48 protein-coding genes and 1 pseudogene (2 of these 49 running past the window's edge) are annotated in these 57,523 nt (G+C 66.1%); 24 read left to right on the top strand and 25 right to left on the bottom strand.

Annotation, left to right across the window (positions count from 1 at the left end):
* The 3 genes in view from murU to P0M04_RS11190 are tightly spaced (each overlapping or abutting the next) and all read left to right on the top strand, a layout consistent with a single transcriptional unit that may run on beyond the window.
* Nucleotides 1–723, top strand: the 3' portion of a protein-coding gene (murU, locus tag P0M04_RS11200; protein ID WP_259450561.1) for an N-acetylmuramate alpha-1-phosphate uridylyltransferase MurU. The gene continues 3 nt to the left of window position 1, outside the view; only the last 723 of its 726 coding nucleotides appear in the window; its start codon lies beyond the left edge, outside the window; its stop codon occupies nt 721–723.
* Complete coding sequence (pepP, locus tag P0M04_RS11195) at nt 723–2,051, top strand: Xaa-Pro aminopeptidase (protein WP_259450560.1); 1,329 nt, start codon at nt 723–725, stop codon at nt 2,049–2,051. The genes murU and pepP overlap by 1 nt, the downstream gene beginning before the upstream one ends.
* Entirely contained in the window at nt 2,044–3,219 is a 1,176-nt protein-coding gene (locus P0M04_RS11190) for an FAD-dependent monooxygenase (protein ID WP_259450559.1), read from the top strand. The genes pepP and P0M04_RS11190 overlap by 8 nt, the downstream gene beginning before the upstream one ends.
* Here the strand turns inward: P0M04_RS11190 and P0M04_RS11185 are convergent, their stop codons facing one another.
* From P0M04_RS11185 to P0M04_RS11175, 3 genes are read right to left on the bottom strand one after another with little or no spacing between them, the layout of a single operon-like run.
* The gene (locus P0M04_RS11185; protein ID WP_259450558.1) at nt 3,220–4,677 is read right to left on the bottom strand and encodes an NAD(P)(+) transhydrogenase (Re/Si-specific) subunit beta; all 1,458 of its coding nucleotides are present in this window, start codon (nt 4,675–4,677) and stop codon (nt 3,220–3,222) included.
* A complete protein-coding gene (locus P0M04_RS11180) occupies nt 4,674–5,027 on the bottom strand; it encodes an NAD(P) transhydrogenase subunit alpha part 2 (protein ID WP_259450557.1) in 354 nt (117 codons plus the stop codon). The genes P0M04_RS11185 and P0M04_RS11180 overlap by 4 nt, the downstream gene beginning before the upstream one ends.
* Nucleotides 5,028–5,043: 16 nt before the next feature.
* Entirely contained in the window at nt 5,044–6,162 is a 1,119-nt protein-coding gene (locus tag P0M04_RS11175) for a Re/Si-specific NAD(P)(+) transhydrogenase subunit alpha (RefSeq protein WP_259450556.1), read from the bottom strand.
* 246 nt (nt 6,163–6,408) lie between these two features.
* Here P0M04_RS11175 and P0M04_RS11170 point away from each other — a divergent pair, with 246 nt between their 5' ends.
* The 3 genes and pseudogenes from P0M04_RS11170 (at nt 6,409) to P0M04_RS11160 (ending at nt 8,625) form a co-directional block, all read left to right on the top strand.
* Nucleotides 6,409–6,912: an NUDIX hydrolase gene (locus tag P0M04_RS11170; protein WP_259450555.1), complete on the top strand. Its 504-nt coding sequence runs from the start codon at nt 6,409–6,411 to the stop codon at nt 6,910–6,912.
* Between the two features lies 1 nt (nt 6,913).
* Nucleotides 6,914–8,022 (top strand): annotated as a pseudogene (gene mnmA, locus P0M04_RS11165) (tRNA 2-thiouridine(34) synthase MnmA).
* Between the two features lie 123 nt (nt 8,023–8,145).
* The gene (locus P0M04_RS11160; protein ID WP_259450553.1) at nt 8,146–8,625 is read left to right on the top strand and encodes a chemotaxis protein CheW; all 480 of its coding nucleotides are present in this window, start codon (nt 8,146–8,148) and stop codon (nt 8,623–8,625) included.
* A 107-nt stretch (nt 8,626–8,732) separates the two neighbouring features.
* On the opposite strand, the gene P0M04_RS11155 is transcribed toward P0M04_RS11160, so the two are convergent.
* Nucleotides 8,733–10,520 (bottom strand): putative bifunctional diguanylate cyclase/phosphodiesterase, encoded by a 1,788-nt coding sequence (locus P0M04_RS11155; protein ID WP_259450552.1) that lies wholly within the window; start codon nt 10,518–10,520, stop codon nt 8,733–8,735.
* A gap of 181 nt (nt 10,521–10,701) precedes the next feature.
* Here P0M04_RS11155 and P0M04_RS11150 point away from each other — a divergent pair, with 181 nt between their 5' ends.
* Entirely contained in the window at nt 10,702–11,442 is a 741-nt protein-coding gene (locus P0M04_RS11150) for a GAF domain-containing protein (protein WP_259450551.1), read from the top strand.
* Between the two features lie 10 nt (nt 11,443–11,452).
* Here P0M04_RS11150 and P0M04_RS11145 read toward each other — a convergent pair whose 3' ends face one another.
* From P0M04_RS11145 to P0M04_RS11135, 3 genes are read right to left on the bottom strand one after another with little or no spacing between them, the layout of a single operon-like run.
* Nucleotides 11,453–11,836, bottom strand: coding sequence for a response regulator (locus tag P0M04_RS11145; RefSeq protein WP_259450550.1), 384 nt, complete (start codon nt 11,834–11,836; stop codon nt 11,453–11,455).
* Between the two features lie 13 nt (nt 11,837–11,849).
* The gene (locus tag P0M04_RS11140; RefSeq protein ID WP_259450549.1) at nt 11,850–12,626 is read right to left on the bottom strand and encodes a 5'-3' exonuclease; all 777 of its coding nucleotides are present in this window, start codon (nt 12,624–12,626) and stop codon (nt 11,850–11,852) included.
* Nucleotides 12,627–12,633: 7 nt separating this feature from the next.
* Nucleotides 12,634–13,302: a glutathione S-transferase gene (locus P0M04_RS11135; protein WP_259450548.1), complete on the bottom strand. Its 669-nt coding sequence runs from the start codon at nt 13,300–13,302 to the stop codon at nt 12,634–12,636.
* A 258-nt stretch (nt 13,303–13,560) separates the two neighbouring features.
* Between P0M04_RS11135 and P0M04_RS11130 the strand changes: the two genes are divergently transcribed.
* The 4 genes from P0M04_RS11130 (at nt 13,561) to P0M04_RS11115 (ending at nt 19,122) form a co-directional block, all read left to right on the top strand.
* Nucleotides 13,561–15,477 (top strand): methyl-accepting chemotaxis protein, encoded by a 1,917-nt coding sequence (locus P0M04_RS11130; protein WP_281042404.1) that lies wholly within the window; start codon nt 13,561–13,563, stop codon nt 15,475–15,477.
* A gap of 194 nt (nt 15,478–15,671) precedes the next feature.
* Complete coding sequence (locus P0M04_RS11125) at nt 15,672–17,606, top strand: CocE/NonD family hydrolase (RefSeq protein ID WP_259450547.1); 1,935 nt, start codon at nt 15,672–15,674, stop codon at nt 17,604–17,606.
* A gap of 99 nt (nt 17,607–17,705) precedes the next feature.
* Nucleotides 17,706–18,278 (top strand): PEP-CTERM sorting domain-containing protein, encoded by a 573-nt coding sequence (locus tag P0M04_RS11120; protein ID WP_259450546.1) that lies wholly within the window; start codon nt 17,706–17,708, stop codon nt 18,276–18,278.
* 28 nt (nt 18,279–18,306) lie between these two features.
* The gene (locus P0M04_RS11115) at nt 18,307–19,122 is read left to right on the top strand and encodes a DUF72 domain-containing protein (RefSeq protein ID WP_259450545.1); all 816 of its coding nucleotides are present in this window, start codon (nt 18,307–18,309) and stop codon (nt 19,120–19,122) included.
* On the opposite strand, the gene P0M04_RS11110 is transcribed toward P0M04_RS11115, so the two are convergent.
* From P0M04_RS11110 to P0M04_RS11100, 3 genes are read right to left on the bottom strand one after another with little or no spacing between them, the layout of a single operon-like run.
* Nucleotides 19,119–19,379 (bottom strand): DUF6587 family protein, encoded by a 261-nt coding sequence (locus P0M04_RS11110; protein WP_259450544.1) that lies wholly within the window; start codon nt 19,377–19,379, stop codon nt 19,119–19,121. The two genes, P0M04_RS11115 and P0M04_RS11110, sit on opposite strands and share 4 nt — an antisense overlap.
* Before the next feature lie 2 nt (nt 19,380–19,381).
* Nucleotides 19,382–21,274: a ferrous iron transporter B gene (gene feoB / locus P0M04_RS11105; protein ID WP_259450543.1), complete on the bottom strand. Its 1,893-nt coding sequence runs from the start codon at nt 21,272–21,274 to the stop codon at nt 19,382–19,384.
* A 10-nt stretch (nt 21,275–21,284) separates the two neighbouring features.
* Nucleotides 21,285–21,554 carry a FeoA family protein gene (locus P0M04_RS11100; RefSeq protein ID WP_052170598.1) on the bottom strand — a complete coding sequence of 90 codons (270 nt, stop codon included), beginning with the start codon at nt 21,552–21,554 and terminating at the stop codon, nt 21,285–21,287.
* Nucleotides 21,555–21,797: 243 nt separating this feature from the next.
* Here P0M04_RS11100 and P0M04_RS11095 point away from each other — a divergent pair, with 243 nt between their 5' ends.
* From P0M04_RS11095 to bfr, 3 genes are all read left to right on the top strand, one after another.
* A complete protein-coding gene (locus tag P0M04_RS11095) occupies nt 21,798–22,016 on the top strand; it encodes a (2Fe-2S)-binding protein (protein ID WP_036234554.1) in 219 nt (72 codons plus the stop codon).
* Between the two features lie 119 nt (nt 22,017–22,135).
* The gene (locus P0M04_RS11090; RefSeq protein ID WP_259450542.1) at nt 22,136–22,816 is read left to right on the top strand and encodes a PepSY-associated TM helix domain-containing protein; all 681 of its coding nucleotides are present in this window, start codon (nt 22,136–22,138) and stop codon (nt 22,814–22,816) included.
* A 109-nt stretch (nt 22,817–22,925) separates the two neighbouring features.
* Complete coding sequence (gene bfr, locus P0M04_RS11085) at nt 22,926–23,396, top strand: bacterioferritin (RefSeq protein ID WP_259450541.1); 471 nt, start codon at nt 22,926–22,928, stop codon at nt 23,394–23,396.
* A 63-nt stretch (nt 23,397–23,459) separates the two neighbouring features.
* On the opposite strand, the gene P0M04_RS11080 is transcribed toward bfr, so the two are convergent.
* The 7 genes from P0M04_RS11080 to P0M04_RS11050 form a co-directional block, all read right to left on the bottom strand.
* Nucleotides 23,460–24,404, bottom strand: coding sequence for a PfkB family carbohydrate kinase (locus tag P0M04_RS11080; protein ID WP_259450540.1), 945 nt, complete (start codon nt 24,402–24,404; stop codon nt 23,460–23,462).
* Entirely contained in the window at nt 24,355–25,728 is a 1,374-nt protein-coding gene (locus tag P0M04_RS11075; protein WP_259450539.1) for an MFS transporter, read from the bottom strand. The genes P0M04_RS11080 and P0M04_RS11075 overlap by 50 nt, the downstream gene beginning before the upstream one ends.
* Nucleotides 25,728–26,669, bottom strand: coding sequence for a PfkB family carbohydrate kinase (locus P0M04_RS11070; protein WP_259450538.1), 942 nt, complete (start codon nt 26,667–26,669; stop codon nt 25,728–25,730). Before P0M04_RS11070 ends, P0M04_RS11075 begins: the two co-directional genes overlap by 1 nt.
* A gap of 11 nt (nt 26,670–26,680) precedes the next feature.
* On the bottom strand, nt 26,681–28,444 hold the full coding sequence (locus P0M04_RS11065) for an alpha-amylase family glycosyl hydrolase (RefSeq protein WP_259450537.1): 1,764 nt from the start codon (nt 28,442–28,444) through the stop codon (nt 26,681–26,683).
* Between the two features lie 52 nt (nt 28,445–28,496).
* Complete coding sequence (locus P0M04_RS11060) at nt 28,497–30,779, bottom strand: TonB-dependent receptor (protein ID WP_259450536.1); 2,283 nt, start codon at nt 30,777–30,779, stop codon at nt 28,497–28,499.
* A 225-nt stretch (nt 30,780–31,004) separates the two neighbouring features.
* Nucleotides 31,005–31,991, bottom strand: coding sequence for a LacI family DNA-binding transcriptional regulator (locus tag P0M04_RS11055; protein WP_259450535.1), 987 nt, complete (start codon nt 31,989–31,991; stop codon nt 31,005–31,007).
* Between the two features lie 31 nt (nt 31,992–32,022).
* A complete protein-coding gene (locus P0M04_RS11050; RefSeq protein ID WP_259450534.1) occupies nt 32,023–32,631 on the bottom strand; it encodes a glutathione S-transferase family protein in 609 nt (202 codons plus the stop codon).
* 165 nt (nt 32,632–32,796) lie between these two features.
* On the opposite strand from P0M04_RS11050, the gene purB reads away from it, so the two are divergent.
* Nucleotides 32,797–34,176, top strand: coding sequence for an adenylosuccinate lyase (purB, locus tag P0M04_RS11045; RefSeq protein WP_259450533.1), 1,380 nt, complete (start codon nt 32,797–32,799; stop codon nt 34,174–34,176).
* 31 nt (nt 34,177–34,207) lie between these two features.
* Here purB and P0M04_RS11040 read toward each other — a convergent pair whose 3' ends face one another.
* Nucleotides 34,208–36,139: a TOL_0244 family TonB-dependent receptor gene (locus P0M04_RS11040; protein ID WP_259450532.1), complete on the bottom strand. Its 1,932-nt coding sequence runs from the start codon at nt 36,137–36,139 to the stop codon at nt 34,208–34,210.
* A 259-nt stretch (nt 36,140–36,398) separates the two neighbouring features.
* On the opposite strand from P0M04_RS11040, the gene P0M04_RS11035 reads away from it, so the two are divergent.
* The 3 genes from P0M04_RS11035 to P0M04_RS11025 are packed head-to-tail and all read left to right on the top strand — an operon-like array spanning nt 36,399 to nt 38,108.
* A complete protein-coding gene (locus tag P0M04_RS11035; protein WP_259450531.1) occupies nt 36,399–36,935 on the top strand; it encodes a cytochrome b in 537 nt (178 codons plus the stop codon).
* An 11-nt stretch (nt 36,936–36,946) separates the two neighbouring features.
* Entirely contained in the window at nt 36,947–37,501 is a 555-nt protein-coding gene (locus tag P0M04_RS11030; protein ID WP_259450530.1) for a YceI family protein, read from the top strand.
* A gap of 37 nt (nt 37,502–37,538) precedes the next feature.
* Complete coding sequence (locus P0M04_RS11025) at nt 37,539–38,108, top strand: YceI family protein (RefSeq protein ID WP_259450529.1); 570 nt, start codon at nt 37,539–37,541, stop codon at nt 38,106–38,108.
* A gap of 59 nt (nt 38,109–38,167) precedes the next feature.
* Here P0M04_RS11025 and P0M04_RS11020 read toward each other — a convergent pair whose 3' ends face one another.
* Complete coding sequence (locus tag P0M04_RS11020) at nt 38,168–39,673, bottom strand: hypothetical protein (protein WP_281042403.1); 1,506 nt, start codon at nt 39,671–39,673, stop codon at nt 38,168–38,170.
* A 275-nt stretch (nt 39,674–39,948) separates the two neighbouring features.
* Here P0M04_RS11020 and P0M04_RS11015 point away from each other — a divergent pair, with 275 nt between their 5' ends.
* The 3 genes from P0M04_RS11015 to P0M04_RS11005 all read left to right on the top strand — a co-directional run bounded on the left by P0M04_RS11015 (nt 39,949) and on the right by P0M04_RS11005 (nt 43,737).
* Nucleotides 39,949–40,218, top strand: a complete 270-nt coding sequence (locus P0M04_RS11015; RefSeq protein WP_036234577.1) for a GlsB/YeaQ/YmgE family stress response membrane protein — start codon at nt 39,949–39,951, stop codon at nt 40,216–40,218.
* Between the two features lie 71 nt (nt 40,219–40,289).
* Nucleotides 40,290–41,567 (top strand): phospholipase D-like domain-containing protein, encoded by a 1,278-nt coding sequence (locus tag P0M04_RS11010; RefSeq protein ID WP_259450528.1) that lies wholly within the window; start codon nt 40,290–40,292, stop codon nt 41,565–41,567.
* A gap of 10 nt (nt 41,568–41,577) precedes the next feature.
* The gene (locus P0M04_RS11005; protein ID WP_259450527.1) at nt 41,578–43,737 is read left to right on the top strand and encodes a S46 family peptidase; all 2,160 of its coding nucleotides are present in this window, start codon (nt 41,578–41,580) and stop codon (nt 43,735–43,737) included.
* Here the strand turns inward: P0M04_RS11005 and P0M04_RS11000 are convergent, their stop codons facing one another.
* Complete coding sequence (locus tag P0M04_RS11000) at nt 43,738–44,964, bottom strand: pyridoxal-phosphate-dependent aminotransferase family protein (protein ID WP_371877350.1); 1,227 nt, start codon at nt 44,962–44,964, stop codon at nt 43,738–43,740.
* 162 nt (nt 44,965–45,126) lie between these two features.
* Here P0M04_RS11000 and P0M04_RS10995 point away from each other — a divergent pair, with 162 nt between their 5' ends.
* Nucleotides 45,127–46,215 carry an alpha/beta fold hydrolase gene (locus P0M04_RS10995; RefSeq protein ID WP_259450526.1) on the top strand — a complete coding sequence of 363 codons (1,089 nt, stop codon included), beginning with the start codon at nt 45,127–45,129 and terminating at the stop codon, nt 46,213–46,215.
* A gap of 37 nt (nt 46,216–46,252) precedes the next feature.
* On the opposite strand, the gene P0M04_RS10990 is transcribed toward P0M04_RS10995, so the two are convergent.
* Nucleotides 46,253–47,740, bottom strand: a complete 1,488-nt coding sequence (locus P0M04_RS10990; RefSeq protein ID WP_259450525.1) for an APC family permease — start codon at nt 47,738–47,740, stop codon at nt 46,253–46,255.
* Between the two features lie 183 nt (nt 47,741–47,923).
* On the opposite strand from P0M04_RS10990, the gene P0M04_RS10985 reads away from it, so the two are divergent.
* Together P0M04_RS10985 and P0M04_RS10980 are read left to right on the top strand one after the other, a co-directional pair.
* Entirely contained in the window at nt 47,924–48,421 is a 498-nt protein-coding gene (locus P0M04_RS10985; protein ID WP_259450524.1) for an RrF2 family transcriptional regulator, read from the top strand.
* An 85-nt stretch (nt 48,422–48,506) separates the two neighbouring features.
* Entirely contained in the window at nt 48,507–49,700 is a 1,194-nt protein-coding gene (locus P0M04_RS10980) for a globin domain-containing protein (protein ID WP_259450523.1), read from the top strand.
* Between the two features lie 29 nt (nt 49,701–49,729).
* Here P0M04_RS10980 and P0M04_RS10975 read toward each other — a convergent pair whose 3' ends face one another.
* The 4 genes from P0M04_RS10975 to P0M04_RS10960 form a co-directional block, all read right to left on the bottom strand.
* Nucleotides 49,730–50,596: a head GIN domain-containing protein gene (locus P0M04_RS10975; protein ID WP_259450522.1), complete on the bottom strand. Its 867-nt coding sequence runs from the start codon at nt 50,594–50,596 to the stop codon at nt 49,730–49,732.
* 118 nt (nt 50,597–50,714) lie between these two features.
* Nucleotides 50,715–51,830 carry an NADH:flavin oxidoreductase/NADH oxidase gene (locus P0M04_RS10970; protein ID WP_259450521.1) on the bottom strand — a complete coding sequence of 372 codons (1,116 nt, stop codon included), beginning with the start codon at nt 51,828–51,830 and terminating at the stop codon, nt 50,715–50,717.
* A gap of 61 nt (nt 51,831–51,891) precedes the next feature.
* The gene (locus tag P0M04_RS10965) at nt 51,892–52,878 is read right to left on the bottom strand and encodes a succinylglutamate desuccinylase (RefSeq protein WP_259450520.1); all 987 of its coding nucleotides are present in this window, start codon (nt 52,876–52,878) and stop codon (nt 51,892–51,894) included.
* Nucleotides 52,879–52,881: 3 nt separating this feature from the next.
* A protein-coding gene (locus tag P0M04_RS10960; RefSeq protein ID WP_259450519.1) for an NAD-glutamate dehydrogenase domain-containing protein crosses the window boundary here: on the bottom strand, nt 52,882–57,523 show its 3' portion. 116 nt of this gene lie beyond the right edge of the window; 4,642 of the gene's 4,758 nt are visible here — the last part of the coding sequence; its start codon lies off the right edge, out of view; its stop codon occupies nt 52,882–52,884.

Below are 57,523 nucleotides of genomic sequence, written 5' to 3'. Positions count from 1 at the left end.
AAAGCCATGATCTTCGCCGCCGGCCGCGGCGAGCGGATGCGTCCGCTGACCGACACCTGCCCCAAGCCCCTGCTCAAGGTGCGGGGCCGTCCTCTCATCACCTGGCACGTGCTGAACCTCGTGCGCGCCGGTATCAAGGACATCGTCATCAACCATTCCCACCTCGGCCACATGATCGAGGAAGAACTGGGCGACGGCAGCCGCTACGGCGCGCGCATCGTCTACTCGCACGAGCCGACGCCGCTGGAAACGGCCGGCGGCATCGCCAACGCGCTGCACCTGCTCGGCGACGAACCGTTCCTGGCCGTCTCCGGCGACATCTACGCGCCCTACTTCGACTTCGAACAGGTCCTCGATGCGCTCAAGGACGTCGACGCCGTCGGCCAAGTCATCCCGCCCGAAAAGCGCGACATCGCCTGGCTGTACCTGACGCCGAACCCGTGGCACAACCCGGACGGCGACTTCGGCCTGACGATGTACACCTTGTCCAACGAGGGCAGCCCGAAGTGGAATTTCGCCGGCATCGGTGTCTATCGTCCTGAAATGTTTGACGGGATCAAGGCTGGCGAGTTCCTGAAATTCGGCCCGCTGATGCGCAAGTTCATTGACCAGGGTCGCGTGGGCGGCGAGATCTACGACGGCCAGTGGGTCAACGTCGGCACCGTGCGCCAGCTCGAAGAACTCAACGCGCCGCCCGGCTCCGTTTTGAAGGCGGGCGCCTGATGGATTACGCCGCACGACGCGCGCGCCTGGCCGCGCAGATGCAGCCGGGCGCCGTCGCCGTGCTGCATACCGCACCGGAAGTCCTGCGCAACGGCGACAGCGACTACCCGTACCGCCACGACAGTTCGTTCTACTACCTGACCGGCTTCACGGAGCCGGAAAGCGTGCTGGTACTCGTCGCGGCAACGGACGACAAACCGGCCCGTTCCATCCTGTTCTGCCGCGAGAAGAACGTCGAGCGCGAGATCTGGGACGGCTACCGCCACGGCCCGGAAGCGGCGCGCACGGCGTTCGGCGTCGACGACGCCTACCCCATCGGCGAACTGGATACGCACATGCCGCGCATCCTCGCCAACGCGCCCGCGCTGTACTACGCGGTGGCGTCGAACGCCGCCCTCGATGCGCAGGTGACGGGCTGGATCAAGGCCGTGCGCGCGCAAGGCCGCACCGGCACGACGGCGCCCGACACGTTCGTCAACCTGGTGCCGCTGCTGGACGAGATGCGGTTGATCAAGGACGCCGACGAACAGGCGCTGATGCTGCGCGCCGGCGAGATCTCGGGCGGCGCGCACGCCCGCGCGATGCGCGCGGCAAAGCCCGGCATGTTCGAGTACGAACTGGAAGCGGAACTGCTGTACGCCTTCCGCAAGCACGGCGCCCAGTTCCCGGCCTACACGCCGATCGTGGCGTCCGGCCCGAACGCCTGCATCCTGCACTACAACGTCAACGACCGGCAGATGCAGGACGGCGACCTTGTGCTGATCGACGCCGGCTGCGAGCTCGATGGCTACGCATCCGACATCACCCGCACGTTCCCGGTGAATGGCCGGTTCACGGACGCCCAGCGCACGCTGTACGAACTGGTACTGGCCGCGCAGGACGCCGCCTTTGCCGCCATCGCGCCGGGCCGGCCGTACAGCGCCTTCCACGAAGCGGCGCTGCGCGTGCTCGTGCAGGGCATGCTGGACCTGGGCCTGATATCGAACCATGCCACCGTCGACGACGCCATCGCAAACAAGGCCCACGTCCCGTTCTACATGCACGGCACGGGCCACTGGCTCGGCATGGACGTGCACGACGTGGGTGCTTACCGCGACGTGACCGTGCCCGAAAAACCTTCGCGGCCGCTGCAAGAGGGCATGGTCGTGACCGTGGAACCGGGCATCTACGTGCGCCCGGCGGACGGCGTGCCGGAACGCTTCTGGCACATCGGCATCCGCATCGAGGACGACGTCGTCGTGACGCAGGACGGTTATCGCCTGCTGACGGCGTCCGCGCCGAAGACGGTGGCCGAGATCGAGGCGATCGTGGGGACGGCGCATGGCTGAAGATCTGGATCTGCACGTCGATGTCGCGATCTGCGGCGCGGGACCGGTCGGCCTCGCGCTGGCCGCGCTGATGGCGCGCCGCGGCGTCGAGCCGAAGCGCATCGCGCTCGTGGATGCGAAGGCGCTGGGCCAGGCGATCTCGGACCCGCGCTCGATCGCGCTGTCGTGGGGCAGCCGCCAGCTGCTGGTCGACGTGGGCGCCTGGGCCAACGTGCAGCCGCACGCGACACCGATCCACCAGATCCACGTGTCGCGCCGCGGTCACCTGGGCCGCAGCATGATGGACCGTGCCGAACACGATCTCGACGCGCTGGGCTATGTGGCGCGCTACGGCGACGTCGTCGACGCGCTGGTGCGCGCCTGCGACCGCGCGGGCGTGCAGAGCTTGCGGCCCGTGCGCGTGGCGGCATTGCACGAAGACCGCGACGGCGTCGTGCTCGACCTGGACGATGGACGCAAGCTGCATGCGAAGGTGGCCGTGCAGGCCGAGGGCGGCGTGTTCGGCGAACAGGCGGAACGCACCCAGCGGCGCGACTACGCGCAGACTGCCGTCATCGCACGCGTGTCGACGAGCCAGCCGATCCCGCACCGCGCCTTCGAACGCTTTACGGACGAGGGCCCGCTCGCGCTGCTGCCGCAGGACGGCGCGGACGGCCATCAATATGCGCTCGTGTGGTGCGTGCGGCCGGAACGTGCGCAGCAGCTGCTGGACCTGGGCGAAGCCGACTTCCTGCGCCAGCTGGGCGACGCATTCGGCGAACGTCTCGGCACCTTTACGCGCGCCTCGGAACGGGCGGCGTTTCCGCTCGGGCTGAATGCCGATCCGCGTTTCAGCGCACGCACGGTCGCCATCGGCAATGCGGCGCAGACCTTGCACCCGGTCGCGGGACAAGGTTTGAATCTCGGCCTGCGCGATGCGGCCGTGCTGGCGCGCCTGCTGGCACGCGGGATCGACCAGGATCACGGCATCGCGGACGCGCTGGCGCGCTTCGCGGAAGAGCGTGCGCGTGACCGCGGCGCCATCATCCGCACGACGGATGCGATGGCGCGCGTGTTCGCGGATACGGGGCCGCTGCAGCCCCTGTTCGGGCTCGCGCTGGCGGCGCTGGATACCGTCAAACCAGCGCGGATGTTGTTGGCCGAATTGATGATGTTCGGCCGCCGCTGATTACTCCACCGCCTTCACCATCGACTCGATCACCTTCTTCGCATCGCCGAACACCATCATCGTGTTCGGCTGATAGAACAGATCGTTGTCCAGCCCCGCATACCCCGACGCCATCGACCGCTTGTTGACGATGATGCTCTTGGCTTTATAGGCCTCCAGGATCGGCATCCCCGCGATCGGCGATTTCGGATCCTTCGCGGCCGGGTTCACGACGTCGTTCGCGCCCAGCACGAGCACGACGTCCGTCTGGCCGAATTCGCCGTTGATGTCTTCCATCTCCGCCACCTGGTCATACGGGACTTCCGCTTCCGCCAGCAGCACGTTCATGTGGCCCGGCATGCGGCCCGCCACCGGGTGGATCGCGTAGCGCACCTGCACGCCGTGTTCCGTCAGCTTGTCGACCAGCTCCTTCACCGTGTGCTGCGCGCGCGCTACCGCGAGGCCGTAGCCCGGCACGATGATCACGGATTCCGCGTTCTGCAGGATGAACGCCGCATCTTCCGGCGAGCCCGATTTCACGGGGCGCTGTTCCTTCGCGCCGCCCGTATCTGCCGCTGCCGCCTCGCCGCCGAAGCCGCCGAGGATCACGTTGAAGAACGAACGGTTCATCGCCTTGCACATGATGTACGACAGGATCGCGCCGGATGAGCCCACGAGCGAACCCGCGATGATCAGCATCGAATTGTTCAGCGAGAAGCCGATGCCGGCCGCGGCCCAGCCCGAGTACGAGTTCAGCATCGACACCACGACGGGCATGTCCGCGCCGCCGATGGGGATGATGATCAGGACGCCCAGCACGAATGACAGCACGGCCATCACGATGTACGGCGTCCATGCCGGCGCGGCGCCGTCCGAAAAACAGAACACGAGACCCAGGCCGACGATGGCGAGGGCGACGATCAGGTTGATCATGTGCTGGCCCGGGTAGCGCACGGGCGCGCCCTGGAACAGCCGGAATTTATATTTGCCGGCCAGCTTGCCGAACGCGATCACGGAACCGGAGAACGTGACAGCGCCGACGAACGTGCCGATGAACAGTTCCAGCCGGTTGCCGAACGGGAGCCCTTCGCCGCGGGCGGCAATATTGAAAGCCCACGGCTCGGACACGGCCGCGATGGCGATGCACACGGCCGCGAGGCCGATCAGCGAGTGCATGGCGGCGACCAGTTCCGGCATCTTGGTCATCTCGACGCGCTTCGCCGCGATGGCGCCGATGGCGCCGCCGACGACGACACCCAGCAGCACGAGTCCAAAACCCATGCCGCCCGTCTGCATCTGCTCCTTCAGCTTGAACATCAGGGCGATGGTGGTGATGACGGCGATGCCCATGCCCGTCATGCCGAACGCGTTGCCCATGCGCGCGGTCGACGGCGAGGACAGGCCCTTCAGCGCCTGGATGAAGCACACGGACGCCACGAGGTACAGCAGCGTCACGACGTTCATGCTGATCATGTTCATGCGGCCTCCTTGGCATGGACGGCGTCGGCGGCATCCTTGGCGTTCGGCATCGGCTTCGCCTTCGGTTCCTTCTTCTTGAACATCTCCAGCATGCGCTGGGTGACGAGGAAGCCGCCGAACACATTCACGGCGGCCAGCGCGACGGCGATGGTGCCGGCGATCTGGCCGGTCAGGCCTTCCGTCAGGCCGGCCGCCAGCATGGCGCCGACGATGATGATGGCGGAGACGGCGTTCGTCACCGCCATCAGCGGCGTGTGCAGCGCGGGCGTGACGGTCCACACGACGTGGTAGCCGACGTAGATCGCCAGCACGAAAATGATCAGGTTGATGATGGTATGGCTGATTTCCATGACGCGTCTCCTTGATTTACGCCGCTTTGCGCAGCACGTCGCCGTCGATGGCGACGAGCACCGCGCGCACGATCTCGTCCTCGCGGTCGATGACGAGCTTCCCGTCCTTGTCGATCACGAGTTTCAGAAAGTCCAGCACGTTGCGGGCATACAGGGCCGAGGCGTCGGCCGCCACCAGCGCCGGCAGGTTCGGCTCGCCGATGATCGTCACGCCGTGCTTGACGACCGTTTTATCCAGTTCCGTCAGCGGGCAGTTGCCGCCCTGCTCGATGGCCATGTCGACAATCACGGAGCCCGGTTTCATCGCGCGTACCGTCTCTTCCGAGATCAGCACCGGCGCCTTGCGGCCCGGGATCAGCGCGGTCGTGATGACGATGTCCGCCAGCTTCGCGCGCTCGTGCACGAGCTCCGCCTGGCGCCGCATCCAGTCGGCCGGCATCGGACGCGCATAGCCGCCAACGCCTTTGGCGATCTCGCGTTCCTCGTCCGTGAGGAACGGGACGTCGATGAACTTGGCGCCCAGCGATTCCACCTGCTCCTTCACGGGCGGACGCACGTCGGACGCCTCGATGACGGCGCCCAGGCGCTTGGCTGTCGCGATGGCCTGCAGGCCGGCCACGCCGACGCCCATGATCAGCACGCGCGCCGCTTTCACGGTACCGGCAGCCGTCATCAGCATCGGCATGAAGCGCCCGTATGCGTTCGCGGCCGTGATCACGGCTTTGTAACCCGCGATGTTGGCCTGCGACGACAGCACGTCCATCGATTGCGCGCGCGTGATGCGCGGCGCCGCTTCCAGCGCGAACGACGTGATGCGCTGCTGGGCCAGTGCGGCCAGGTTGTCGGTATCGAACGGGTTCAGCATGCCGACGAGGGCGGCGCCCGGCGTCATCAGCGCACGCTCTTCCGCGTTCGGACTACGTACTTTCAGGACGAGGTCGGCCCCGAGCGCTTCCGCCGCGGTCCCGATGCGGGCGCCGGCGGCAACGTAGGCGTCATCAATCACGGAAGCATGCACGCCGGCCCCGGACTGCACGATCACTTCATGCTGGGCCGCCAGCTTCTTGACGGTTTCGGGAGTTGCTGCGACGCGCGTCTCGCCCGGCCTCGTTTCGGCCGGCACACCAATTCTCATGATGCCTCCGTAAAATTGATAAACTGTCCACAATCTAGCATGTAATGCCCCGATCAATACAGATAAGTGGTTTTTCGTAAACAGATCGGCAATTCTCATGGCATAGCCCGCCAGAACCTAGACGAACTTACAAGCTTTTTGTTTCAAATCAATATTCAAACTTGTCCGAAACTGTTGCACCGCAGCGTGCGCCCGAGCAACGCACGTTCCATCAAGGTAGAATGTCGGCTCACTACAAGGACGCGCATGACCCATACCTTCAGACCGTCAGTCACCGTCGCCGCGATCATCGAGCGCGATGGCCGCTTTCTGTTGATCGAAGAAGAAACCAGCGACGGCATCCGTTTGAACCAGCCCGCCGGCCACCTCGACCCGCACGAATCGCTCGAACAGGCGGTGATCCGCGAGGCGATGGAAGAGACGGCGCACGAGTTCATCCCGGAAGCCCTCGTCGGCATGTATCTGTCGCGCTACCACTCGAAGTCGCGCGGGCACGATGTGACGTATTTGCGCTTCACGTTCTGCGGCAAGGCCGGCAGGCAGTACGACCAGGCGCTGGACCACGGCATCCTGCGCACCTTGTGGCTCACGCGCGACGAACTGGCCGCGTGCCAGGAGCGCCACCGCAGCCCCATCGTGCTGCGGTGCGTGGACGATTACCTGGCGGGCAAGCGTACCCCGCTCGAACTGCTGTACACGGACCACTCGGTCTTCGACGGCGGACTCACCATCAAACCGGACGTAACCTGAAATGAGCAAAAAGAAAGTCGTGATCGGGATGTCGGGCGGCGTCGACTCCTCGGTCGCGGCCTGGATGTTGAAGGAACAAGGCTATGAAGTCATCGGCCTGTTCATGAAGAACTGGGAAGACGACGACGATTCCGAATACTGTTCCACGCGCCAGGACTGGATCGACGCGGCCAGCGTGGCCGACGTCGTCGGCGTGGACATCGAGGCGGTCAACTTCGCCGCCGAATACAAGGACCGCGTGTTCGCGGAATTCCTGCGCGAATACCAGGCCGGCCGCACGCCGAACCCGGACGTGCTGTGCAACGCCGAGATCAAGTTCAAGGCCTTCCTCGACCACGCGATGAAGCTGGGCGCCGACCTGATCGCGACCGGCCACTACGCGCGCGCGCGCCAGAACGTCTCGACCGGCAAGTTCGAGCTGTTGAAAGCGCTCGATTCGACCAAGGACCAGAGCTACTTCCTGCACCGCCTGAACCAGGCGCAGTTGTCGAAATCGCTGTTCCCGCTGGGCGAAATCGCCAAGACGGAAGTGCGCAAGATCGCGGAAAAGCTGAACCTGCCGAACGCGGCGAAGAAGGACTCCACGGGCATCTGCTTCATCGGCGAGCGCCCGTTCCGCGAATTCCTCGGCCGCTACCTGCAGCACAAGCCGGGCCCCATGAAGCTCGATAACGGCCAGACGGTGGGCGAGCACGTGGGCCTGTCGTTCTACACGCTGGGCCAGCGCAAGGGCATCGGCATCGGCGGCCTGAAGTCGCACAAGAACGCCGACGGCACGAGCGAGCCGTGGTTCGTGGCGCGCAAGGACATCGCCACCAACACGCTGTACATCGTGCAGGGCCACGATCACCCGTGGCTGCTGTCGGAGCGTCTCGGCGCCGGCCAGGCCAGCTGGATCGCCGGTGAGCCCCCGAGCCCCGAGCCCTGTCGGCCAAGACCCGCTACCGCCAGGCCGACGTGCCGTGCACGGTCGCGGCCGAAGGTCTCGACCGCTTCACGCTGGACTTCACGGACCCGCAATGGGCCGTGACGCCGGGCCAGTCGGCCGTGCTGTACGACGGCGACGTCTGCCTGGGCGGCGGCATCATCGATACGGCCAGCGCCGTCTGATTGTTGCGTTCATCCCCCAGCCACGGCATTTTTGTTCACGATTGTCATTTGTCCATCGTATCTGACACAAAAATGTCGTAACCTCTCGGTATATTGCCACACGGAAATTAGCGAGGATTATCAATGGCCGAAGACATCGTCAACAACGCGACCGAAGTGCTGTCGTTCCGCCTGGGCGGCGAGGAATACGCCATCAGCATCCTGAAGGTCCAGGAAATCCGCGGCTACGACGCCGTCACGCGCATCGCCAACGCGCCCGAGTACCTGAAGGGCGTCGTCAACCTGCGCGGCAGCATCGTGCCGATCGTCGACATGCGCATCAAGTTCAACGTGGGCGCGCCGACCTATGACGCGTTCACCGTCGTGATCGTCCTGAACATCAACAACCACACGATCGGCATGGTGGTGGACAGCGTCTCGGACGTCGTCACGCTGACGCCGGACCAGATCAAGCCGGCGCCGGACCTGGGTTCGACCGTGTCGGGCGAATACCTGCGCGGGCTGGGCACCGTCGACGACCGCATGCTGATCCTGCTCGATATCGACGGGCTGATGGGGTCGGAAGAGATGGGGCTGTTGGCTGCTGCGAAAGACGCGGCCTGATAGCCGTCGTCCCCGCGAAGGCGGGGACCCAAGTTTTACGCGCATCGAAACACATGCAAAATTAGGCCCCCGCCAAGGCGGACGGCTAGTCCGGGGGCGACGTTGTTTTAAAGCGCGACTGCTTCTACTTTCCCGCGTTTTTCCACCCACTGCACGAACGCCTGCGGCGCCAGCGGCCGCGCATACAGATAGCCCTGCGCTTCGTCGCAATCCGCTTCCTTCAGCACGTCCACGACGTCCGCCGTCTCCACCCCTTCCGCCACCACGCGGTGTCCCAGGTCGTGCGACAGCTTGATCATCGCCGCCACCAGTGAGCGCTTGCGCTCGTCGCGTTCGATGCCGCGCACGAACGACTGGTCGATCTTGACCACCTGCGCCGGCAGGCTTTGCAGATAGGCCAGGCTGCTGTAGCCCGTGCCGAAATCGTCGATCGCGAGCCGCACGCCGGCCGCATCCAGCGCCCGCAAGGTGGCCTCGGCCAGCCGCGGATTCTTCATCAGCGCGCTCTCCGTGATCTCCAGCGCGAGGCTCGATGCCGGCAGGCCGTGGCGGCGCAGGCCGTCGACGATGTGCTCGCAAAAGTCCGGCTCCTGCAGGTTCACGGCCGACACGTTCACCGCCACCTGCAGTTCGATACCCGCTTCCCACCACGCCGCCAGCTGGCGCAACGCCGTCTCCACCACCCAGTGCGTGGTCGCGCGCACCATCGACGTCTGCTCGACGATGGGGATGAACTCGGCCGGCGACACGTCGCCGAACGTCGGATGCGTCCAGCGCAGCAGCGCTTCCGCGCCGATGCACGCTCCGCTGCCCAGGTCGACCTTGGGCTGGTACACGAGGCGCAGCTGGCCGCTGCTCTCGAGCGCCGCGCCGAATTCGTTGATGAGCCAGAAGCGGCGCCGGTACACGGCGTCCTGCTCCCACGAGAACACGGACATGCCGCGGTCCATCTCGAACGCGTGGCGCGCCGCCGAGTGCAGGTTGCGCAGCAGGTCCGCGCACGCCGTGGCGCCGATCTGGAACGGCACGATGCCCACAGTGGCCGTCGTCACGAAGCGCGACGTCACCGATTGCGCGCGCTGGCGCAGCCAGTCTCCCAGTTCCGCGTAGAACGCGTCCAGTTCGCTGCCCGCCGGCGCGATGAAGGCGAATTCCGTCGCGCCGATGTGGTACACGGTGCTCGTCCTGCCGATCGTCGCGCCCAGCATGCGCACGGCCTCGCCGACGATCTCGTCGAGGTAGGACGCACCCATCGCCCGCATCGCGCTGCCCAGCTGTTCCGGGCTCGCCAGGTTCACGAGTGCGGCGAGACGGTGTTCGCCGCGCGGGCTGTCCATGGTGAGGTCCTTGAAATCGTCGAGGAACTGCGTGCGGTTCGGCAGGCCGCTGACGGCGTCCACGCGGCCCAGCGCGTGCTGCAGCTCGATCTGGTCCATCACCATCGCCGCAAGGTCGGTCAACGCCACGCGCTCGGCATCCGTGATCGTGCGCGGGCTCGGGCCCAGCACGCAGATCGCGCCCAGGCACCACCCGTCGTGCGTGACGAGCGGCGCGCCCGCGTAGAAGCGCACGCCCGACGAAGCCAGCACGCTGTCGTGGTAGCACGCGTCGGCCTGCAGGTCTTCGATGACGAGCATCGCACTCTCGTCGGCCACCTGCGCGCACGGCGCCTTCATGCGCGGGATCGAGTCGTGCTCGACGCCCACGCGCGATTTGAACCACTGGCGATTGCTGTCCGTCAGCGACACCGCCGCGATCGGCAGGCCGAACAACTGGGCGGCCATGCGGGTGATGCGGTCGAAGGCCTCGCTCGGGGGCGTGTCGAGCAGGTTCAGCTTGCGCAACACATCGAGACGGGCCGTTTCGCCGCGCGGGCGCAGATGGGACAGGGGCATGGTTGCCTTATTTGATTTGACGAATTTGACTAATTTATTGGATTCTGAGCGTCAAATTTCCCAAGGTCAATAAATACTTCGATCATATAATCAAATACTTGCTGGATAAACCGGAAAGCAACAACTCAAATCCGTCAATTTTGTTGATGCGTGAGACACATGCAAGTAGAATGCCGTGACCATGCCGACATCCCGCATCGACGATTCCGACGATCCCGTCCTCACCACCGCTGCCGCCGCGCGCCTGCTCGGCGTGGCCGTCAGCACGACCCAGTTGTGGCTGGAAAGCGGCGCCCTGCCGTCGTGGAAGACGCCGGGCGGCCACCGGCGGGTGCGCCAGTCGTCCGTGCAGCGCCTGCTGGCCGCCAAGGCCGGGCAGCCGCAACCGGCACACGTCGGCCCGGGCACCGATCCGGAGTTCCGGCCCGGTCCCGCGCCGGGCCACCCGCTGCCGCAGGACGAAAAGGCGCGCCTGGCCGCCGTCGCGGCGAGCGGCCTGGTGGACTCGGCGCCGGAGCCCGTGTTCGACCGCCTGACGTGGCTCGCCACGCAGGTGACGGATTGCCCGATGGCGCTCGTCACGGTGCTGACGTCGCGCCGCCAATGGTTCAAGTCGCGCATCGGCATCGATCTCGCGGAGACGCCGCGCGACTGGGCGTTCTGCAGCCACGCGATCGTGCAGGAAGAACCGTTGATGGTGGAAGATGCCACGCGCGATGTGCGCTTCGCGGCCAACCCGCTCGTCACGGGACCGCTGCACGTGCGCTTCTACGCCGGCGTGCCGCTGGTCGATGCGGGCGGTCACGCGCTCGGCACCCTGTGCGTGCTGGACCGCGAACCGCGCCGCCTGCGTGCGCGCGAAATCAAGGCGTTGCAGGAACTGGCGGCCATCGCCGTGGAGGAGCTGCGGCGCCGGGGCTAGGACGGCGCGCTCAGGGCCCGCGGTGCTTCTTGACGATGGAGATGACGGTATTGCGGATCGTGCGCAGCACCGTGTCGGCCTTGAACGGCTTGACGATGAAGCCGTGCACGCCGGCCGCGACCGCCGCCTGGATGGCAGGGGCGTCAAGCGAGCCGGAGACCATGAAGATCAGCGTCTTGGGCAGTTGCGCGCGCAGTTGGTCGACGGCTTCCTGGCCATCCTCGAACTGCTCGCGCGCGATGCAGAAGATGTGCGGCTGGTGCTTGAGCGCGAGCGCAAAGCCGGCCGCCGCCGTATGGGCCTGGCCGGCCACGTCGTAGCCGCCGTCCGTGAGCACGGTGTTGAGCAGGCCGCGCGCTACGGCGCTGCCGTCGACGATGATCGCCTTGAGCATCGGTTTCCTTTCTTCAGTCTGACTCGTAGGCCAGCATGTTCCACGTGACGCCCAGCCGCACGTCGGTCTTCAGTTGCACCAGCTTGCGCGACACCTCGAGGATCTCGCGTTCCGCGCGCAGGCGTTCGCCCAGCGGCGTCTTGAGGATGCCGGCGCCGGCCATGACGGCGTCCAGGTCGCCGTACGCATTCAGCAGCCGCGCCGCCGTCTTCATGCCGACCTTCGACACGCCCGGCACGCCGTCCGTCGGGTCGCCCATCAGCGCCAGCAGGTCGTGCAGGCGCTCGGGCGCGACGCCGAATTTGTTGCGCACCCAGGCGTCGTCGTGCCACTCGCCCTTGAAATGATCCCACACGAGCGCGCCGTGCGCGATCAGCGCGTGCAAATCCTTGTCCGTCGTGGCGACGACGGCATCGCCGCGCCCTTCCGCCAGCCAGCGCATGATGCCCGTGCCGATCACGTCGTCGGCCTCGACCTCGGGCAGCATCAGCACGTGCAGGCCCACCTTGCGCAGGCGCTCGTGGAATTCCGGCAGCGCCTCGCGCAGCACGCCCGGCATCGGCGCGCGGCCTTCGCGGTAGCGCGGATACAGCGCGTGCCGCCACGTCGGACCGCCGTAGTCGAACGCGGCCAGCACGTGCGTGGGCGCGTGCGCGTCGAGCAGGTTGCGGAACGACGAAAATGCGTGGCGCAGCGCGATGCTCGCCTTGAGGTCGGAGTCCGGCTCGGGACTCGCCTCGTACACGCGCCGCACGATGTTCAGGCCGTCGATGGCCAGCAGCTTCGCCATGTGTCCCTTACTTCAGAAAGTCGTATTGCCCGCCCCGTTCAAGCGCGCGCTTGTAGGCCGGCCGCGCGTGGATCTTGTCGAGGAACGCGACGAGATTCGGATATTGTCCTCCCAATCCGCCGCGCGATGCCGCCGCTTCCAGCGGAAAGCTCAGCTGGATGTCGGCGGCGGAAAAATCGTCGCCCACGAACCACGCGTGCTTGCCGAGTTCCCCTTCCAGGTAGCTGAGGTGCTGGCGGATCTGCGGCAGCACGTAGCTGTCCTTGACCTTGTTCGAGATCGCCTTCGCGATCGGGCGCACGAAGAACGGCGCCGGGCTCTTTTCCACCTGGTCGAACACGAGTTTCAGCAGCAGCGGCGGCATCGCCGAACCTTCCGCGTAATGCAGGAAATACGTGTAGCGCAGCCGCTCGGGCGTGCCGGGCTTCGGTGCCAGCGTGGAGCCATAACGGTCGACGAGGTATTCGACGATCGCGCCCGACTCCGCCACGATCGTGTCGCCATCCTGGATCGCGGGCGACTTGCCGAGCGGGTGCACGGCGCGCAGTTCGGGCGGTGCCAGCATCGTCTTCGGATCGCGCTGGTACTTCCTGATCTCGTAGTCCAGGCCCAGTTCTTCCAGCAGCCACAGGATGCGCTGCGAGCGCGAGTTGTTCAGGTGATGGACGATGATCATCGATAGTTACCAGCGTGGGAAAGGCGGTAGCTTAGCATTCTTGCGTACCGATCAGAAGCAAACCGACAACATACTCAGGGGAGATACCCTGTATATCGCTGGCCAGATCAGCGGTCTGAACATTTACAAGACTATAAAAGAATGTTGTAGAGATGCCGCGTCAAGGTCCCAGATTTGAGGAAAATCACTAATTACGGGCGTCATCCAACACCTCCCTGATTACACTCAATAGACCTTTCCACGAAACAATTCACGTTCATGAACTTCCGTCATCTCGGCATCCGCAGCAAGCTCATGCTCAGCATGGGCGTGTGTCTGCTCGTATTCATCGCCATCTCCTCCACCCTCTCGATCTCGATGACCAGTGCGCAGATGCGCGAACGCGTCGTCGGCAACGAATTGCCGGCCCAGGTCAGCGCGATCCGCAACGACATCCAGCGCCAGATCGCGGAACCCGCCGCGATCTCGCTGACCTTGGCCAACAACACGTTCCTGCAGGCGTGGGAAGACGCCGGCAATCCGGACGACGGTCTCGCGGCCTGGACCGCGCAGGCCAAGCGCCTGTATGAGGCCAACCACGCCGCCACCGTGTTATGGGCGTCGGACAGCACCTCGAAATACTTCACCGAAAAGGGTCTCGACCGCACGATCGACAAGACGTCCGATAAGGATGCCTGGTTCAAGAAATTCCTCGACAGCGGCGCGCCCTACACCATCAACCTGGACAAGGATGGCACCACGGGCGTCTACATGTTGTTCATCGACGCGCGCGTGAAGACGCCGGGCGGCAAGCTGGCGGTTGCCGGCCTGGGCCTCTCCGCCGAAGCACTGGCCAACAGCATTCGCAACTACCGCCTTGGCAAATCCGGTTACGTCTACCTGGTGAGCAACGACGGCACGCTGCTGGTGCACCGCGACCGCAGCCTGCTCGACGGCCGCCACGCCCTCGACAAGCAGCCCGGCTTCACGCCCGAGCTGGCGCGCTCGCTGCTGGGCAAGCAGGCGTTCGCCTCCGCGCGTTACGATGCGCCGGCGGGCCGCCAGTTCGTCGCGTCGTCGTACGTGCCGGAGCTGAACCTCTACGTCATCGCCGAGGTGCCCGAAACCGAAGTACTGGGCAATATCGGCCGTACCGCGGCCGTGTCCGCGATCATCGCGGCCCTCGTCGGCGGTGCCGTGGGCCTCGCCGCGATCTGGTTCGTCGCCGGCGCCATCTCGGCCCCGGTGATGGGCGCCGCCGGCATGCTGGGCGAGATCGCCGACGGCGAAGGTGACCTCAGCCGTCGTCTGCAAGCGGATGGCGAGGACGAAGTCGGCAAGCTGGCGCAGGCGTTCAACCGCTTTGTCGGCTCGCTCAGCGGCACGATCGGCAAGGTGCGCGACAGCAGCCATGTGATCGCCGGCGCGACCGAGGAAATCGCACGCGGCAACATGGACCTGTCGGCGCGCACGGAAGCGCAGGCGTCGAGCATCGAAGAGACGGCGGCCGCGATGGAAGAACTGACGACCACGGTGCGCCACAACGCCGATAACGCGATGGAAGCGAACCGCCTCGTGTCCGAGACGGCGCAGTCGGCCGAAAAAGGCGGCGCCGTCGTGGCGGAAGTCGTGCGCACGATGGGCGCCATCACGGAAAGCTCGCGCAAGATTTCCGAGATCATCGGCGTCATCGACGGCATCGCCTTCCAGACCAATATTCTCGCGCTGAACGCGGCCGTGGAAGCCGCGCGTGCGGGCGAACAGGGCCGCGGCTTCGCCGTCGTCGCGGGCGAGGTGCGCACGCTGGCGCAGCGCTCGGCGGCGGCATCGAAAGAGATCCGCCAGCTGATCCTGGATTCGGTCGCCAAGGTCGACGCGGGCAGCACGCTGGCCGACGGCGCCGGCCAAGCGATGGAAGCGATCGTCACGTCCGTGCGCCGCGCGGAAGTCCTGATGCGTGACATCGCCGCGTCCAGCCAGGAACAGAGCATGGGTATCGCGCAGGTCAACCAGGCGATCGCGCAGATGGACGACGCGACCCAGCAGAACGCGGCGCTCGTCGAAGAAGCCGCCGCCGCAGCCGCCGCGCTGCAGGAACAGGCGCGCGAACTGGATGCCGTCGTCAGCACCTTCAAGCTGGCGGCAACCACGCCGGCGCTCGCCGCACCGGCAGGCCGCAAGCTCCTGGCCGCCTGACCCTCCCGGCCGGTTCCCACCGGCCATTTCTTCAAACCGGGGTCAGAGACCGTTTTTGGGCAATTTCCAAAAACCGGGCTCTGACCCCGGTGTTTTGGTGGCGCGTTTGCAGACTTTCCCACGGTTCGGTACCATGCTCGGTTGCAATCTTTATCCAAGGTTGCTCACTCAACCGTCCCGTGGAGACCAATCCGATGCCGCGTTACCGCCTGCCGTCCCTGTCCGTCCTTTCCCTCGTGCTTGCCGCCGCCTTCACCAGCGCGGCGCACGCCCAGACGTCACCGATGGCGCCGGACATCCCGGCCGGGAAGTTCGAGACGACGGTCCCGAACGCCGACTACGTCAAACAGGACGTCATGATCCCGATGCGCGACGGCGTCAAGCTGCACACCGTGATCGTGATCCCGAAGAGCATCGCGGAGGGCAAGGCGCCGATCATGCTGACGCGCACGCCGTACAACGCGTCGGGCCGCGCGGGCCGCATGAAGAGCCCGCACATCACGTCGATCCTCGGCGACGGTGACGACGCCTTCATCGAGAACGGCTACATCCGCGTGTTCCAGGACGTGCGCGGCAAATACGGTTCCGAAGGCGACTACGTGATGACGCGCCCCGTGCGCGGCCCGCTGAACAACACGCAAGTCGACCACACGACCGACGCGTACGACACGATCGACTGGCTGATCAAGAACATCCCGCAATCGAACGGCAAGGTCGGCATGGTCGGCTCGTCGTACGAAGGCTTCACGGTGCTGATGGCCCTCGTCGATCCGCACCCGGCGCTGAAGGCCGCCGTGCCGATGAGCCCCATGGTCGACGGCTGGCGCGGCGACGACTGGTTCCACAACGGCGCGTTCCGCAACCCGAACCTCGCCTACATCGCCAGCCAGAACGCGGCGCGCGGCGAAGGCGAGAAGATCGTCACCGGCATCAACGACGACTACGACGCCTGGCTGCGCGCGGGCTCCACGTCCGACTTCGCGCACCTCTACGGCATCGACCAGCTGAACTTCACGAAGAAGCTGTTCGAGCATCCGGCCTACGACAGCTACTGGCAGGAACAGGCACTCGACAGGATTCTCGCCAAGCGTCCGCTGGCCGTCCCGACGATGACCGTCGTCGGCCGCTGGGACCAGGAAGACATCTACGGCGCTTACGCGACGTACGCCGCCGTCGAGCCGCAGGACAAGACGAATAAACTGAATTCGCTGGTGGTGGGCCCGTGGCGCCATAGCGGCGTCAATTACGAAGGCTCGACGCTGGGCGCGCTGAAATTCACGGGCGACACCGCGCGCGAATTCCGCCGCGACGTCATGCTCCCGTTCTTCAACCAGTACCTGAAGGATGGCGCACCGGCGTTCGACACGCCGCCCGTGTGGTCGTACCAGACCGGCGTCAATCGCTGGCGCCGTCTCGACCAGTGGCCGCTCGTGCCGTCTTCCACGCCGCTGTACCTGAAGCCGGGCTTCGGCCTCGCGTTCGAAAAGGCGCAGGGCAAGGCCGACAAGACGGCCGCGTTCGACGAATACGTGTCCGACCCGGCGAAACCGGTGCCGTTCGTGCCCCGTCCCGTGCACATGACCGACGCCAACGTGTGGAAGCCGTGGCTCGTGACGGACCAGCGCAGCTACTCGGACCGCCCGGACGTGCTGACCTACACGACCGCCCCGCTCACCGCGCCGCTGCAACTGGCCGGCCAGCCGATGGTCGACCTGTACGCATCGACGTCGGGCACGGACAGCGACTGGGTCGTCAAGCTGATCGACGTGTACCCGGACGAATCGGCGGCGCAGCCGGAGATGGGCGGCTACCAGCTGCCGATCGCGATGGACATTTTCCGCGGCCGCTACTACCAGGGCCTGGACAAGCCGGCCGCAATCCCCGCGAACAAGGCCGAGCGCTATCGCTTCGCGCTGCCGAACGTCGACCACGTGTTCCTGCCGGGCCACCGCATCATGGTGCAGATCCAGTCCAGCTGGTTCCCGCTGTACGACCGCAACCCGCAGACGTTCGTGCCGAACATCTTCTACGCCAAGCCGGGCGATTACCGCAAGGCGACGCAGCGCGTCTATCACGCGCCGGGACTGGAGAGTGCGATCGAGTTGCCGGTGGTGCAGGCAGGGAAGTAATCCATGCACTGTGGCTGAGCGGCGACACATATGTTAAATCCGTAGGACTTTCGTGGACGGCAAGGTAGGCTGTACTTTGTCGATTCACGAGGTCCTTTCATGAAGTTCATCGTCACCGCCGGCGCCCTGCTGCTGGCCAGCACACTCGCCCACGCCCAGGCATCCCACTGGGCCTTCAGCTACACCGGTTTCTACGACCAGGAAGCCGCCGCCTTCCTGCCCGACCTGCGCATCGACGGGTCGTTCTCCGGCGTCGATGCCAACGGCGACGGCGTCCTCGAACGGGGCGAGCTGACGTCGCTGCTGGTCGATGCGAAGGGCTACGTGGCCTGCGCGGCCGGCAGCAATATCAACTACCACTGCGACGCCGACAGCTTCCGCTTCTCCGCGGAGAGCGGGCTGTCGTTCAGCGTCAGCGAGTATGCCAGCGATCCGGAAGGCCTGTACGGCGGCGGCCACTTCGCCACGACGGGCCAGATGGTCTACGACTACCAGTTCAATCCGTACGGCGGATCGGAACACCACCTGCTCTGGACGGACGGCACGGCGTTGGCCATGTCGTCCGCCCTCCCCGGCATGGAATCGGTGCCGGCCGTGCCCGAAGCGCCCACGTGGGCGATGCTGCTGGCGGGCATGGGCGGCATCGGGCTGTGGCGCCGCCGGCGCGCCTGATTTCCGCGGTTTGCCCTAGACTGGGGGCATGGGCGCAATCTACATCGGCATCTCGGGCTGGCGTTACGAACCTTGGCGCGGGGTGTTTTATCCGCCCGGCCTCGCGCAGGCGCGCGAACTGGATTACGCGTCGCGCTTCCTGCCCACCATCGAGATCAACGGCTCGTTCTATTCGCTGCAGCGCCCGTCCAGCTACGCGGCGTGGTACGACGCGACGCCGCCCGGCTTCGTGTTCGCCGTGAAGGGCAACCGCTTCCTCACCCACATGCTCAAGCTGCGCGGCATCGAGACACCGCTCGCCAACGTGCTTGCGTCGGGGGTGTTCGCGCTGCGCGAGAAACTCGGGCCCTTCCTGTGGCAGTTCCCGCCGCAGCTGCGTTTCGATGCCGACAAGGTCGAACACTTCCTGTCCCTGCTGCCGCACGACACCGAGCACGCCCTCGCCATCGCGTGCGGCCACGACGAGAAGCTGGCGGGCCGCGCGCTGCTGGAGATCGACGCCGTGCGCCCGCTGCGCCACGCCGTCGAAGTGCGTCACGAGAGCTTCCGCGACCCCGCCTTCCTCGCGCTGCTGCGCAAGTACAACGTGGCGCTGGTGGTGGCCGATACGGCCGGTAAATGGCTGGAGGTCGATGACGTGACGGCGGACTTCGTCTACATCCGCCTGCACGGCGAGCACGAGCTGTATGCGAGCGGCTACGAGGATGAGTCACTGGAGCGCTGGGCAGCGCGGATCCGCACGTGGGCGGAACATGGGGACGTGTACTGCTACTTCGACAACGACATCAAGGTCAGGGCGCCGTTCGATGCGAAGCGCCTGATCGAGTTGGTCAGCCCGACTTAGCGCTGGACGTGCACCTGGATGACCTTGCGGCCCTGCGCATCCTTCTCGGGCAGCGGCTCGGTCTCGCACGTGCCGCACGTATCGCACCCGCTGCCGCAGCTGGAATCCGTGCCGAGCCACTGCACGATGCGGCCCTTGCCGGTGCCGCCCGACAGCCTGTAGACGAGCTTTTCGCGCCACGTCTTGGGCAGGTACTTGACCGCCGCATACAGCGCAGCGAAGGCGACGATGACTGCGACGATCAGATACTGGATCATGCTCAGCTCCCCAGCACGGACCGTGCGATGTGGAAGGTCAGGAACGAGGCCGTGTACGCGAGCGCGAACATGTAGCCGGCCATCAGCAGCGCGTAGCGCACGCTGCCCGTTTCGCGGCGCACGACGGACAAGGTCGACAGGCACTGCGGTGCGAACACGTACCACGCGAGCAGCGACAGCGCCGTCGGCAGGCCCCACGATGCGGCGATGATCGGGGTCAGCGAACTGGCGACGTCATCGCCGCCGCCCGACAGCGCATACACCGTCCCCAGCGCGCCGACGGCCACTTCACGCGCGGCCATGCCCGGCACGAGCGCGATGCAGATCTGCCAGCCAAAGCCGATCGGCTCGAACACGACGGACAACGCGCGGCCCAGCATGCCCGCGATGCTGTAATAGATCGGCGGATGCGTCGCGCCTTCCGGTGCGCCCGGGAAGCTGGACAGGAACCAGACAAGCACCATCAGGGTCAGGATCACGGTGCCCACGCGGGTCAGGAAGATGCGTGCGCGTTCCCACAGGCCCAGCGCCAGGTTGTGCATGTGCGGCCAGTGGTAGGCGGGCAGTTCCAGCATCAGCGGCTGGTGGCCCTTGGCGCCCATCGTGCGCTTGAACACGTACGCGACGGCCATCGCGCTGACGATGCCGGCCGCGTACAGCAGGAACAACACAAGCCCTTGCAGGTTGACGCCGCCGGCCAGTTCGCGGTTCGGGATGAACGCCGCGATCACGAGCGCGTAAACGGGCAGGCGCGCGGAACACGTCATCAAGGGAGCGATCATGATCGTGACGAGGCGGTCGCGCGGATTCTGGATCGTGCGCGCGGCCATCACGCCCGGGATCGCGCAGGCGAACGACGACAGCAGCGGGATGAACGCGCGGCCCGAGAGGCCCACGCCGCCCATCATGCGGTCGAGCAGGAACGCAGCGCGCGGCAGGTAGCCGCAATCCTCCAGCACGAGGATGAAGAGGAACAGGATCAGGATCTGCGGCAGGAACACGAGCACGCTGCCCACGCCGCCCAGGATGCCCTCCACGATCAGGCTGCGCAGCGGGCCGTCGGCCATGGCGCCGCCGACCCATAGTCCGATGCCGTCGACGCCGTTCTTGATGAGGTCCATCGGCACGGCGGCCCAGCTGAACACGGCCTGGAAAATCAGGAACATCGTGGCCGCGAGGATGACGGGGCCGATCACCGGGTGCAGCACGACGTGGTCGATCTGCTCGCTCAGGTTGCCCTTGTCGTTGTCGAAGCTGACCGTCGCGTCGATGATGCGGCGCACCTCGCGCTGCGTTTCCTCGACCGGGACGGCGTCGATGGCGGACAGCGGATTCGGTTTGACGTGCAGCTCGAACGGCATGGCTTCCAGCGCCGCCAGCAGGCCCTTCTCGCCGCCGGCCTGCACGGCCACGGTCTCGATGACGGGCATGCCCAGCTCTTTCGACAGGCGCGCGGTGTCGATCTCGATGCCGCGCTTTTTCGCCACGTCGACCATGTTCAGCGCCAGCACCATCGGCAGGCCGAGGCGCTTGATCTCGAGGACGAGGCGCAGGTTCAGGCGCAAATTCGTCGCGTTGACGACGCAGACGACGGCGTCCGGCGTCTGCTCGCCGGCGCGCAGGCCGGCGACGACGTCGCGCGTGATCGCCTCGTCGGGCGTGTGGGCGTTCAGGCTGTAGGCGCCCGGCAGGTCGAGCACGCGCAATGCGCGGCCGCCCGGCAGCGTGAAGCTGCCTTCCTTGCGTTCGATGGTGACGCCGGCGTAGTTCGCGACCTTCTGGCGCGCGCCGGTCAGGCGGTTGAACAGGGCGGTCTTGCCACAGTTCGGATTACCCAGCAGGGCGATGAGCGGCGTTTTTGCGGCCGCCTGGACCTGCTGATCTACTGCTCCCATGTCGGTTCCATTACTCCGGCTGGATCGAAACCAGCGCCGCCTCGAAGCGGCGCAGGGCGAACGTCGACTGGCCGACCTTGACCGCCAGCGGACCGCCGGGCAGGCCGCGCTTGAGCATGCGGATGCGCTCGCCCGGCACGAAACCCAGTTCCATCAGGCGGCGCGACACGTCGATGCCGCCGTCGCGGCTGCCGACCGCGTTCGGTGCGAGATGGATCACGGTGCCGCTCTGGCCGGCCTTGAGGCTGTCGAGCGTGGTCAGGGTAGGAGCAAGAGTCATGGTGTCGCTTCCAATCAACGGTGCGATGCAGTAACGGATGGGTACATCATAAACCTAAATGCGAATTATTTCTATTTGCGGTTTATCTACTTCCGCTCTCTCAGCCTTCATTTAACGCAACAACGCAACAAAAACGCTTGCATTCGCGATCCAACTTGAGCAGAATACGAAGGGTAATGAGAATGATTCGCATTATAGACCAAGTAGCAACGGCCTGTGATGCATCCACCATCGGAACCGTCCATGATCGTCTGTGTCTGCAATAACATCTCCGACCGCGAAATCCGCCAGGCGGTCGACCTCGGCCTCACGTCGATGGCCGACCTGTACAAGGAACTGGGTGTCGGCACCTGCTGCGGCAAATGCGTCAGCTATGCGCGCGAAGTGATGCACGAACACCTGGAAAGCAAGACCGTCGTTACCGAGCTGCGCCGCGCGCCGGCTGACGGCATCGTCGCCTGATCTCTTCCCGGCGGCGGCCACGCCGTCGATGTTGCTATGCACAATCGATACGTGCGACCGACCATGCGCGACCCGGTCTTGGTAATATGTGACTTCCGACGCATCCGGATTTCACTCCCATGCCCGTAATCCCGTTCCGCCCACCCCAAGCGCCCTTTACGGTCCAGCCGCCTCCGCAGCCCACGCGCCGCGCCGTCATCGTCAAATGGCTGCGCAAGACGCATGGCTGGATCGGTCTCTGGGGCGCGGTGCTCGGCCTGCTGTTCGGCAGCACCGGCATCCTCCTCAACCACCGTGCCGTAATGAAAATTCCTGCCGTCCAGGCGCAGGAGGCCACGGTCCAGGTTCCCTTGCCCAGTCCGGCACCCGGCAGTCCGCAGGCGCTGGCGACCTGGCTCAAGCGCTCGTTACGGCTGGAACCGGAACCGGGGCGCGTAAAAGCCGAGGCGGCGCGGCCCGTCGCGTGGGGCGACAAGTCCCTGATCCAGCCCGCGCGCTGGAGCGCCAGTTTTACTTCACCGTCGGGCAATGTCCAGGCCGAATATTGGGTCGGCAACAGCTATGTGACCGTCAAGCGTGCCGAGAACAATTTCTTCGGCACCTTGGTCAACCTGCACAAGGGCGTGGGCATGAATGCCGCGTGGATCCTGCTCGTGGACACGCTGGCCGGCTCCATCATCCTGCTGTCGCTGTCCGGCGTCGTGCTGTGGTCGCTCACCAACCGGCGCCGCACTGTCGGCATCGTGATCGGGGCCGTGTCGCTGCTGGCGGCGGGCGGCCTGGCACTGGCGGCGATCTGACGATTTGCAGCGGGCGGCACCGGCATGCGACATATGGCGCATGCCCCTGCCCGCCTGCCTCGCGGTTTGCTATGATGCTGTGACGACAACCGCACGAAAAAGGCAATCCATGAAGGGCGATCCCAACATCATCCGGCTGCTCAACGCACAGCTGACCAACGAGCTCACCGCAGTCAACCAGTACTTCCTGCATGCGCGCATGTACAAGCACTGGGGCTTCGACAAGCTGGGCAAGAAAGAATACGACGAGTCGATCGGCGAGATGAAACACGCCGACCGCCTGATCGACCGCATCCTGATGCTGGACGGCCTGCCGAACCTGCAGGCGCTGCACAAGCTCTTGATCGGCGAATCGACGCAGGAAATGCTGGAATGCGACCTGAAGCTGGAGCGCGCGGCCCAGGTCACGGTCAAGGAAGGCATCGCCGCCGCCGAGATCGCGCACGACTACGTGTCGCGCGACCTGCTGCTGGAAATCCTGGAAGACACCGAGGAACACATCGAGTGGCTGGAAACGCAGCTCGACCTCATCGTCAAGGTCGGCATCCAGAATTACCTGCAATCGCAGATGGGCGAATAATACGTCGGCAATTCGCGTGCAATGGTGGGCGGAGGCCGCCCACCCTACGGCAGGCAGATTGAATCAGGCCGCGTCGCGCCAGCGCGCGACCCACTTGTCGTAGAAGCCTATGTCATTGGGCACCGCGCCGCTGACGGCACAGATCGCGCCGGCGAATTCGTTGGCGCGTGCCAGCACCAGCTCCAGCGGCCAGCCGCGCGCGCGGCCCAGCAGGAAGATGGCGGCGAAGGCGTCGCCCGCGCCCGTCGTGTCGATCACGAACGGCGGCACCGGGTTGTCGCGGGTGGCGATGTAGCTACCGTCCGCGCCGAAATACACGGAGCCGCGGTGGCCCAGCGTCACGATCAGCGCCTCCAGCGCAAACCGGTCCATCAGCGCGCGGCAGGCCGCGTGCACTTCTTCCGTCGACAGCGCCGCGTCGTCCGGGCCGATCTGGAAATACCACTGGAACAGCGCCTGCAATTCCTCCTCGTTGACCTTGACGATGTCGGCCGCCGTCAGCGCTTTCGTGACGCCAGGCTCGTTCGCGTGGCCGGCGCGCAAGTTGAGGTCGAGGAAGCGCTTGGCCGCCGGCGTCGCGTCCAGCACGGCCGCCAGCGCGCCGCGCGAGCGTTCTTCGCGCTGGGCCAGCGTGCCGAAATACACGGTGTCGTACGCGCCGCCCGAAACACTTGCCGCGGCGGAGTCGGGGTCGATGAAATCGTAGGCCTGGCGCGGCAGCAAGGTGAGGCGCTGGCTCGTGCCCTGGCGCTCGGCGACGGCGCGGCCCGTTTCTTCCATCGTGTCGATCTGCAGGCCCGTTTCCGGGATCACGAACCGCTCGAACTCGGCGCGCACGGCGGCGCCGTTGCGGTCGTCGCCGATGCGGGTGATCAGGAGGGGCGGTGCCATGAAGGCGGCCAGGTGGCGCGCCACGTTGAACGGGGCGCCGCCCACGACCGGGGCGCCCGCGCCTTCCTCAACGAGCACCTCGCCGAACACCACCGCCATCCCGTTCCACTTCACCATACGCCATCTCCGTCCGTTCGATCGTACCCGGGGCATTGTAGCGCACCAGACGCATCGCGAAAGCGGCGCAGACGAGCAGCGCGCCGGCCAGGCGGATCACGTTTTCCGGATTCCCGCCCAGCCAGCTGTGGTAGTACAGCGGCAGGGTGAAGATCTGGATGATCATCGGGATCACGATGAACATGTTGAAGATGCCCATGTAGACTCCCGTGCGTTCCGGCGGCAGGCTGGACGCGAGGATCACGTACGGATTGCCCATGATGCTGGCCCATGCCAGGCCGATGCCCACCATCGGCACGAGCAACAGCACCGGCGTGTGGATGTGCGGGATCGCGAGCATGCCGGCGCCGGCCAGCAGCAGGCACACGGCGTGCACGACATGCGGCCCGTGGCGGCGCGCGAACGGCACCAGCGCGAACGCGGCGAGGAAGGCGATGAAGTTGTAGAACGCGCCGATCTGGCCGTTCAGCAGGCCCGCGTCGCGAAAGCCCGGCGACGCCGCGTCGCTCGTGCCGAACAGGGTGCGCGCCAGCGACAGCGTGATGAATTGCCAGTAGCAGAACATCGCATACCACTGGAACAGCTTCACGAGGGCCAGTTGCTTCATCGTCACCGGCATGTCGCGCACCGCCGCGCCGATCTCCGCCAGCGTATGCCGCCAGCCGCCGGGCGTGGCGCGCAGCGCGGCCAGTACCTGCGGCGGCAGCGGATCTTCCGGCGTCGTCTTCACGGACCACAGGACGGACACGAGCGAACACACGGCCCCGATCAGGAACGCGGCCACGACGACCTGCGGGATATGGCTGCCGTTGACGGCGTCCTTGTCCATGCCGATCCACACGAGCAGCGACGGCGTCAGGTAGGCCAGGGTCTGGCCCAGGCCCGTGAACGCGCTTTGCGTGAGAAAGCCGAGCGAGTGCTGGCTCGCGGGCAGCTTGTCGCTGACGAACGCGCGGTACGGCTCCATCGTCACGTTGTTGGCGGAGTCGAGGATCCACAGCAGGCTCGCGGCCATCCACAACGTCGGGCTGTACGGCATCGCCAGCAGGCCGAGGCTGCACAGGATCGCGCCGATGAGGAAGTACGGCGTCCGTCTCCCCCAGCGGCTGACGGTGCGGTCGCTCATCGCGCCAACCAGCGGCTGCACGAGCAGGCCCGTGACGGGGCCGGCCAGCCACAGATACGGCAGGCTCGCCTCGTCGGCGCCGAGGTATTTGTAGATGGGACTCATGCTGCTCTGCTGCAGACCGAAGCTGAACTGGATGCCGAAGAATCCGATGTTCATGTTGACGATCTGCCAGAACGTCATGCGCGGCTTGGCCATCATATCTCCCAGCGTTCGATGAATGGACGGTAGAACGCGCGGTCGTCCGGGACGGCGCCGACGATGCCGCACACGGCGCCGGCGAACTGGTTGGCGCGCGCCAGCGTCACGTCGAGCGGCCAGCCGCGCGCGCGGCCCAGCAGGAACACGGCGGAGAAGGCGTCGCCGGCGCCGACCGTGTCGGCCAGCTGCACCGGTGCCGTCGGCGCGCGCGTGGCGTGGTATGCGCCATCGGCCCCGAACCAGACGGCACCGCGCGGGCCCAGCGTCACGATCAGGCCCGCCAGGTTGAACACGCGCAGCAAGGTCGCGCACGCGTGGCGCACGTCATTGCATCCCATGTCGTCCGTCGGGAGCCGCATGTGGGTGTACCAGCCGAACAAATCCTGCAACTCCTCTTCGTTGACCTTGACGATGTCAGCCGCGTGCAGCGACGCGAACACGCACCGCTCCGTCACCTGCCCTTCCCTCACGTTCAGGTCCAGGTAGCGGCAGGCATCCGTCGCGGCCAGCAGCCGCGCCAGCGCATCGCGCGATGCCGGCTCGCGCTGGGCCAGCGTGCCGAAATACAGCGTCGCGGGCGCCGCAGCCGTCATGGCGGCGACGGCGGCATCGGCCTCCATCGCATCATAAGCCTGGTGCGGCAGGATCGTGAAGCGGTGGCCGCCGTCGCTGTGGCGTTCCACACTCACCCGGCCCGTCGGCAAGGTCGCATCCACCTGCAGCCCGGCCATCGACAGGCCGAAGCGCTCGAACTCCGCACGCATGCGGGCACCGTTCTCGTCCAGGCCCACGCGGGTCAGCATCAGGGCATCCTGTCCTAGCGCGGCCAGGTGGCGCGCCACGTTGAACGGCGCGCCGCCGATCACCTGGCGGTCGCCGAAATCGTCGACCAGCGCTTCGCCGAAGACGGCGACCGGTCCTTGCACATTCTGCGTCATGTCATCCCTCGTCATAGCCACGCCTGGTCCCACGGCGCCAGACTCACCGTGCCGGCGCGGCCGTACGCGGCCAGGTCGACGGTCAGCTCGCGGCCGGAAAAGTTGAAGAGACCCAGGAAGCGCTCGCCACGCGCCAGCGCCAGCAGGGCCGGGTCGCCGGCGGGCAGCACCGTGCACGGCGCGCCGGCCGCGAGATCCGGCGTGTCGCGGCGCTGCTTGATCAGGCGGCGCAGGCCCGCGTACGCACGACCTGCGGGCGTCGATGCATCGTCGCGCTGCGCGTAACGCGTTTCGTCGAACGGCGCGCGCTGGATCCAGCGGCTGTCGTGCGCTTTCGCCGGGTCGGCGAGATAACTGTCGTCGTTGGCCATCGCCAGCTCGTCGCCCATGTACAGCATGGGCAGGCCGCCGAAGCACAGCGCCAGGCCGTGCACGAGCAGCAGGCGCCGCAAGCCCTCATCGGATCCATCGAAGCCGCACAGCGCGGCGGCCGTGCCGTTGGTGGCGAGGCCGCCCTGGAAGCCGATGCCGCCCTTCTCGTTATAACAACGCGCGACGGCGGCCAGGCGATCGAGATTGCCCGCCTCGGCCAGCAGGTGTTTCCAGCCGATGTCGTCGTGGCAGCGCACATAGGTCAGCCAGCTCGCGCCGGATGGCAGCGGCGGCGTGGCGGCGGCGACCGCGCGCACGAGGCCCGCGTCTTCCTCGGCCAGCGCGGCCCAGCCGGCCGTCATGAGGGTGCTGTGGTAGGCGAGGTGGCATTCGGGCGCGGCCGCGTCGCCGAAGTACGCGGGCAGTTCGCGCGTCGGCACGATCGCCTCGGCCTTCAGCAGCACGCCCGGCGCGGCGATATCGACGATGGCGCGCAGCGCCTGCAGCAGCAGATGCGCTTCCGGCTGGTTCATGCAGTCCGTGCCGAGGCGCTTCCACAGGAAGGCGGTGGAGTCCAGGCGGAACACGTCGATGCCGCGGTTCGCAAGGCGCAGCAGCGCCGCCGCCACGGCTTCGAACACGGCCGGGTTGGCGTAGTTCAGGTCCCACTGGAATGGATAGAACGTGGTCCACACCCAGCCGCCCATCGCATCGACGTGCGTGAAATTGCCGGGCGCCGCCTGCGGGAACACCTGGCCCAGGGTGCGTTCATAGGCGTGCGCCTTGTCCTCGTCCAGCACGTGGAAGAAGGCGCGCATGGCGGTGTCGCCGGTCATGGCGCCCTGCGCCCACGGATGGTCGTCGGCCACGTGGTTCAGGATCAGGTCGGAGCACAGGCTGATGCCCGCTTCGCGCAGTGCCGCCGTCAGGTCTTCCAGGTCGGCCATCGTGCCGAAGCGCGGGTCGACCTCGTCGAAGCTGGCGACGGCGAAGCCGCCGTCGTTCTCGCCCGCGCGCGGGCGCAGGAACGGCAACAGGTGCAAATACGTGACGCCCAGGTCGCGCAGGTGCGGGATGCGTTCCTTCACACCGCGCAGGTCGCCGCCGAACTTGTCGACGTACGCGCTGTAGCCCAGCATCGTCGGGGCGCAGAACCAGTTGGGATCGTCCTCGCGGGCGGCGTCGAGCGCCTGCAGCGCGGCCGGGCGCGCGGCCATCAGGCGCCCGATCCCGGCCAGCAGGTTGTCGAACCAGGCCGTGTGGCCGGGCAGATGGCCGTACAGGCGGTGCAGGCGGTCGGAAAGCACGGCCTCGTGGCGCGCGAAACGGCGCTCGGCGTCGGCGTGGCGGCCAGCCGGCAGCACCTCGAGCAGGCGGCGCAGGGAATGGGACATCGTCGTCATGAATCTCTGGGAATCGAAAGTAAAAGGCCGGCTTTGAGGCCGGCCCAGTGCATCAGAACGCGTACTTGACGCTGGCCTTCACGGCGCGGCCCGTGATCGAGCGGGCGGCGTGACCGTCGCCTTCGATCTCGGTGTAGCCGATGCGGTTGAACAGGTTGTTGGCGTTCACGGACAGCTGCACCTTCGGCGTCAGCTGGTAGTTCAGGAACGCGTGCACGACGGTGTAACCGGGCAGGACGAGCGTGTTGGCATCGTCGCCCCAGCTTTTACCCGTGCCGACGACGGCCAGGCCGAAGTTGGCCGCGCCCAGGTCGTAGCTCGGCGTGAGCTGGTACACGGCGTGCGCCTGGCGGCGCGGCGTGTGGCCGATGGTCGCTTCGCCGCCCGGTGCCGTCGCGGTGATCTTCGCATTGGTCAAGGTGAGGCCGCCCGTGACGCGGAAGTCGCCCACGCGATAGGCCGCTTCCAGTTCGGCGCCTTTCGCGTCGTAGCTGTTCGCGGTCGACAGCTGCGTCGTCGCTTCGTAGTTGCTCTCGCGAGTCTTCGCATGGAACAGCGTGAGGAACGTGGACAGACCGCCGCTGCGCCATTTCACGCCGCCTTCCAGTTGCTTCACCGTGTTGATGCTGATCGGCGCGCTGCCGTCCAGCGGGGTGCCGAACAGGATGCGGTCGGCGTTGAACGCGACGCCTTCGCTCGTGCGGGCGAACAGCGCCAGCGACGGCGTGACTCTCCAGTTGCCGCCCACCGAATACGACGTGTGGCCGATGTCGTAGTCGACGTGCTGCACGGTGCCCGGCAGGTAGCTGGCGGCATTGGTGGCGATGTTGGCGCTGCCGCCGGCGTGCTGGCGGTCGCGGCGCACGCTGGCGTCCACGTTGACGGTGCCCTGCTCCCAGCCGATGTTCGCGTACGGCGAATTGGTGCGGTATTCGACGTCGACGGCGCGCGAGCAGCAGCCACCGAAAGCCGGACCGACGTAGCCCGGCGTGCTGCTTCCCGTCTTCAGCAACGCCGGATTGTCACCGGTCGCCTGCATCAGGTACTGGTTGAAGTTCCAGGTCAGGCCCAGCTTCTGCAACGACGAGTACCAGCCCGCCGTCACGTTCAGCTTCGCGCCGTCGATTTTAAAAGTCTTGGTCAGGCGGGCATCGTTCAGCGTGTTGCCCGCGTCGTCGATCGACGTGTTGAAGACGACGGCGTTGAACGCGCGGCCGTTGTAGGCCTTGCCGGCGTCGGGGCCCGTGGCGAACGTATAGCTGCCGACGGTGCCGCTGTCGGCCGGGAAGACGCCCACGAAGCGGCCGCTGTTGGACGCCTTGCGGAACTTGTCCGTCACGGTCCAGCCGTTGCCCAGGTCGAACGAGCCTTCCAGGCCGATCGCATTGCTCTTCACGGACAGGCCGTCGTTGACGTCGCTCGCGACGTGGCCGTTGCCCTTGGTGAGCGAGACATCCTGCACCCAGTACGGCGAATAGAACGACGCGTAGCGCGGGTCGATGCCGGCGATTTCCGAGATGTGGCCGTTGTTGACCAGGACCGGCACGGGCAGCGCCGTCGGGCTCTGGTCATCGAGGTGCTTGAGCGAGACGCGCAGGTAGCCGCCGTCGAAATCGTGCGTGAAGTTCGCGCGCAGCTGGCCGCCCCGCTCGTCCTTGCCGGCCGCGTTGCGGATGCCTTCGCCGCGGCGGTAGAAGCCGCCGACGAAGAAGCGGTCGCGTTCCGAGATCGGCGCGCCGTAGTCGAAGTCGACGCGCGTGCTGTCGTAATCGAGGCCGCGCGTCAGGCCGATGCTGCCGCCCTTCTGCGCACCGTCCTTCGAGATGAAGTTGATGATGCCGCCCGGCGAGTTGGTGGCGAGCGTCGAGGCCGAGCCGCCGCGCACGGCTTCCACGTGGTCGAGGGTGCCGTCGATCTTGATGTAGCTGTCGGGGGTGATGAAGTTGAAGTCGCCGAACTGCAGCACCGGCAGGCCGTCTTCCTGCATCTGCACGTAGCGCGCGCCGCCCGCGGAGATGGGCACGCCGCGCACGGTGATGTTGGCATTGCCTTCGCCGCCCGACGATTCCGAGCGCACGCCGGGGATCGAGCGCAGCACTTCGGCGGCGCTGGTCGGCGCGAGGTTCTGGATGGCGTCCGCTTCCAGCGTGCTGACCGAGACGCTCGACTTCATCTTGCTCGAACCGGTCGGCGTGCCCGTCACGACGACGCGTTCCATCTTCAGGCCATCGGTCGACGATGCCGCCGGCGCGGCGGCTTCCTGTGCGGACGCCGCACCCAGGTGCAGCAAAGCCAGCGCCACGGCACGCGCCGTGTGCTTCATGCGAACTTCCATGTCTCCTCCGTTTGTATTCGATTTGTTGGCACCTTGTCAGGCACGTGGCCATTATTTCGCGATTTTTGGAAAATTGCAAACGATTGCAATACCGTTGCAAAAACGCCGCAAGTGGCTGAACAGGCTAGATTGGCGCCAACGATAGATAATCGGCGGCGCATTTTGCAAACGTTTGCAAATCAATGTGCAACGAGGGCCGGACGGAAGCGCCGGGACAACGCCCGGTCAGGCGCTGGCGCGGACGATCAGTTCGGTGGGAAGCTGGACGGAGGGTGCGCTGCGGCCGTCGACGAGGACGAGCAGCGCATCGACGAGCGCGCGCGCGGCCACGTCGCGCGGCTGGGCGACGGTAGTGAGCGGCGGATGGAAGTAGCTGGACAATTCGATGTCGTCGTAGCCGACGACGGCCACGTCGGCCGGAATGTCCTTCCCCTGCTCGCGCATGGCGTGGATGGATTTCATCGCGAGCAGGTCGCTGCTGGCGAACAGGGCATCGTAGGCGACGCCGCGCCGCGCCAGCTCCGCGACGGCCTGCCCGCCGCTCTCGGGCAGGAACGACGAGGCCACGTGCAGTTGCGGATCGGGAGACAGGCCGTGCGCGGCCAGCGCTTCCACGTAGCCGCGGTAGCGCTGCTCGACTTCGGGCAGGCTCGTATCGCCGAAGAAGGCGATGCGGCGCCGGCCCTGCGCCAGCAGGCGTTCCGTCGCGAGGCGGCCACCCGTGACGTTGTCGCCGCCGACCGTCGTGTACAACTGCTGCGGCAGCTGCGCGCCCCAGACGACGAACGGCACGCCGCGCGCGGCCATCTTGTTCAGTTGATCGTGGTGGCGGCCCTGGCCGATCAGGATCACGCCGATCGCACGCCCGCCGTCGAACGGCGCGGCGGCCGCGTCGACCTCATCGGCATCCACGCGCGAGACGAGGATGTCGAAGCCCTGGGCGCTGAGCGCGTCCGCGAGACTGCCCAGCATCGACAGGAAGAACGGGTCGGACAACTGCTGGCGCGTGGCCTGCTCGATCGGGATGACGACGGCCACCGTGCGGTTCTGCTGCAGCCGCAGGTTTTGCGCGCCGATGTTGATCGTGTAGTTCAGCGAGCGCGCGAGGTCGAGGATGCGGTCGCGCGTTTCCTGGTTGACGAGAGGGCTGTGGCTGAGCGCGCGCGAGACGGTCGACGTCGACACGCCCGCCAGGCGTGCGATGTCGGCCATTTGCAACCGCCGGGACGTCGAGGACATCGGGTCAGTGCGGGACGGTGTCCTTGAACGACGGCCGTTCCGACAGCTTGTCGAACAGGCGCGCCAGATTCGGGTACGGCGTGCGCCAGTCGATGTCCGGGAAGCGGAACGACAGCCAGCCGAGCGTGCAGCCGACGGCGACGTCGGCCAGCGTGTAATGGATCCCCATGCAGAACGGCTGCTCGCCCAGGTTTTCCGACATCACGGCGAGGCCGCCGTGCACCTTGCCCAACTGGCGGTCGAACCAGGCCTGGCTCTGCTGGTCGGCCGGACGCCAGTTGCGCTCCAGGTAGGCCAGCACGGCGGCATCCAGCACGCCGTCCGCGAGCGCTTCCCACACCTTGACGTTGGCGCGGTCGCGGCTGTTCGCCGGAAGCAGCTTGCACACGGGCGTCAGCGTGTCGAGGTATTCCGCGATCACGCGCGAGTCGTACATCGTGCTGCCGTCTTCCATCACGAGGCACGGCACCTTGCCCAGCGGGTTCGACGCAGCGATCTTCGTTTCCGGCGCCCAGACGTTTTCCAGCTCGAACTGATAGTCGAGCTTTTTCTCTGCCAAGACGACACGCGCCTTGCGCACGTAGGCACTGGTGAAGGAACCGATGAGTTTCATAGATGCTCAGTCATGTGGATTGGCAGACAGTATAGCATCGGCCTATCGCCCGCCGAACGCCGGGGAACCGCCTGCAACGGTGGCCAAATGAGACTTGACAAAGCGGCCAACCCCAGCTCGCCGATGGTAGAATCTCGTTTTTGCACTCACCGCCTCCCTCCTCCCATGACCTCTACCGCATCCTCCTCGACCCTGTCGGCCCTGTCCCCGCTGGACGGCCGCTACGCCGCCAAGACCGACAAGCTGCGCCCGATCCTGTCGGAAGCCGGCTTCATGCACCACCGCGTGAAAGTGGAGATCGCCTGGCTGCAGGCGCTGTCGCAGGTCGGCTTCGCCGAACTGAAACCGTTCTCCGCAGAGGCAAGCGCCCTGCTGGACAAGCTGGCCGCCGACTTCTCCGACGCGGACGCCGCCCGCATCAAGGACATCGAGGCCGTCACGAACCACGACGTGAAAGCCGTCGAGTACTGGCTGAAGGAACAAGTGAAGGACGTGCCGGAGCTGGTGGCCGCCTCCGAGTTCATCCACTTCGCATGCACGTCGGAAGACATCAACAACACGTCGCACGGCATGATGCTGAAGGCGGCGCGTGACGGCGTGCTGCTGCCGTCGCTGCAGGCTGTCATCGCCAGGCTGACCGAGATCGCGCACACGAACGCCGACCTGCCGATGCTGTCGCGCACGCACGGCCAGACCGCCAGCCCGACCACGCTCGGCAAGGAATTCGCCAACGTCGTCGCCCGCCTGCAGCGCGCCGTGAAGCGCATCGCCGACGTGGAAATCCTCGGCAAGATGAACGGCGCCGTCGGCAACTACAACGCGCACCTCTCGGCCTATCCGGGCTTCGACTGGCCGGCGTTCTCGAAGAACGTCATCGAACAGCGCCTGGGCCTGACGTTCAACCCGTACACCATCCAGATCGAACCGCACGACTACATGGCCGAGCTGTTCGACGCGATCTCGCGCACGAACACGATCCTGCTCGACCTGAACCGCGACATCTGGACGTACGTGTCGCTCGGTTACTTCAAGCAGAAGCTGAAGGCCGGCGAGATCGGTTCGTCGACCATGCCCCATAAAGTCAACCCGATCGACTTCGAGAACTCGGAAGGCAACCTGGGCCTGGCCAACGCCGTGCTGCGCCACATGGCGGATAAACTGCCGGTCTCGCGCATGCAGCGCGACCTGACCGACTCCACGGTCCTGCGCAACATCGGCGTCGGCTTCGGCTACGCGCTGCTCGCGTACGACAGCTGCCTGCGCGGCCTGAACAAGCTGGAAGTGAATCCGGCGCGCCTGGAGCAGGACCTGGACGCGAACTGGGAAGTGCTGGCCGAGCCGGTGCAGACCGTGATGCGCCGCTACGGCATCGAGAACCCGTACGAGCAACTGAAGGAACTCACGCGCGGCAAGGGCATCACCCGCGACGCGCTGCAGGAATTCATCGGCAAGCTGGCGATTCCACAGGATGCCAAGGACCTGCTGCTGGCGATGACGCCGGCGAATTACACCGGCCTGGCGGCGCAGCTGGCGAAAGCCATCTGATCAAACGAACCGGGGCGCGTCCCCGGTTTTTTTATCTCTGCCACGTGAACTTGACGCCCACCGTCCTGGGCACCTCGGTCCGCACGGACGCCACGCCATATTCCGCGTGGCCGCCATTCAGGTTCGTCCCGATCACCGACAATTCCATCCCCGGCGCAAAACGCCAGCCGAAGCGGGCATCGACAGCCCAGTAGGCCGGCACGTCCGGGAATCCCAGCACGCCGTTGCGGCGCACGGCCAGCTCCAGTTCGCGCGCCGCGTCGATCACGTGGCTGGAGCGCAGCTGGGCCGTGTACGCGGGGTCGCGGCCCGTCGTCATGAGGCTGCCCAGGTCCTGGCTGCCGAGCTTCAGCGCGAATTCCTCGTGCAGCAACGTGGCGCCGGCCGCCAGGCGCCACGCCTGCGTCATCTGCACATTGCCCCACGCTTCGATGCCGCGCGCCTGGCCTTCCATCAGGTTGCCGAACACGATCTGTCCGGCAGGCGTCAGATCCTGCGTGCGCAGGTGGTCGTACAGGTTGCGGAACGCCGTCACGGAATACGACACGATCTGTCCCGCCTGGCCGCGATAGCCCAGTTCGAGCACACGCGCGGTCTCCGTCCGCACGCCCCGGCCGCCCGCCAGCAGGTAGGGCGGCGCACCGGGCACGTAGGCATCCACGTCCAGCCGCGACGGCGCACGCACGGTACGCGACGCGGCCGCCCAGAACGCGTGCTCGGGCGTGGCGCGCCAGGACAGGCGCAGGTTCGGCAGGAATGCCGTGCCCGTGTACGGATTGCGCTCCCAGCGCACGCCGGCCGTGACGCGCAGGTCGTCGCGCAACGCCACCTCGTCCTGCGCGAACAGGCTGCCCCAGGCCTGGCTGGCGCGCGCGGGCAGGAAGGCGACGAAGCGGCTGTTGTCGACGTGGTCACGGCTGTAGCGGTATTCGCCGCCCCACACGATGCTGTGCCGGCCGTGCGCGGGCAGCGTGTGCTGCAGTTGCAGGTCGACGATGTCGACAGTGTCCGTGAACGTGGGCGGCACCTTGCGGTAGCGGTAGTCGTAATACGCCTGCGCGGTCACGCTGCCGCCGCCGTCGAGCACGTGGCCCCAGCGTCCCGTGACGTTGGCGCCGTGGAGCTGGATGTCGTTCAGGCCGACATCCGCTCCCGGCGCCGCGATGACACCCGGCGCCGGCTGCCCTTCGCGGCCGCGCCACGCATTGGCGTTGACGCTGAACCGCTCCGCGCCCCGTTCCCAGTCGCCGCGCCAGCCCACCTGGCCTTGCGTCCAGTCGTCGTCGATCGCGCGGCCGGAGGCGAGTTCGCTGTGCCCCAGTGCGAACACCTTGCCATAGGCGCGCCAATGGCCACCATTCATCGTGCCGCCGTGGCGGAATGCAGCCTGCGCGCCGTTGTCGTCCGCGCGCAGCACGAGCAGATCTCCCTGCGTGGCGCGCGCGTGGCGGGTCGTGATGTTGATGACGCCGTTGACGGCATTCACGCCCCACAACGTGCCGCCGGGGCCGCTGATCACCTCGATCCGCTCGACGTCTTCCAGCATCACGTCGGGCTCGTCCCAGAACATGCCGGAGAACAGCGGAGAATAGACCGAGCGGCCGTCGATCATCACAAGGAGCTTGTTGGCCGGGCTGTTGCTCGTACCGTTCATGCCGCGCGCGGAAATAAAATAGTTGGCGTTGCTGCTGCGCGCGGCCTGCAGGTTCGGTGCAAGGTTCAGCGCTTCGACGAGATTGCGGGCGCCCGAACGGCGGATGTCTTCCGCCGTGATCAGGAACACGGAGGCCGGTGCATCCTGCAGGCGCTCGGGCCGGCGCGAGACGGACGTGACGTCGATGTTCGCCAGCTCTTCGATCGACAGGTCGGCGAACTCGGCGCGCCGCGCCGCGTCATCGGCATGCGCCGGCAGGGTCGGCACCAGCGCCGCCAATAACAGGAGCAGACCGGGCGTGTGGTTCATTATGTTTTATAAATTTATTTTTTCAACATTTTACCTTCGCGCCTGCACAGCCCGGTACGTGCACACGGTGAAATGGTATATGCACAACGGATTATCCCACTGGCTGAACAAAGATATCCGTATGGATAGCTTCCGCGTAATTTTTGGAACCGTTAAAGTATCCCTATTGCAAAACCACGCTTACCCGCAACTCATGCTAGTGTGCTAGTTGTTTGGTAAGATTTAGTTCTAATTCGTACTAATTCATCGGAGACCCGTCATGCAGCGCTACACCACGACCGCCATCGTGCTTCACTGGCTGATCGCCGTGCTGATCATCGGTGCGTTCACGCTGGGTCTCGTGATGACGGACATTCCCGGCATCTCGCCCACCAAGCTGAAGTATTTTTCGTGGCACAAATGGGCCGGCGTGACCGTGCTGCTGCTCGCGACGATCCGCCTGCTGTGGCGCCTGAAGAACCGTCCGCCCGAGCTGCCCGCCACGATGCCCGCGTGGCAGCGCGGTGCCGCCCACGGCCTGCATCACCTGCTGTACGTGCTGATCTTCGCCGTGCCGCTGTCCGGTTATTTCTACACGCTGGCGGCCGGCTTCCCGGTCGTCTATTTTGGCCTGTTCCAGCTACCGGTATTCATCGCCAAGAATCCGGCGCTGGCCGAGACGCTGAAGCCGATCCACTACTGGCTGAACATGATCATGGCCGGCCTCGTCGGCCTGCACGTGGTCGCCGCCCTGAAGCACCAATTCGTCGACCGCGACGGCACGCTCGGACGCATGCTGCCCGGCCGTTCCCACTGAAGGAGATCATCATGAAATTCACCCGTGGCGGCATCGCCGCCCTGCTCGCCGGCGTCACCCTCATCGCCAGCGCCGTCCCCCTGAAAACGGATGTCGCGCACAGCAGCGTCTCGGCCGTGTTCAAGCAGATGAACGTGCCGGTCGAATCGAAGTTCAAGAGCTTCAACGCGCAGATCGACTACGACGCGGCGCACCCGGAAAAAGCGACGGCGCGCGTGGACATCGACACCGCGAGCTTCGACATCGGCGAGGCCGAGTACAACAAGGAAGTGGCCGGCAAGGACTGGTTCAATGCGGCCAAGTTTCCGAAGGCGACCTTCGTGTCGTCCGCGATCAAGCCGGCCGGCGCGGGCAAGCTCGCCGTCTCGGGCAAGCTGACCATCAAGGGCAAGACCCAGGACGTGACCTTCCCCGTCACGATCAAGCCGGAAGGCGGCAAACAGGTTTTCGAAGGACAGCTGCCGATCAAGCGGCTGGCCTTCAACATCGGCGAAGGCGAGTGGAAGGACACGAGCATGGTCGCCGACGAAGTCGTCATCAAATTCCGCGTCGCCGCGGGACAGTAACAGTCAACACCTACCCATCGTTAAAGGATTGCCTTACATGAAACTCAAGCACCTCGCCCTGCTCGCCGTCGCCTTCGCTTCCAGCGCCGCCTTCGCCGCCGATACCTACAAGATCGACTCGAACCACACCTACCCGAGCTTCGAGGCCGACCACTTCGGCGGCCTGTCGAACTGGCGCGGCAAGTTCGACAAGACGGAAGGCAGCATCGTCGTCGACCGCGCGAACAAGACGGGCACCGTCGACATCACCATCGATGCGAACAGCCTGGACTTCGGCCACGCCAAGATGAACGAGCATGCGAAGGGTCCGGACATGTTCGACGTGGCCAAGTACCCGAACGCCACCTACAAGGGCAAGATCGTGTTCAAGGGCGACGCACCGTCGACCGTCGACGGCGAACTGACGCTGCACGGCGTGACCAAGCCGGTCACCCTGCACATCAACTCGTTCAAGTGCATCCAGCACCCGATGCTGAAGCGCGAAGTGTGCGGCGCCGACGCGTCGGCCACGTTCAACCGTGCCGATTTCGGCGTGGACTACGGCGTCAAGATGGGCTTCAAGCCGGAAGTCAAGCTGGCGATCCAGGTCGAAGCCGTCAAGCAGTAATCGGTCGATCCAAAAGAAAAAGCCCCGCGCTGCGGGGCTTTTTTCATTGAGGCAATGGATCAGCGGCCGTCGCGATCCGAATCACCCGGGATGGCGCGTTCCACGCGATCCCACGCGGCGCGGCTGGCCGACTTGGCTTGCTCCCACGACAGGCGCGAATGACCCTTCACGCGATCCCACTCGTCGGCCATGTGCGGCTCGGCCAGGTCATAGCTCGGGAAGCGGCCGGCATTGTTGTAGCCCAGTGCATAGGCCGGCGAATAATCGTCGTACGTGTAGCCCGTGCTGTAGTACGGCTGGGTCTGGTAATTCGTGCGCCAGTAAGCATCTTCCGCGGTCGGGTTGACGAGGTGGCCTGCACCCTTGCCGACCATGCCGCCGGCGATGCCGCCGATCGCGGCACCTGCCGCCATGCCGACCGGACCGCCCACGGCGCCGATCGCCGCACCAGCAGCCGCGCCGCCGCCCGCGCCGACGCCGCCGGCCAGGTTGTGCTCATGCAGGTCGTCGCCCGGTTTCGGGTTCACGACTTCGCCCGCGCCCTTGCCGGCCATGCCGCCGGCGATACCGCCGATGGCTGCGCCCGCGACGGTGCCGATCGGACCGGCTGCGCTACCCACGGCCGCACCGGTCAGTGCGCCCGCGCCGGCACCGGTGCCCTGGGCCAGGTTGTGTTCATGCAGGCGGTCTTCCGAATGCGGATTGACCACTTCGCCCGCACCGCGGCCCGCTGCGCCGCCGGCCAGGCCGCCGATCGCCGCACCGGCCAGCGCACCGACCGGGCCTGCCACGGAACCGGCAGCCGCGCCGAGCGCAGCGCCCGTACCGGCACCCGTGCCCTTGGCCAGGTAGTGTTCGCCCAGGTCGTCGCCCGGTTTCGGGTTGACGACTTCGCCGACGCCCTTGCCGGCCATGCCACCGGCGATACCGCCGATCGCGGCACCGGCCGCCATGCCGATCGGACCGCCGGCTGCACCCAGTGCGGCGCCGGTGGCGGCGCCCGCTGCGGCGCCGATGCCGGTGCCGATCACGTGCGAGCCGCCGTTATCGGTGAAAGTCTGGTTCAGGTAGGCAACGTCCTCGTCCGAACGCGGCGTCACGCCCATCACGATGCCGCCTTTCTGGATGCCTTCCTCGTAGTGCTTGACGCGTTCTTCCGGGATGCCGGCACCGATCAGCGCGCCGATCAGGCCGCCGGTGATGCCGCCCGCGCCTGCACCGGCCAGCGCCGCCGCCAGCGGACCGGCGACGACGAGGCCGGCGCCCGGGATCACGAGCGAGGTGCCGATGGCGGCGACGCCGGCCAGCACGGCGCCGATGGTGCCGCCGATACCGGCACCGGCAGCGGCGCCTTCCGCGGCCTTGCTGCCCAGCTCAGTTTCGGTATCGGAGAAATGGGTCTTGCGGGTGGTGTCCGACATCATCAGGTTGACGTCGTCCTTCGTATAGCCGCGGGTCGAGATGGCGCTGTAGGCGCGCTCCGCGCTGGCGCGGTCGGGAAACAGCCCGGTCACCATACGGTTCTGCTTGTTCTGCTCAGTCGTGCTGTTGTCGAAAATAGCCATGATGTACGTTCCTTTCAGTAATCGAAGCGGTCCGGGGTGTTGCGTTTTAATTGATGCACAGTGATTGAACGATATGCCTGCCCAACAGTGCGCTTCTGTTCGGTGACGCACCCAGTTCGGGACATTCCGCACCACAAGAGAACGTCGGCGCAGTTTGCGCGTCTAACGTTCGGCAACGCACCGACCCGGTACCGTGTGCATCAATAGACTTTGCACATGGCCTCGGCATTCAATTGGCCTGGAGTATGTTTTTTCCAACTTGAGGAGGACTCAACATGTTATTCATTATCTGGATCGTTGTTGGTGGTGTGCTCGGCTGGCTCGCCAGCATGGTCATGAAGACGGATGCTGAGCAAGGCATGATTCTCAATGTCGTGGTCGGTATCGTGGGAGCCTTCCTGGGCGGCTGGCTGCTGTCCCCGCTGTTCGGTAGTGGTACGATCAATTCCGATGACTTCAGTGTGTCGTCGCTGCTGGTCTCGTTCCTGGGTGCCGTGATTCTGCTCGCAATCGTGAATCTGCTGCGTCGCGGCCGCGTCCGCTAAGCAGGTGCAAGGCCCACTCTGAAAACCAACGTCGATCGGCGTTGGTTTTTTTACGTCGTAAAGCCGAACTCATGCGTATCAAACGCCCCATCGTCGTCCTCATTACTTGCATCGCCACCCTCGTGGCGGGCTTGCTCGTGCTGAACTTTGCGCCCGGCGAAAAGAAGATCGACACGCAACTCACGCGCCTGTACGACACGGACGATCCGCAATTCCGCCGCTCATTGGGCGTGCTGCTGGGCCCGCCCATCATCGAGGGCAACAAGGCCGAGGTGCTGCTCAACGGCGACAGGATTTTTCCCGCCATGCTAGACGCGATCCGCTCGGCGCAGAAGTCCATCAGCTTCGAAACCTATATCTATTGGGAAGGCACGATCGGCCGCGAATTCACGGACGCGCTGTCGGAACGGGCGCGCGCCGGCGTCAAGGTGCACGTGCTGCTCGACTGGATCGGCAGCATGAAGATCGACGACGCGTCGCTCGACGAGATGCGCAAGGCCGGCGTCGAACTGCACCGCTACCACAAGCCCGTCTGGTGGAAGCTGGCGCGCCTGAACAACCGCACGCACCGCAAACTCCTGATCGTCGACGGCAAGGTCGGCTTCACGGGCGGCGTCGGCATCGCCGACAAATGGCGCGGCAACGCCCAGGATCCCGAGCACTGGCGCGATTCGCATTTCCGCGTGGAAGGTCCGGTCGTCGGCCAGATGCAGGCCGTGTTCAACGACAACTGGACCAAGGCGACAGGCGCCATCCTCGACGGCCCCGCCTACTTCCCCGCACTCGTCGCGCAGGGCGACATGCCCGCGCAGATGTTCTCCAGCTCGCCCACCGGCGGCAGCGAGAGCATGCACCTGATGTATCTGCTGGCCATCACGGCCGCACGCCGCACGATTCACTTGTCGAACTCGTATTTCGTGCCGGACGAGCTGGCCGTGAAGGCGCTGGTCGCGGCCGCGAAACGGGGCGTGGACGTGCGCATCATCACGCCGGGCCCCATCATCGATTCCGACGTCGTGCGCGCCGCCTCGCGCGAGCGCTGGGGTGAATTGCTGGCAGCCGGCGTCAAGATGGCCGAGTTCCAGCCGACGATGTACCACGTGAAAGCGCTGATCGTGGATTCGCTGCTCGTCTCCGTGGGCTCCACCAATTTCGACAACCGCTCGTTCATCCTCAACGACGAGGCCAACCTGAACGTGCTCGATCCCGACTTTGCCAAGCAGCAAGAGGCTGTCTTCGAAGACGACTGGAAACACGCGCGCCCCATCACGTTGCAGGCGTGGCAGAACCGCCCGTTCATGGAAAAAATCGGCGGCAAGCTGGCCGACCTGATCGGGGCGCAGCTGTAAAGGACAAGCAATGAAACAGGCCCTGATTTCGCTCGCGATTCTCATCTCGTTTTCCGCCCGGGCCGACGAAGGCATGTGGATGCCGCAGCAGCTGCCGCACATCGCCAAGCAACTCAAGACCGCCGGCCTCAAGCTCGACCCGAGCACCCTCACCCGGCTGACCGAATTCCCGATGGGCGCCATCGTGAGCCTGGGCGGCTGCTCGGCGTCGTTCGTGTCGCCGCAAGGCCTCGTGATCACGAACCACCACTGCGTGTACAACAGCGTGGCCGTGAACGCCACGCCGCAGCGCGACCTGCTCGCCGACGGCTTCCTGGCGAAGACGATGGCCGACGAATTGCCCGCCGCGCCGGGGAGCCGCGTGTTCGTGACGGAGGAAGTCGCGGACGTCAGCACGCGCGTGATCACGCCGGACGTCGCGACGCTGACGGGCAAGGCGCGCCTGGATGCGATGGAGAAGAACCAGAAAACACTCGTCGCGGAATGCGAGAAGGACGCCGGCTACCGCTGCACCGTCGCGAGTTTTTATGGCGGCCTCGAGTTCTACCGCATCAAGCAGCTCGAGATCCGCGACGTGCGCCTCGTGCACGCGCCCCCGGTCGGCATCGGCAAGTTCGGCGGCGACACCGACAACTGGATGTGGCCGCGCCACACGGGCGACTACGGCTTTTATCGCGCGTACGTCAGCAAGGATGGCAAGGCTGCCGACTACGCGAAGGACAACGTCCCCTACCGTCCGAAGCTGTGGCTCAGGATCGCGAAGGATGGCGTGAAGGAAGGCGATTTCGTCATGGCCCTCGGCTACCCGGGCCGCACGAACCGGCACCGCCTGCCGTCGGAAGTGGCGTTCACGTTCGACTGGAATTACCCCGCGTTCGTGAAGGCCTCGGGCGAGACGCTGGCCGTCATCGAACGCGAGACGAAGAACGATCCGGCCGCGCGCCTGAAGTACGCGGGCCAGATCGCGAGCGTCAACAACTACTACAAGAACCGCAAGGGCATGATCGCCAACTACGAAGGCAGCGACATCCTGGCGCGCAAGACGGCCGAGCACAATGCGCTGAAGGCCTGGGTCGATGCGGACCCGCAGCGCAAGGCGGCATTCGGCGCCGACATCGAAGCGGCCGAAAAGCTGATCGCCCGGCGCGACGCCGACTCCCGGCGCGAGTTCTTCCTCGGCTATTCGATGCCGCGCTTCCTGAACTCGGCGCGCACCCTGTACCGCCTGGCCAACGAGCGCACGAAGCCGGACGTCGAGCGCAAGTCCGGCTACCAGGAGCGCGACCTGCCGCGCCTGACGTCCGTCATCGGCGGCCAGGACCGCACGTACGACGAGAAGGTCGACAAGGCCCTCGTGCTGAACTTCCTGAAGCAGTACAACGCGCAGCCCGTCGACCAGCACGACGCTGCATTCGACAGCGCGCTGGGCATCCGGCCGGGCATGTCCGAAACCGAATTGAAAACGGCGCTGGACCGCATCTACGCGGGCTCGCACCTGCAGGACAAGGACCAGCGCATGGCTTGGCTGACGAAGACCCCGCAGGACTTCAGGGCCAGCAACGACAGCTTCATCAAGGCCGCCGTCGCGATGTACGACGCCGACATGAAGCACGAGGCGGAAGAGGACGAACTGGCGGGAAGCATCCAGAAGACCTACGCCAGCTATATGAAAGCGAAGATCGCGTACCTGAACAGCAAGGGAAAAGCCGTGTACCCGGATGCGAACAGCACGCTGCGCGTCACGTACGGCAACGTCAAGGGCCGCGACTACGGCGCCGACGGCACCGGCTCATGGACCGCGTTCACGACGGTGAAAGGCGTCGTCGCCAAGCACACCGGCGAAGGCGAATTCAATGCGCCGGCGCGCCAGCTGGCCGCCATCCGCGCGAAGGACTTCGGCCGCTGGGCCGATCCGAAGCTGAACACCGTCCCCGTCGACTTCCTCGCCACGCTGGACATCACGGGCGGCAACTCGGGTTCCGCCGCATTGAACGCGCGCGGCGAACTGGTGGGCCTCGCGTTCGACGTCACGCTCGACTCCATCATCTCCGACTGGGATTTCAACCCGCCGGCCACGCGCGACATCCTGGTCGACATCCGCTACATCCTGTGGAACATGGAGAAGGTCGACCATGCGGACAGCCTTCTCAAGGAGATGGGCGTGTTGTGATCAGTCGGCCTTGGAGCGCTGCAGCGAGTTCTCGAGTTCCGCCATGCCGGCCGGCAGATCGACGGTCGCGCCCAGGTCGCGCATCGTGCTGCCCAGCGCGTGCACGGTGCGGAACAGGTGGTGCGCGCGGCACTGTTCGCCCATCTGCCCGATCCTGACGATCGGCAGCCCGAAGGAGCCCGAGATCTCGACTTGATAACGGCTGGAGATCGTGGAGCAGACGGCCTGGTTGGTGAGTCCCTCCGGCAGGTTGATGCCGACGACGGAGTTGAGCCGCGATTCCACGGGCGCGAACAGGGACAGGCCCATCGCCTCGATGCTGTCCTGCAGCGCGGTCGAACAGCGCAGGTGGCGGGCAAACCTGACCGGCAGCGTTTCCTCGCACACGAGGCGCAAGGCTTCGTGCAGCGCCAGCACGCCCGAGACGGGCGCCGTGTAGTGGTACGACGCCTTGTGCCAGAAATTCTCGGCCAGCAGGGCGTCCAGGCACCAGTGCGTATTCGGCGTCGGCCGTTCGCGGATCCGGCTCCATGCGGCGTCGGAGAACGCGAGCAGCGATACGCCGGGAATCGACGACAGCCCTTTCTGGCCGCCGGTGATCACGGCATCCACCTGCCAGTTGTCCATCTCGAACGGCGTCGTGCTGAGCGTGCAGACGGCATCGACGATGACGAGGCAGCCTCGCGATTTCGCCAGCCGCGCAATGGCCTGCACGTTGTTGGTGAACGTGGTGTTGGACGTTTCGCCCTGGACGAGCGTGAGGCAGTGCGGCTGGTGTTCGTCCAGCAGCGCTTCCAGCCGGTCCAGCGACATCGAGTGGGGGAAGATCTCGTTCATCGTGACGACGTCCGCCCCCGCGCGGCGGCTCATTTCCGCCATGCGGCCGCTGAAGAAGCCATTGCAGATCGAAAGGACGCGGGTACCGGGCCACACCAGATTGCAGATCGCCATTTCCATCGCCGCCGATCCGGGACCGGCCACGCCCAGCACCCAGTTGGAGCGGGTCTGGAAGACATATCTCGCCATGTCCTTGACCTGGGTGATGATCTTCGCCATCGTCTCGCCCAGGTGGTTGATGACCAGCGAATTCGCGCGGGCGACCGCGCTGGGGATCGGTACCGGGCCGGCGCCCATCATCAATAACGGATCGTCCGGCAGGATGGCGCTGAGGTATTCCACCTGCGGAGGGAGGATGTCGTTGCGGGTTCGCTGGGGCTGTGTGTTCATGGCGGGTATCTTCGTTATGTTGGTAGTCGGACAAGTGTATCAAGTATTCCATCCGCGCCATCTGCATCTCATACCGCGCAATGCGCAGTCCATGCCATCGCGCCTGCCGGCCCGGGCCCCTCCCTTTACACTGCCTGCACATCACGCATAAGGAGAACGGAAATGAAGCGGATCTGGATCTGGGCACTGCTTGCCATCGCATGCGCGGACGTGCGCGCCCAGGACGATGCGAAGGCACAGGCATGGACGCAAGCCCGCGCCATCGTGGCGGACCTCGATAAAATCGTCGCGCCGCACGGCGTGCAGGAATCGTACAAGACGCGCATCGGCGGCATCGACCAGTGGCTCACCGTGCGCGGCCAGGAGCGCGACAACCCGATGATCCTGTTCGTGCACGGCGGCCCCGCGGCGCCCGTCACGCCGACCCTGTGGCAGTTCGAGCGCCCGCTCGAGGAATACTTCACCATCGCGAACTGGGACCAGCGCGGCGCCGGCAAGACCTATGGCGAGACGGATACCGCGCAGGTTGCGGACACGATCCGCATCGACCGCTACGTCGACGACGCCATCGAAGTGGCCGAGCACCTGCGCCAGCGCTACGGCAAGAAGAAGCTGATCCTGATGGGCCACAGCTGGGGCACCATCGTGAGCATGAAGGCGGCGCTGAAGCGTCCGGATTTATTCTATGCCTACGTCGGCATGGGCCAGGTGATCAGCGTGCGCGAGAACGAACGCATCAGCTTCGACTACGCGCTGGAACAGGCGAAACAGCACAAGAACGAGGAAGCGCTGCGCGACCTGCAGTCGATCGCGCCCTACCCCGGCAACCAGCCGATCACACGCGAACGCATCATCGTCGCGCGCAAGTGGCCGCAGTACTACGGGGGCCTGAGCGCCTACCGCAGCGAGTCGGCCTATTACTTCGACGGCCCGCGCCTGTCGCCGGAATACGATGCGAAACAGGTGAAGGACATCGACCAGGGCAACCTGCTCACGCTGGGCCGCATTTTGCCGGAGTTCGTGCAGGTGGATTTTTCGAACGTGAAGGCGTTCCCGATCCCGGTCGTGATGTTCCTGGGCCGGCACGATTACACGACGCCGACGGCGCCGACCGAGGCGTGGCTCAAGCAGGTGAAGGCGCCGTCGAAACAGGCTGTGTGGTTCGAGCGTTCGGCGCACATGGTGCCGTGGGAGGAGCCGGGCAAGACGCTCGTCAGCCTGCTGACGTATGTGAGGCCGCTGGCGAAATAAGACCAACGGCATAAAAACGTAGGCGTTCGCGGTCAGGTCAGTGCGTCAGCTCTGCCTGTGCCGCATCGGCCTTGTTCAACCGGCTGTTGCGAATCCCGTAACCGAAATACGTGAGAATGGCGACCGCCATCCAGATGGCGAACACGGTATAAGTCGTGCTCGACAGGCCGCCGACGAGATACAGGCAGGCGAGAATCGACAGCCCCGGCACGAGGCAAGGCCCGAACGGCACGCGAAAGCCCTTGCGGCCCGTCTCGCCCTGCTTGCGGCGGATGACCGGCACGGCGATCGACACGACCATGAACGCGACCAGCGTGCCCATGCTCACCATGTCCCACAGGAAGGTCGAGTCGACGAGGCCCGCCACGGCGCCCACGGCGATGCTGACGATCAGCGTGTTCGTCACCGGCGACTGCGTGCGCGGATTCACGGTGCGGAAGGCCTTCGGCACCAGGCCGTCCTTGGCGATGGCGTACAGGATGCGCGTCTGGCCGTAGATCGTCACCAGCGTCACGGAAAACACGGAGATCACGGCGCCGGCCGACAGCACGAGCGCCGGCCATGCCTTGCCGGTCACGTTCTGCAGGATCACGGCGAGGCCCGCTTCCTGGCCCGCGAACATCGACGCCGGCTGGGCGCCGAGGGCCGCGATCGCGACCAGCATGTAGAACACCGTGACGATGCCGAGGGCGGCGAGGATGCCGATCGGGACGTCGCGCGTCGGGTCCTTGACCTCTTCGCCGGCCGTGGCGATGGTGTCCAGGCCGATGAATGAGAAGAACACCGTGCCCGCGGCCGCCGTCACGCCGGCCAGGCCGCCAACGCCCTTGCCGTCCGCCGGCCAGACGAACGGGTGGAAGTTGTTGATGTCGAAGCCGGACAGCGCGATCGCGGAAAAGAACACGAGGATCGCCAGCTTGATCAGCACCATGATGGCGTTCGTCGTCGCCGACTCCCTGGTGCCGCGGATCAGCAGCACGCAGCACAGCACGACGAGCAGGATCGGCGGCAGGTTGATGTGCCCCGTGTGGAATTCGACGCCGCCGTTCTTGCCCGCGACGACCAGCGGCGAGCGCAGCGCATCCGGAATCTGCCAGCCGAGCGCGTTCTGCAGGAAGTTATTCAGGTAGTCCGACCAGCCGATGGCGGTTGCGCTGGCGGCGAGGCCATACTCCAGCAGCAGGCAGGCCGCAACGATGAACGCCGCGAACTCGCCCACGGTGGCGTAGGCGAAGGAATACGAGGAGCCGGCGGCCGGCACGCGGTTGGCCAGTTCGGCATAGCACAGCGCCGTGAGACCCGCGGTAATGGCGGCCATCAGGAACGACAGCACGACGGCCGGACCGGCCTTCGGCACGGCTTCCACCATCGTGAAGAAAATACCGGTGCCGATGGTGGCGCCGACGCCGATCATCGTCAGGGGAAACAGGCCCAGCGAGCGGCCCAGGGCGTGGGCGTGGCCGTCTTCGAGCTTGGGCTCGGATGTCTTGGTGCGAATGAGCTTTTGGCCCAGGGTCTGGTTCAAGGCGTCGTCCTCTTCGCGCGGGTAGCGCTGTTGTGTATCCAAAGTCCGCGATTATAGGGCCAGTTCCGTGGCAGCTTTCACTGCGGTAAAAAAATACTTTCTTTAAACATGCATTTTTAATGCAGATTTAGGTAGAATACGCCCAAGAAGGTAGAATACGCTCGTAACCACTGAGCTTATCCGATGCGACTCACCCGATTCTCCGATATTGGCCTGCGTGTCCTGATCTATCTGGAACGGGCGGGAGAACGTCCGCATCCGGTGACCGTGGCCGAGATCGGCAAGCAGTTCGACATCCCGCTGAACCACTTGGTCAAAGTGGTCGGGCAACTGGCCAAGCTGGGCTGGGTGCAGGCGACGCGTGGACGCAACGGCGGGCTGCGCCTCGCCGCCGACCCCGCCACGCTGACGATCGGCCAGGTGCTGCGCAAGCTGGAAGGCGAAGAGGACGAGCTGGTCGACTGCGAGGGCACGGATTGCGCGCTGAAGATGGATTGCCAGCTGCGCGGCATGCTGCGCGCCGGCATGCGGGCCTTCTACGAGGCGATGGACCGCTACACGCTGGCCCACGCCACGGCCGGCAGCACGGGCGAACAGGTCGTGCGCATGCACCGCATGTTCTGGGATGGCGCGGCTGCGAAAACCGCCATGGCCCTGCCCGAGCCGGTGAGTGAGGAGTAACTTTAGTATTGATGGCAAGCCCGCCGTGCGGGCCTTTTTTTGAATCTTAAATCTGCATTTTAAATGCATAATTAAAGGAACCACCATGATTTCGGAAGCTTCCCGCCCCTACATCGATGCCAGCGTCCCCGTCCTGCGCCAGCACGGCCTGACGATCACCAAGCTGTTCTACACGAACATGCTGGGCGCGCATCCTGAACTGACCCGCATCTTCAACATGGGGAACCAGGCCAGTGGGGCGCAGCAGCAATCGCTGGCATCGGCAGTGTTCGCGTACGCGGCCAACATCGGCAATCCGGGCGCGCTGGGTCCCGTCGTCGAGCGCATCGTGCACAAGCACGTGTCGGTCGGCATCCGCGCCGAGCACTACCCGATCGTCGGCAAGCACCTGCTGGAATCCATCGCCACGACGCTGGGCGACGCCGCCACGGCACCGCTGCTGGACGCCTGGAAGGAAGCGTACAACTCGCTCGCCAAGCTCCTGATCGAAGCGGAAGCGAATTTGTACAGCACGGCCGGCATCCAGCCGGGCGAGACCCGTCCGATGCGCGTCGTAGAAGTCAAGACGGAATCCGTCAACGTGCTGTCGATCCGTTTCGTCCCTGCTGACGGCAAGCCGGTCCCCGCGTTCAAGCCGGGCCAGTACGTGAGCGTCGCCGTCGACCTGCCGGGCGGCCGTCACCAGCTGCGCCAGTACAGCCTGTCGGATGCGCCGAATGGCGAAAACCTGCGCATCTCGGTGAAGCGCGAGGACGGCGTGGCCGACACGCCAGCCGGTGAAGTGTCGAACTGGCTGCACGCTAACGTGAAGGTCGGCAGCACGCTGCAGGTGTCGCACCCGTTCGGCGAATTCCTGCCGGAGACGGAGGGCAACGCGCCGCTCGTGCTGCTGTCGGCCGGCGTGGGTGTCACGCCGATGGTGTCCGCGCTGAAGCGCGTGGCGCAGGTGAATCCGCAGCGCCGCGTGATCTTCGCGCACGCCGCACGCGACGCCGGCCATCACGCGCTGCGCGTGGAAGTCGACGCGCTGCAGGCCGCGATGCCCAACCTGTCGGTCGTGACCTTCCACGAAGATGCACGAGGTGCTGCAGGCGTCATCGAAGGCCGCATGGACGTGGCCAAGCTGCCGACATGGCCGCGCGAAGAAGCCGAAGTGTACCTGTGCGGTCCGCACAAGTTCATGCAGGCCCAGTGGCTGGGCCTCCTGAACGCGGGCGTGCCGGCCGGCCGCCTGCACCGCGAGGTGTTCGGGCCGGAGCTGCTCGACCATCTGCTGTAACGAGAAAGCCGGCCTTCGCGCCGGCTTTTTTAATTCACGACCTGGATGAGCTTTCCGCTCACGGTCCGCTGCGACGGGTTGCCATAGACGCGGATGCCGCCGGAGCCGCCGTTCTGCGCGACGAGCGACTGGCGCACGTGCGCGGTCATGCCGCCCGATCCCGTCGACGACAGGTCCGCCTGCTCGCTGACGAGATCCGCCAGGTCAAGGTGGCCGGAACCGTTCGAGCGTGCCGCCAGGCTGCTCACCGCGCCCGTCACGCGCAGCTGGCCCGAGCCGTTCAGGTTCGCCGTCACGCGTTCTCCCTGCATGCGGCCCGCGACCACGCGTCCGGACCCGTTCAGGGACAGGTTGCCGCCGCCGCTCTGCAAGGTCGTCGCGTCGATGCTGCCCGAGCCGTTCTGCGTGACATCCAGGCTGGATACGCGGCCCGTCAGCAGCACCGATCCCGATCCCCGCCCTTCCACCACCAGCGGTCCGCCGTTCAGGTCCTGCACGGACAGGTGACCGGACCCGTCGTGACGCACGCTGGCGAGCCGCGGCACGGTATAGGTCACGCGCACAGGGTTATTGGTGCGGAACGAACGCTCCTTCTCGATGACGAGGCGGTCGCCGCGCAGCTCCGTACGGATGAACGGCAGCAGGTTGCTGTCCGCCTCCACGACCAGCGAGGTGGCCGGGCCCACGCGCACGTCGACCGTGATCGTGCCGTTCACCTCCAGCGCCGGCACGGTGGCGATCGTGCGCTCGTCGCGCGCCGGCAGGCCGTTGCCTTCGATGGAATCGCTGGAGAATGGCGTGCGGACCTGGTAGTCGCCCTCGCCGCCCGGCGCGACGATGATGGCGCAGCCGCCGAGGATGGCGCAGGTGATGGCGATGGCGAGTGAAGTACGCATGGTGGATGGCCTTGTTGTTATTGACCATGCCACTGTAGCAAGGGCATCCGGTGCCGTCCGCCTGCGTGCGACGGACGGCGTAAAACGCGGAACGAACGGAGGAATTCCGCGACGACCGTCAGCGCTGGCCCAGGCGCGTATCGCCGAACAGATGCTTGTGTTCGTGCGGCTGCGAGCGCCAGTACTGCGGCGGCGCGCTGACCGTCGCACCCAGTTCCGCCGCCGCATGCCACGGCCAGCGCGGGTCGTACAGCATCGCGCGCGCCAGCGCCACCAGGTCGGCCTGGCCCGTCTGCACGATGGTCTCGGCCTGCTTCGCTTCCGTGATCAGGCCCACGCCGATGGTCGGCATGGGAGTGTTCGCTTTGATGCGCGCGGCGAACTCGATCTGGTAGCCCGGACCGACGGGGATCTTCTGGTGCGGCGACACGCCGCCGCTCGACACGTGGATGAACTGGCAGCCGAGCCGCTCCAGTTCCTGCGCCAGCACGAGGCTCTGTTCCAGGTCCCAGCCGCCATCGACCCAGTCACTGGCCGAGATGCGCATGCCGACCACCATCTCGGGCGACACGGCCTCGCGCACGGCCTGGAACACCTCGAGCGGGAAGCGCATGCGGTTCTGCAGCGAGCCGCCGTATTGATCGTCGCGTCGATTCGACAGCGGCGACAGGAACTGGTGCAGCAGATAGCCGTGGGCGCCGTGCAGTTCGATGGCGTCCAGCCCCAGCGCATCGGCGCGGCGCGCGGCAGCGACAAAACCGTCCTTCACGCGCTGCAGGCCGGCCGCATCGAGCGCCAGCGGCACGGTCTCGCCCTCCGCATGCGGGAGCGCAGACGGCGCCACGGTCTGCCAGCCGTCCGTATGGTCCACCGGAAGATTCGCGCCGCCATGCCACGGCACTTCGCTCGACGCCTTGCGGCCCGCGTGCGCGAGCTGGATGGCGATCTTGATGGGTGCATGCTTGCGCATCGCATTGACAACGGGCTCCAGCGCGGCCGCGTGCTCGTCGGACCAGAGGCCCAGGTCGGCATAGGTGATGCGCCCCTCCTCCGTCACGGCGGTCGCTTCGATGATGAGCAGGCCGGCACCGGACAGCGCGAGGTGGCCGAGGTGGATCATGTGCCAGTCGGTGGCGTAGCCACGGTCGGCGGAGTATTGGCACATCGGCGCGATGGCGATCCGGTTGGCCAGCTCGAGCGGGCCGAGCCGGATCGGAGAAAACAGCTTGCTCATGGGTACACACTCCCCTTTGCGGTCAAAGGGATAGTCTAGCGCGCATGAGAAAAACGCGCTTTCAGCCGGCGCGCACCACCATGATCCCTGCCCGCAACCCCACGCGCACATCGGGATTCGGAAACACGACGCACTCCTCGTCGTGCTGAACGGTATAAACGGTATCACCGTCGCGCGCGATCACCTCGCCCTTTTTCAACGGCGTGAAGTTTTCGGTATCGCGTCCGAAGCTCATGGTGAACGCATCGGACAGCTTGGTGATCGACTGGGCCGTGTCGAACACGATGGGCTGGTTGCCGCCCGCCTGCGCCTGCCCGCGCAGCAGACCGTCCAGGGCCGAGGCCATGGCCGCGAACTGCGACAGATCGTTCTGCCCCAGCGTGCCGATGCGCCCCAGTTCGACGGTCGTGCCCGCGGCCCCGTGCCGCTCGGCCGTCCACCAACTGTACGTGCCGGCCGACGCCGGGTTCATGATGACGGCTTCGATGCCGCCGAGGCCCAGCCATTCGATCAGCTCGCGGCGGGGAGTCTCCGCGATCAGTTCCGGCACGATGGCGAAGCGCGGATAACGCGAGCCGCGGATCGCCGTGTGCAGGTCGAGGTGCCAGCGGCGTGGACCGCTGCTTTCGAAGAATGCAGCCGTGGCTGCGATCAGCGTGTCCGCGCGGCCTGCTTCGAAGGTGCCGGCGAGATCTCCGCGCTGGTCGCGGAACATGCGGTTCAGGTCCGCGTCGATGAAGCGCTTGCCGGCCGCGATGGCGTCGATGTTCCCGACGCAGAGCATCAGGTCCACCGCGAGCTCGCCCGGCGTGCGCGACAGGGCCTCGATGGCGTAGGCCACCATCTCGATCGGCCCCGTCTCGTCGCCGTGCACGCCCACCGACAGCAGCACGGCGGGACGCTCCGGCATTGGTGTCGCCGTCTTCACGGTCAGCACACCCTTCGCAGGCTGGCCGACCGTGAAGCCGGCTTGCGCGAAGCGGGCGGCTACCTCGCCGAAGTCGCCTTCGGCCAGCGCCCGGATTTCCTTCGGTAAGGTGGCCGCCATCGCTTACGCCACGTTCGCGACGGTGGTGGCGACGGTGGACGCCGCGGTGCCCGATGCGATGCGGTCCGGGCTCGAGCCTTCCGACAGCGACCACACGGCCAGCATCGCCTGCTCCAGGTCCGTCGGCTGGACGTAGCCGGCCGACAGCCCCATCGCCGCGGTCAGCTCGCGCACGGCCGACTGCATGTCGGATGTGGAGCGGCTTGCCGCCAGCACTTCCGTCAACAGGCGTTGCTGCGTGCGGCGCAGGGCCTGCAGCGCGTAGTTGCGCAGCTGTTCCTGCGACTTGCTGGTGGCCGGCAGCTTGAGGCCGCGCTCCAGGGTGTCGATGCCCGCCTGCTCGCGCAGGAGCATGCCGACCCGCAGGAACTCGGCCAGCGACATGCCTTGCGGACGCTGGACGGAGACGGCCGCGAACAGGAACGCGGCCAGCGATTCGACCGTATCGACGGCCTTCCACGCCTGCACGAACGACGACGACAGGCCGGCGTGGCTGTCCGCTTCCGATTTCGCCGGCATCAGCTGGCGCAGTTGTTCCGGCTGGGCGAACAGGTTCGACAGCTCTTCCATGCCGCCGGCACCGGCTTGTTCCGCCGGCAGCGACAGCACGCCTTCGATCACGGTGCGCAGCATCACGCGGGTGCGGACGTCGACGGTCTGCGACACGTCGCGCGGCACGACCAGCGCGTCATGGTCCAGTGCCTCGAACACGGGCGCCAGGTGCAGCGCGGCCCAGGCCTGGCCCCACGCTTTGACGACTTCGGCGTCGTCGATGCGGTGTTCCAGCGCCAGGTCGCGCAGCATCAGCGGACCGCAGCGGTTGACCGATTCGTTGGCCAGCACGGTCGCGAGGATCGCGTTGGCCAGCGGGTGTGCCAGCGGATCGCGCGTGGCGACCAGCTGCGCCGGGAAATACGGGCGCAGGATGGTCTCGGCCCACGGCTGTTCCGTCAGTGGCAGCGCGGCGAGGACGCGCTTGAAGCGGTTCTTGACGTTGGCGACGACGACGGCCAGTTCCGGCGTCGTGAGGCCCAGGCCGAGCGCCTTGCGGCGCTGCAGTTCCGTCTCGCCCGGCAGCTGTTCCAGCTCGCGCGACACGGCGCCTTCCACCTCCAGGCTCGCGATCAGGGCAGCGTAGCCGTCGACGACCGCGCTGTTCGTTTGCGCCTGTGCCTCGCGCACCAGCAGGTGCGTCTGCAGCGTGTTGTCGCGCAGGACCAGCTTCTCGATATCGCCCGTCATCTCGGTCAGCAGGCGGTTGCGTTCGCCCTCGTCCAGCTGGCCCGCGTTGACTTCGGTGTCGAGCCAGATCTTGACGTTGACTTCGTGGTCGGAGCAGTCCACGCCGGCCGAGTTGTCGATCGCATCCGTGAAGATGCGGCCGCCGGCCAGCGCGAATTCGATACGGCCGGCCTGCGTGGCGCCCAGGTTGCCGCCTTCCGCCACGACTTTTACGCGCAGCTCGTTGCCGTTGACGCGGATGTTGTCGTTGGCGCGGTCTTTCACCTGCGCGTGGGTCTCCGTGGAGGCCTTGATGTAGGTGCCGATGCCGCCGTTGTAGAACAGGTCGACCGGCGCCAGCAGGATGCGGTGCATCAGTTCTTCAGGCGTCAGCGACGTCTCTTCGATGGCCAGCGCGTCGCGCACCTGCGGCGACAGCTCGATATGGCGGGCCGTACGCGGGAACACGCCGCCACCTTCCGAGATCAGGTCCTTGTCGTAGTCCTCCCAGGAACTACGAGGCAACGCGAACATGCGCTTGCGCTCGTTGAACGACACGACGACGTCCGGATTCGGGTCGAGGAAGATGTGGCGGTGGTCGAACGCGGCCAGCACTTTCAGCTGGCGCGACAGCAGCACGCCGTTGCCGAACACGTCGCCCGACATGTCGCCCACGCCGACCATCGTCACCGGGGTCGTGCTCATGTCATGGCCCATCTCGTAGAAGTGACGCTTGACGGCTTCGAACGCGCCCTTCGCCGTGATGCCCATCTTCTTGTGATCGTAGCCGTTCGAACCGCCCGATGCGAACGCGTCGCCCAGCCAGAAGCCGCGCGAGACGGCGATGCTGTTGGCGATGTCGGAGAACGTCGCGGTGCCCTTGTCGGCGGCGACCACGAGGTACGGGTCGTCCTGGTCGTAGCGCACGGTGTCGTTAGGGGGCACGATCTCGCCGCGCACGCGGTTGTCCGTCACTTCCAGCAGGCTCGCGATGAACAGGCGGTAGACGGCTTCGCCTTCGGCCGCCACGACGTCACGCGCCGCATCCTTCGGCATCTGCTTGCAGACGAAACCGCCCTTCGAACCGGCCGGCACGATGACGGCGTTCTTGACCATCTGCGCCTTCACAAGGCCCAGCACTTCGGTGCGGTAGTCTTCCATGCGGTCCGACCAGCGCAGGCCGCCGCGGGCGACCGGGCCGCCGCGCAGGTGCACGCCTTCGAAGCGGCGCGAGAACACGTAGATCTCGCGGAACGGACGCGGTTCCGGCACGAGCGCCAGGTGGCTCGTGTCGAGCTTGAAGATGATCTTCTCGCCGTCGTTTTGATAATAGTTGGTGCGCACCGTCGCCATCACGAGGTCGACCAGTGCGGCCATGATTTCCTCGGTGTCGGCGTGGTTGACCTTGGCGAGACCGGCCTTCAGCGCGGCCAGCTTGGCGTCGCCCTCGGCACGTTCTTCGGCGCTGCGTTTCGGGTCGAAGCGCAGCGCGAAACCTTCCACCAGTTCCTTGACGAGGCTCGCGCGCGGGCGCAGCGTCTCGGCCATGTAGCGGGTCGAGAACTTGCTGCCGGCCTGGCGCCAGTAGCTGATGTAGGCGCGCACGAGCTGCACTTCGCGCATCGACAGGCCGCCTTCGATCGTGAGGCCGTTCAGGCGGCCGTCTTCCGCTTCGTCGTTGAACAGTGCGGCGAACAGCTCGTCCGCCACGTCGGCGACGCCGGGTTTCGCCAGCTTGGCGGCGGAATCCGCGTCGACGATCAGACTCGTGATGTAGCGGCGGGTGCCGTCGGCCGTGTCGATCCAGAAGCTCTGCTCACGGTCGATGGCGACGCCGGCGTTCTGCAGCGCCGGCAGGATGCGCGACAGCGACGGCATCGTATTCGTGGAATACAGGCGCAGCGACGTGACGCCCGCTTCATCCGTCTCGATGCGGACGGACACGTGGCCTTGCTCGCCGTTCGCGATGATCGCGTTCACGTCGCGGAAAGCGATTTCCGGTGCCGTCGCGGCCACGTAGTTCACGGGCAGCGTGGGCAGGATCTTGCGCAGCGCGTTGCGGGTCGGGACGTCTTCCACCGTGTCGGTCAGCGCCGTGTAGCGGTCATGCCAGCCGTCCAGCACGGACAGCAGCGGTTTCTGGATGTCGGTTTCCAGGTCGAGCGGATAGCGCGCGGCCTGGGCGATCAGGTAGACGCGGGCCAGCGGACCGTCGGCGACGAGGGTCTGCGTGCGCACGTCGACGGCGCCCGAGCTGTCCTTCAGCGCCTGCGCCAGCGCGGCGACGACGGCGGCGCTGTAGCGCTCGCGCGGCAGGTAGACGAGGACGTTCAGGTGGCGCTGGTACACGTCGCGGCGGGCGAAGACTTTCGCGCGCGGCTGCTTGTACAGCGAGACGACGGAGCTGCACACCTGGGCGAGCCAGTCCGGCTCCGCTTCCAGCGCTTCCGTACGCGGCAGCGATTCCAGGATCTCGAGGAATTTCTCGGCGCGGAAGCCTTCCTGGCGCACGCCGGCGATGGACAGCACTTTCGCCACGCGGCCGCGCGCGAACGGCAGGCGCGCCAGCGGCGTCGACGTGGCGGCGCGGGTGAACAGGCCGACGAAGCAGTGCTCGCCGATGGTATTGCCCTGCGTGTCGGTGTCGCGCACGCCGATGAAGTCCAGCGGCTGGTCGCGGTGCAGGGTGCCGGCCACGTCGGCCTTCACGATCGACAGCGTCTCGTCGCGCTTGGACAGGATCTCGAAGTCGCCCGGGATGTTCTGCAGGCAGGTGCCGTAGACGGGATGCGTGGTGTCCTGCAGCACGCCGATGCGGCTCGGGATGTCGCGTTCCAGCTCGCGCACGCCCGGCTTCACGAAGTAATAGGCGTAGCCGAACGGTTCGAAGCCTTCGTTCTTGGCCCAGTCGAGGAAGGCGGCGACTTCCTGACCGCCCGGGGTGCCTTGCGCGCTGGCCGCGGCGGCGACGGCAGTCATGCGGTCGGCCATGGCGACGGCGTCGCGGTGCACGATGGCGGCGTCGCGCGCGACCATCTGGATGCGCGCGACGAGTTCGGAGAGTTCGTCCTGCGGCAGGTCTTCCGCCAGCAGGCACAGGACGTAGGATTCCAGCGGCGCGCCGGTCTCGCCGACGGCGACCACGCGGCCGGCATCGTCGCGGCGCACGGGCAGCACCGTATTCAGCACGCCCGACGCGACGACGCGCTGGCGGCGCAGCGCCATCACGAACGAGTCGACGAGGTAGGGCATGTCCTCGTTCAGGATCAGCAGGGCGGTCGACATGCCGCAGCGCCCGTCCGTATAACGCATCTGCGCGATCTGGCAGCCGTCCGTCGTGCGCTGCGCCACCTGGGCGAAGGCATCCCACAGGATGGCGGCGAGGTTGCGGGGATCGATGCCGGCGAGGTCGTCCTCGTCCAGG

It is taken from the genome of Telluria mixta, from assembly GCF_029223865.1.
Lineage (GTDB): Bacteria > Pseudomonadota > Gammaproteobacteria > Burkholderiales > Burkholderiaceae_D > Telluria > Telluria mixta.
The sequence above is the reverse complement of the archived record's forward strand: the minus strand, read 5'-3'. Positions and strand labels throughout refer to the sequence as shown.

Coding starts and splice junctions, on each gene's coding strand:
- pepP (WP_259450560.1), top strand. CDS start 723: ATGGATTACGCCGCACGACGCGCGCGCCTGGCCGCGCAGATGCAGCCG.
- P0M04_RS11190 (WP_259450559.1), top strand. CDS start 2,044: ATGGCTGAAGATCTGGATCTGCACGTCGATGTCGCGATCTGCGGCGCG.
- P0M04_RS11185 (WP_259450558.1), bottom strand. CDS start 4,677: ATGAACATGATCAGCATGAACGTCGTGACGCTGCTGTACCTCGTGGCG.
- P0M04_RS11180 (WP_259450557.1), bottom strand. CDS start 5,027: ATGGAAATCAGCCATACCATCATCAACCTGATCATTTTCGTGCTGGCG.
- P0M04_RS11175 (WP_259450556.1), bottom strand. CDS start 6,162: ATGAGAATTGGTGTGCCGGCCGAAACGAGGCCGGGCGAGACGCGCGTC.
- P0M04_RS11170 (WP_259450555.1), top strand. CDS start 6,409: ATGACCCATACCTTCAGACCGTCAGTCACCGTCGCCGCGATCATCGAG.
- P0M04_RS11160 (WP_259450553.1), top strand. CDS start 8,146: ATGGCCGAAGACATCGTCAACAACGCGACCGAAGTGCTGTCGTTCCGC.
- P0M04_RS11155 (WP_259450552.1), bottom strand. CDS start 10,520: ATGCCCCTGTCCCATCTGCGCCCGCGCGGCGAAACGGCCCGTCTCGAT.
- P0M04_RS11150 (WP_259450551.1), top strand. CDS start 10,702: ATGCCGACATCCCGCATCGACGATTCCGACGATCCCGTCCTCACCACC.
- P0M04_RS11145 (WP_259450550.1), bottom strand. CDS start 11,836: ATGCTCAAGGCGATCATCGTCGACGGCAGCGCCGTAGCGCGCGGCCTG.
- P0M04_RS11140 (WP_259450549.1), bottom strand. CDS start 12,626: ATGGCGAAGCTGCTGGCCATCGACGGCCTGAACATCGTGCGGCGCGTG.
- P0M04_RS11135 (WP_259450548.1), bottom strand. CDS start 13,302: ATGATCATCGTCCATCACCTGAACAACTCGCGCTCGCAGCGCATCCTG.
- P0M04_RS11130 (WP_281042404.1), top strand. CDS start 13,561: ATGAACTTCCGTCATCTCGGCATCCGCAGCAAGCTCATGCTCAGCATG.
- P0M04_RS11125 (WP_259450547.1), top strand. CDS start 15,672: ATGCCGCGTTACCGCCTGCCGTCCCTGTCCGTCCTTTCCCTCGTGCTT.
- P0M04_RS11120 (WP_259450546.1), top strand. CDS start 17,706: ATGAAGTTCATCGTCACCGCCGGCGCCCTGCTGCTGGCCAGCACACTC.
- P0M04_RS11115 (WP_259450545.1), top strand. CDS start 18,307: ATGGGCGCAATCTACATCGGCATCTCGGGCTGGCGTTACGAACCTTGG.
- P0M04_RS11110 (WP_259450544.1), bottom strand. CDS start 19,379: ATGATCCAGTATCTGATCGTCGCAGTCATCGTCGCCTTCGCTGCGCTG.
- feoB (WP_259450543.1), bottom strand. CDS start 21,274: ATGGGAGCAGTAGATCAGCAGGTCCAGGCGGCCGCAAAAACGCCGCTC.
- P0M04_RS11100 (WP_052170598.1), bottom strand. CDS start 21,554: ATGACTCTTGCTCCTACCCTGACCACGCTCGACAGCCTCAAGGCCGGC.
- P0M04_RS11095 (WP_036234554.1), top strand. CDS start 21,798: ATGATCGTCTGTGTCTGCAATAACATCTCCGACCGCGAAATCCGCCAG.
- P0M04_RS11090 (WP_259450542.1), top strand. CDS start 22,136: ATGCCCGTAATCCCGTTCCGCCCACCCCAAGCGCCCTTTACGGTCCAG.
- bfr (WP_259450541.1), top strand. CDS start 22,926: ATGAAGGGCGATCCCAACATCATCCGGCTGCTCAACGCACAGCTGACC.
- P0M04_RS11080 (WP_259450540.1), bottom strand. CDS start 24,404: ATGGTGAAGTGGAACGGGATGGCGGTGGTGTTCGGCGAGGTGCTCGTT.
- P0M04_RS11075 (WP_259450539.1), bottom strand. CDS start 25,728: ATGGCCAAGCCGCGCATGACGTTCTGGCAGATCGTCAACATGAACATC.
- P0M04_RS11070 (WP_259450538.1), bottom strand. CDS start 26,669: ATGACGCAGAATGTGCAAGGACCGGTCGCCGTCTTCGGCGAAGCGCTG.
- P0M04_RS11065 (WP_259450537.1), bottom strand. CDS start 28,444: ATGACGACGATGTCCCATTCCCTGCGCCGCCTGCTCGAGGTGCTGCCG.
- P0M04_RS11060 (WP_259450536.1), bottom strand. CDS start 30,779: ATGGAAGTTCGCATGAAGCACACGGCGCGTGCCGTGGCGCTGGCTTTG.
- P0M04_RS11055 (WP_259450535.1), bottom strand. CDS start 31,991: ATGGCCGACATCGCACGCCTGGCGGGCGTGTCGACGTCGACCGTCTCG.
- P0M04_RS11050 (WP_259450534.1), bottom strand. CDS start 32,631: ATGAAACTCATCGGTTCCTTCACCAGTGCCTACGTGCGCAAGGCGCGT.
- purB (WP_259450533.1), top strand. CDS start 32,797: ATGACCTCTACCGCATCCTCCTCGACCCTGTCGGCCCTGTCCCCGCTG.
- P0M04_RS11040 (WP_259450532.1), bottom strand. CDS start 36,139: ATGAACCACACGCCCGGTCTGCTCCTGTTATTGGCGGCGCTGGTGCCG.
- P0M04_RS11035 (WP_259450531.1), top strand. CDS start 36,399: ATGCAGCGCTACACCACGACCGCCATCGTGCTTCACTGGCTGATCGCC.
- P0M04_RS11030 (WP_259450530.1), top strand. CDS start 36,947: ATGAAATTCACCCGTGGCGGCATCGCCGCCCTGCTCGCCGGCGTCACC.
- P0M04_RS11025 (WP_259450529.1), top strand. CDS start 37,539: ATGAAACTCAAGCACCTCGCCCTGCTCGCCGTCGCCTTCGCTTCCAGC.
- P0M04_RS11020 (WP_281042403.1), bottom strand. CDS start 39,673: ATGGCTATTTTCGACAACAGCACGACTGAGCAGAACAAGCAGAACCGT.
- P0M04_RS11015 (WP_036234577.1), top strand. CDS start 39,949: ATGTTATTCATTATCTGGATCGTTGTTGGTGGTGTGCTCGGCTGGCTC.
- P0M04_RS11010 (WP_259450528.1), top strand. CDS start 40,290: ATGCGTATCAAACGCCCCATCGTCGTCCTCATTACTTGCATCGCCACC.
- P0M04_RS11005 (WP_259450527.1), top strand. CDS start 41,578: ATGAAACAGGCCCTGATTTCGCTCGCGATTCTCATCTCGTTTTCCGCC.
- P0M04_RS11000 (WP_371877350.1), bottom strand. CDS start 44,964: ATGAACACACAGCCCCAGCGAACCCGCAACGACATCCTCCCTCCGCAG.
- P0M04_RS10995 (WP_259450526.1), top strand. CDS start 45,127: ATGAAGCGGATCTGGATCTGGGCACTGCTTGCCATCGCATGCGCGGAC.
- P0M04_RS10985 (WP_259450524.1), top strand. CDS start 47,924: ATGCGACTCACCCGATTCTCCGATATTGGCCTGCGTGTCCTGATCTAT.
- P0M04_RS10980 (WP_259450523.1), top strand. CDS start 48,507: ATGATTTCGGAAGCTTCCCGCCCCTACATCGATGCCAGCGTCCCCGTC.
- P0M04_RS10975 (WP_259450522.1), bottom strand. CDS start 50,596: ATGCGTACTTCACTCGCCATCGCCATCACCTGCGCCATCCTCGGCGGC.
- P0M04_RS10970 (WP_259450521.1), bottom strand. CDS start 51,830: ATGAGCAAGCTGTTTTCTCCGATCCGGCTCGGCCCGCTCGAGCTGGCC.
- P0M04_RS10965 (WP_259450520.1), bottom strand. CDS start 52,878: ATGGCGGCCACCTTACCGAAGGAAATCCGGGCGCTGGCCGAAGGCGAC.